The sequence below is a fragment of the Streptomyces sp. NPDC001714 genome (genome assembly GCF_042892755.1).
In the GTDB taxonomy this organism is placed as follows: Bacteria; Actinomycetota; Actinomycetes; order Streptomycetales; family Streptomycetaceae; genus Streptomyces.
The window spans coordinates 114,145-171,815 of record NZ_JBIAUL010000018.1 but is presented as its reverse complement, the minus strand read 5'-3'; the positions used below and the strand labels follow the sequence as shown (position 1 = coordinate 171,815).

Sequence of the window (57,671 nt, the reverse complement as noted above, 5' to 3'; positions counted from 1 at the left end):
TCGCGGGGGCTCCGGCCCCGAGGCTGCCGATGCTGCGGCACCGGGTACCGGGCGTGGCGATCGCGCTGATCGACGACGGTGACCTGCGCGGGGCCTGGGGCTTCGGGGTCCTCGGGGCCGACGACCCGGCCGAGGTCGACGAGCGCACCGTCTTCCAGGTCGGCTCGATCAGCAAGCACGTCACCGCGCTGGGCGTGATGGCCCTGGTCCAGGACGGGCGGCTCGATCTCGACACCGACGTCAACCGGATGCTCACCTCCTGGCGGCTGCCCGGTGACGGGGTCACCCTGCGCCATCTGCTCACCCACACCGCGGGGCTCGGCGCGCAGTCCTACGACGGCTACCGCGCGGGCCTGCCGATGCCCAGCCCGGCGCAGGTCCTCGTCGGCGGTCCGCCCTCGCTGACCCCGCCGGTCAGGCCCGTGGGCCCGCCCGGATCGCCGTACCTGTACTCGAGCAGCAACTTCACCGTGGTGCAGCAGGTGCTCCAGGACGTCACGGGGCAGGAGTTCGCGCCGCTGATGCGCGCGCTCGTCCTGGACCCGCTGGGCATGCGGGACAGCGACTTCGCGCCGCGCGTGCCGGATCTGCCCGGCACCACGCTGGCCCGCAACCACCAGGCGTCGGGCGCGCCCTACCCGGAGGGCTGGCACCTGTACCCGGAGTCCGCCGCGGGCGGCCTGTGGTCCACACCCAGGGACCTGGCCCGGGTCGCCGTCGAGATCCAGCGGGCGGTCACCGGTGGCCCGGCGGTCCTGCTGGGTGCGGAGGCGGCGGCCGAGATGCTGCGCCCCCACCCCGGCACCCCGGGAGGCCTGGGCACCGCGGGCAAGCCGTACGGCGGCCGCCGGTGGTTCGGACACACCGGGGGCGTCCCCGGCTTCCGTTCGCTGACCTGGGCCGACCCGGACCGCGGTCTGGGCCTCGTCGTCACCGCCAACTCCGACGCCGGTGAGGACTTCCTTCGAGAACTGCTGCACGACCTCGGGGTCGGATTGGAGGACGCACGATGGTGACGATCGACGCCGCGTTCCGCCGGTGGGCGGTGCGCGACCCGGACGCCGTGGCGCTGCGCGCGCCCGGCACCCGGATGACCTACGGCGAGCTGGACCGGGCCGCGACCCGGATCGCCCGCGGTCTGCTCCGGCTCGGGGTGCGGCCCGGGGAGCTGGTCGGGGTGGCCGCCACCCCGTCACCGGGCTTCGTGGTGTCGGCCCTGGCGGTGCTCCGCGCGGGCTGCGCCTATCTGCCGATGGATCTGACGTACCCGCAGGAGCGGCTGGCGCACATGCGCCGGGACAGCGGCATCCGCGTCCTGGTGTCCTCCGGCGACGGCGGCGACCTGCCGCCGGCCCTCGGGGACTGCGAGATCCTCGACCCGGCCGCCGACACCGGTGACGACGGAGACGCCCCCTTCGCGCCCGGTGCGGCGGAGCTGTCCGCGCCCACGGACCTGGCGTACGCGATGTACACCTCGGGATCGACCGGCCTGCCCAAGGCGGTGCTGGTCGAGCAGCGCAACGTCACCGCCTTCGCGCTGCGGCAGGACTTCGCGGCGCTCGGGCCCGGCCGGACCATGCTCCAGAGCAGTTCGTTCTCCTTCGACGCGTCGGTGCTGGAGATCTGGGGGGTGCTGCTGCGCGGCGCCTGCCTGGCCTTCCCGCCGGACGGCCTGCTGACCTCCGCGGAGCTGGGCGAGGTGCTGGCCCGCGAGGAGGTGACCGACCTGTGGCTGTCGTCGGGCCTCTTCCACCGGATCGCCGACGACGTGCCCGAGGCGCTGGCGCCGCTGCGCACCGTGATCACCGGCGGTGACGTGGTGTCCCCGGCCCGGGTGCGGCGGGTGCTGGAGACCAACCCCGGGCTGACGGTGGCGCACATCTACGGGCCGACCGAGACCACCGTGGCCATCTGCCGCCGGCTGCTCACCCATCCGGACCAGGTGGAGTCCCCGCTGCCGCTGGGCACCCCCATCCCCGGCGCGAGCCTGCACGTCATGGACGAGCGCGGACGCCCCCTCCCGGCGGGCGCGACCGGCGAGCTGTGGATCGCCGGGGAGACCGTCTCCCGCGGCTACCACGACCGCGCCGAGCTCACCGCGGAGCGTTACGTCACCGACCCCGGGACGGGACGGCGCGCGTACCGCAGCGGCGACCTCGGCCGCAAACGCCCCGACGGCACGGTGGAGTTCGTCGGCCGTGCCGACAGCCAGGTCAAGATCCGGGGCTTCCGCATCGAGCCCGGCGAGATCGAGGCGACGCTCGGCGAGGCACCCGAGGTGCGCTCCTGCCTGGTCACCGCACGCGTCGCGCCGCCCGGCGACAAACGTGTCGTCGCCTATGTCGTGCCGCGTGACACGGGGCCGCTGCGCGCCGCCGACGTGCACCGTTTCCTCGCCGGGCGGCTGCCGCGCCACATGCTGCCCTCCGAGTACGTGGCGCTGGACGCGCTGCCCCTGGACGCCAACGGCAAGGAGGACCGGCGCCGACTGCCCGAGCCCGCCTGGGGGCGCGGCAGCCTCGCCGTGCTCGACGTCGTCCCCGTTCCCGCCGCCCCGGCCGCCCTGCCCGAGAGGATCTGATCGCCCATGTCTGCCACCCCCGGACACACCGGGGTACAGGTGCCGCTCAGCCGCGACCAGGAACGGACCTGGTTCGTCGACCAGATGAGCAGTTCGTCGTCCGACTACCTCATCCCGCTCCGTCTGCACTTCGCCGGCCCGCTCGACCGTGCCGCCCTGCGCCGTGCGCTCGAGGCCCTGGTGGCCCGTCACGAGGTGCTGCGCACCGGCGTGCTGGCCGCGGAGGCGGGACCGGTGGGCGTGGTCCGCCCCGCCGGCCTGTTCCGGCTGCGGGAGACGGAGGTCAGCGACGCCGGGGCGCTGGAGGCGGCCCTCGCCGCGGAGGCGGCGACCCCGATGGACCTGGCCACCGAACTCCCCGTGCGCGCCCTGCTGATCCGGCACGGCGCCCGCGAGCACACCCTTGTCCTCACGCTGCACCACGTCGCCGCCGACGACTGGTCGTGCGCCCTCGTCTACGACGAACTGGCCGCCGACTACACGGCCTTCACCACCGGCGCGGCCTCCCCCGTCCCCGCGCCCGCGGAGCCGTACCGCGTCGTGGCGGCCGGCCTCGACGCCCGCGCCGCCGAGGCCGGGCGGCCCGGGAGCCCCGGGCTCGAACACTGGCGCGAGACGCTGGCCGACCTCACCGCGTTCGAACTGCCCGCCGACCGTCCGCGCCCCGCCGTACGGGCGGGCCGGGGGGCGACACGGACCGCGTTCGTGCTGCCGCCGAAGGTCGCCGAGCCGCTCACCGCGCTGGCCCGCTCCGCGGGAGCCACACCCGCGATGCTGCTGAGCGCCGCCGTCCAGGCCGTCCTGTACCGCAGCACCGGGCGGCAGGACGTCACCACCGGCACCACCTACGCGCGGCGCGACGACCCGGCGACCGAGCGGCTGCTGGGCCTGCTCATCAACATGCTGCCGCTGCGCGGCCGGCCGGGCCCGCGGCTGACGTTCCGCCGGTTCGTCGAGGAGTTCCGGGACGTGGCGCTCGACGCGTTCGAGCACGCGGAGGTGCCCTTCGACCGGCTGGTGGAGGAGAGCGCCCCCGAACGCGACCCGTCCCGCACCCCGCTGTTCCAGATCCTCGTCAACTTCCGCACCGGCCGCCGCCGTTCGCCCCGGATGCCGGGCCTGACCGTGACCGACCTCCCGATGCCGTACCACGGCGCCAAGTACGACCTGTGCGTCAGCTTCGAGCAGGGCGCCGCCGGGCTGTGGTGCGGGGTGAACTGGGACGTCGACCTGTACGACGACGCCACCGTGGAGCGGCTCGGCACCTGGCTGGAGCGGCTGTTGCGGCACGTCGCCGAGGCTCCCGACACGCTCCTGGACGACATCCCGCTGCTGTCCGGGCCCGAACAGGACGCCCTGCGCGCGCTGGTGCTGCGTCCGGCCGTCGACACGCCCGCGCAGACCCTGCACGAGCTGGTGGCCCTCAGTGCCGCCGCCCGGCCCGACGCGGTCGCCCTGGTCGACGCCGACGGCGCCACGACCAGCTACGCGGCCCTGGACGCGGCGGCGAACGCCGTCGCGCGCCGGCTGACCGCCCACGGGGTCGGTCCGGACGTGCCGGTGGGCCTGCTGATCGACCGGTCGGTGGCGATGGTCGTCGGTCTGCTCGGCATCCTCAAGGCGGGCGGCGCCTATCTGCCGATCGAGACGGCCACGCCCGCCGCCCGGATCGTCACCCTGCTCACCGACGCCGGCGCGCCGGTCTGCCTGATCGGCGGCGAGCACGCCGACACGGTCACCGCCGCGGGCGCCGTCCCGCTCCGCGTCGACCTCCGGGAGGCGGCGGCGCCCCCGTCCGTGACCGTCCACCCCGACCACCTGTGCGCGGTCTACTACACCTCCGGCTCGACCGGCCGCCCCAAGGGCGTGGCGTGCACCCACCGCGGCTGGGTCAACCGCATGGCGTGGATGCAGCACAGGCACGGCCTGCGCCCCGGCGAGACGGTCCTGCACAAGACGACCCTGCCGTTCGACGACGCCGCCGTCGAGATCCTCTGGCCGCTGATCACCGGCGGCACGGTCGCGCTGCTGCCGCCCGGGCTGCACCGCGACCCGCGCGCCCTGGTCGACGCGGCCGTGCGCCACCGCGCCGTCCACGTGCAGTTCGTCCCCAGCGTCCTGGACCTCTTCCTGGAGGAACTCACCCCCGCCGACACCGCCGCGCTCCGCCGCGACCTGCGCAGCGTCCTCTCCAGCGGCGAGGCCCTGCGCCCGGCCCTGGTGGAACGCTTCCGCGCCGCGTTCGGCGACGCGGTCACCCTGGACAACACCTGGGGCGCCACCGAGGTGTCCATCGACTCCACCTTCCACGTCTGCGGCCCCCGGGACACTCACGGGAGCGGCGCGGTCAGCCTCGGACGGCCCATGGACAACAACGAGGTCATGGTCCTCGACCACCGTCTCGCCCCGCTGCCGCCCGGCGTCCCCGGCGAGCTGTGCATCGCCGGGACCGGTCTGGCCCGCGGCTACCTGGGCGATCCCGCCAAGACCGCCGGCGCCTTCGTCCCGCACCCCTACCGGCCCGGCGAGCGGGTGTACCGGACCGGGGACCGCGGCCGGATGCACCCGGACGGCTCCTTCACCTATCTGGAGCGGATGGACCGCCAGGTGAAGGTGCGCGGTGTCCGGGTGGAGCTGGGCGAGGTGGAGGCCGCGCTGCGCGAGCACCCCTCGGTGACGGACGCCGCGGTGGTGACCCGCCGCGCCGCCTCCGGCGACCTGCGCCTGGCCGCCTACGCCGTCCTCGAAGGCGGCGCGGCCTCCGTGCGCGAGCTGCGCGAGCACCTGTCCACGCGGCTGCCCGGGTACGCCGTGCCCACCACGCTCACCGTGCTGCCCGCGCTGCCCCGTTCGGCCAGCGGCAAGCTCAGCCCCTCGCTGCTGCCCGATCCCGACCCCGGGGACCACGAGACGGACGAGTACGTCGCGCCCCGCGACGAGACCGAGAGGACCGTCGCCGGCATCTGGGCCGAGGTGCTGTCCGTGCCCCGGATCGGCGTCCTCGACGACTTCTTCTCCTTCGGCGGCCACTCGCTGATCGCCACCCGGGCCGTCAACCGGATGCGGCAGGTGTTCGACGTCCCGCTCCCGCTGAGCGTGATCTTCGAGCGGCCGACCGTCGCCGGAACGGCGGAGTACATCCACGACATGATCCTGGCCGAGATCGAGGCGCTGTCCGACGACGAGGCGCACCGGCTCCTCGCGGACCTCTCCCCGGCCACCAGCCCCGCGGACAACGAACGAGGTACGACGCGATGAAGACTCCTCTGCTGTACGAGGCGTTCCTTGAGCACGCCCTGCGTACCCCCGACGAGCCGGCGCTGCTGTGGGCGGACGGCACCCTGAGCTACGGCGAACTGGAGCGCCGCTCGGCCCTGCTGGCCCAGCGACTGGTGGCCGCGGGTGGTGGACCCGGATCGCTCGTCGGGGTCTGCGTCAGCCGCGGCCCCGCGCTGCCCACCGCCCTGCTCGCCGTGATGCGGGCCGGAGCCGCCTGGGTGCCGCTGGACCCGTCCTACCCGCAGGACCGGCTGGAGTACATGCTGCGCGACTCCGGTGTCTCCCTGGTGATCGCCGACGAGAGCGGGGCACGCCGGCTGCCTGGGGACGTCCGCGTGCTGGACCCGGACGCCGCCGGCTCCCCCGCCCCGGTCCCCCTGGACACCGCGGGCCCCGGCGATCTCGCCTACGTCATCTACACCTCCGGCTCCACCGGCAGGCCCAAGGGTGTCCTCGTCGAGCACGGCAGCGTCGCCGCCACGATCGCCGGGATGCGGACCGAGTGGGAGGTGGGCACGGGCGACCGCGTCCTGCAGTTCGCGCCCTCCAGCTTCGACGCCTCCGTCCTGGAGACCGGTGTCGCCCTGACCGGCGGCGCGACGCTGGTCCTGGCCGATGCCGAGAGCGTGGTGCCGGGCCCCGGTCTGGTGGACCTGATGGACCGCCTCGGAGTGACCTTCACCCTGCTGCCGCCGTCGGTGGTCGCCGCGCTCCCCGACGCCGAACTCCCCGCGCTGCGCACCCTGGTGTGCGGCGGGGAGGCGCTGCCCGCGGAGATCGTGGCCCGCTGGAGTCCGGGCCGGCGCGTCTTCAACGCCTACGGGCCGACCGAGATCTCCATCGTGGCCACCACGGGCGAGGTGACCGGTTCCGCGACGCCCGACATCGGACGACCGCTGCCGGGCGTGCGCATCGACCTGCTCGACAAGGCGGGGCTGCCGGTGGCGCCCGGCGAGATCGGTGAACTCGTCGTCTCCGGCGCCGGGGTGACGCGCGGCTACCTCGGCCGGCCCGCCCTGACCGCGGAGCGCTACGTGCCCGTCGCCTGCGGCCGCGCCTACCGCACCGGCGACCTCGCCCGCCGTCTGCCCGACGGCCGCTACCTCTACGCCGGGCGAGCCGACCACCAGGTCAAGATCCGGGGCTTCCGCGTCGAGCCGGGCGAGATCGCCGAGGTGCTGCGCGCGCACCCGGCGGTCTCCGACGCCGTCGTCGTCGCGCGGGGCACCGTCCTGGTCGGCTACGTGGCCACCCCGGTCGACGAGGCGCACCCCGCCGACCTGCGGGCCTGGTGCGCGCGCACCCTGCCCGCGCACATGGTGCCGTCCACCATGGTCGCGCTGCCCGCGCTGCCCCTGACGCCGAGCGGCAAGGTGGACCGGGAGGCGCTGCCGTCGCCGTACAAGTCCGAGGTGAGTCAGGGCGACGAGCCGGCCACGCCCACCGAGGCCGCGGTCGCCGCCCTGATGTCGGAACTGCTCGGCGGCACCCCGGCCGGCGCCACCGACGACTTCTTCCAACTGGGCGGCCACTCCCTGCTCGTCGGGCGTCTCGCCGCCCGCATCCGCACCGACCTCGGCACCGACATCCCGCTCTCCCACCTCTTCCGCCTCGCCACCCCCCGCGAGATCGCCGCGCTCGTCGACAGCGGCGCTCCCCTCGACGACGCGGCGACCGTGCCCGCACCGCCGCCGATGCGGCACGCGGACCGGTCCCGGCCCATCCCGCTGTCCTTCCCGCAGGAACGGGTCTGGTTCCTCGAACAGCTCTCGCCCAGCAACCAGGCGTACCGGATGCAGGCCACGCTGACCCTGCGCGGTGTCCTGGACATGACCGCGCTGCGGGCCGCCCTCACCGAGCTGGTGCGCCGGCACGAGATCCTGCGCACCGCGTTCCGCGAGGTCGACGGGGTGCCCGTGCAGTGCCCGGTCGAGATGGACGCGATCGACATCGAGGTGCCGCTGGTGGACCTCTCCGGCCTGTCCGAGGAGGAACGGGAGCGCGCGTGGCAGGAGTTGTCGGCGCGGGAGCAGGCCCAGCCGTTCGACATGGAGAAGCCTCCGCTGGCCCGCTGGGTCGTGACCAAGGACGCGCCCGAGGCGTACCGGCTGATCCACGTGGAGCACCATCTGGTGCACGACGGCTGGTCGTTCGCGGTCTTCGTCGGTGAACTGACCCGTCTGTACTCCGTGTTCGCCGAGGGCACGGAGGCTCCGCCGGAGCCGCGGTTCCAGTTCGCCGACCTCGCCGCCTGGCAGCGGTCCTGGCTGGACGGCCCCGTCATGGACCGCTACCTCGGTCACTGGGCGCGGGTTCTGGACGGGGCCCCGCCCGCCCTCGAACTGCCCACCGACCGGCCCCGCCCGCCGGAGTTCACCTTCCGTGGCGACGTCGTACGGGTGACCCTGGAACCGGACGAGTACAAGCGGCTGCGCGAGGGGGCCAGGAAGTTCGGCGTCACCCTCTACTCGACGATGCTGACCGCGTTCGCCGCCCTGCTGTCGCGGTACGCGGACCAGACCGACTTCGTGCTGGGCGTCGGGGTGGCCAACCGCAGGCTCGCCGAGGCCGAGCGGCTGATCGGGATGATGGTCAACACGGTGCCGCTGAGGGTCCGTCTGGAGGACGACCCGACGTTCCGGCAGCTCCTCGCGCGGGTCCACGACACGGCGGTGGAGGGGTACGCCTGGCAGGACGTGCCGCTGCAGAAGCTCGTCAAGGCCGTCGCCCCGGCGCGTGACCTCTCGCGCAACCCGCTGTTCTCGGCGATGTTCAGCTTCCACGACTCCGCCGTCCCCGACCTGGACTTCGCCGGGCTGCGCGGCGAGGTGCGCATGGAGCACAACGGGTCGGCGAAGGCGGACCTGAACATCGTCGCGATCCCGCGCGCCGAGCAGCGGGTGGGCAAGCGCCCCAGCAGCGAGGACGACGCCCTGACGATCATCTGGGAGTACGCCACCGACCTCTTCGACGCGGACACGATGCGCAGCATGGTCCGCGCCTACCTCGACCTGCTGCGCGCGGCGCTCGACGAGCCCGACCTGCCGGTGTCCCGGTTCCCGCTGACCGGTGCGGCCACGGCGAGCACCACCGAGGCAGGGTCCGCCGAGGCCACGGTCGTGGACCTGGTGGAGCGGTGCGTCACGGAGCACCCGGACGCGCTGGCCGTCAGGACGCACTCCGGCTCCGTGACCTACCGCGAACTGGGCCGGCGCGCCGACCGTCTGGCGGAGGCGCTGTCCCGGCAGGGGGCCGGCCCCGGGCATCCCGTCGCGCTGCGGCCGGCCCCCGGCGCCGACCTCGTCGCCGCGCTGCTGGCCGCCGCCCGTACCGGCGCCCCGGCGCGGGTGCTGGCGCCCGGCGCCGAACCGGCGGCCACGGAGATCCTTTTCACCGGGACGCCGGCGACGAGCCCGGCGGTCGTGCCGGACGGCCGGGAGACCCGCTTGCGGCCGTCCGGAGACGACGTCCTGGCCCTGGTCGGCGAGGCGGGGATCACCCGCGGTGCGCTCACCGGAGCCCTCGACGCCCTCGACGGTCTCGGCTTCGGTGCGGGGCAGGTCCTCCAGAGCGCCCCGACCGACAGCGCGCTCTTCCTGCTCCAGGTGTGGACCACGCTGGCCCGCGGCGGCACGCTCGTCGTCCCGGAGACAGCGCCGCACTCCCCCGCCGCGCTGGCCGGGCTCCTGGCCGGCCGTCAGGAACCGTTCTCCGCGCTGCTCCTGCCCGACACCACCGTCACCACGCTGTTCGCCCACCACCGTGACGCCCTGGCCCGGGGCGCCGAGGCGGTCCTCGCCCTCGGTCCCGACCTGGACCCCACCGCGCTGCGAGAGCCCGTCGGTGTCCGCCTCGCGGCCGGGTTCGGGACCGCCGAGGTGCCGCTGGCGCTGTACCGGCCGATCGGCCCGGCCCCGGAACCCGCCGCGGTCGTCGTGCCGGTCGGTCACCCGGTGCCCGGTGTCACGGCCGCCGTGCTCGACTCCCGCGGGGAGCCGCTGCCCGCCGGGGTCCCCGGTGAACTCCACCTCGCCCACGGCGACGCCTCCGGGCTCGTGCCCACCGGCCACCGGGCCCGGCACACCGTCCACGACGGCTTCGAGATCCTCGGCACGGCCGGGTCCTGGCCGACCGTCTCGGGCTTCCGCGTCGCGCCCTACGAGACCCGCACCCGCCTCACCGCCCACCGCCAGATCGCCGAGGCGGCCGTCGTCACGGCCGACGGCGAACTCCACGCCTACCTCGTGCCGCGCACCGGCTCCGCCGTCCCCGACGGCGACGAGCTGATCGATTTCCTCTCCGAGTCCCTGCCCGACTACCAGATCCCCGCCCGCTTCACGGCGGTGCCCACCCTTCCCGTACGGCCGGACCGCCCTCTCGCGCCGCAGCCCACCGGCCGCGCGTGACCCGCACCGGCGCCCCCATCCACCAACCCTGAGGGAAGCCATGCTGCACGACATGTCCACAGGCCCGGCCGGGACGGCGGTCCGTATCCGCGGAGCCCACCACAGCGTCGGCCACCACGGAGAGATCCTCCAGGGCGTCTTCGAGTCCGACGGACGCCTGCGCCGCGCCCTGATCACCCTGCCCTGCCCCCTCTACGAGTCCCACGCCGTCTTCGAACCGTCCGACACCGCGACCGGGATCGTCATGCATGACCCGTGGCGGACCAAGGCGCGCCGGGCCGCCGAGCTGACCCTGCGCTCGCTGGGCGGCGTGCCCGCCGGCGGAACCCTCAGTCTGACCAGCAACATCCCGCCCAGCCGCGGTTTCGGCTCGTCCACCGCGGACGTCGTGGCGACCATCGGCGCCGTGTACGAGGCCGCCGGCCGCCGCCCCAGCCCCGCGCAGTACGCCGCCCTGGCCGTCGCGGCCGAGACCGCGTCCGACGCGCTCATGTACCCGCACCGGACCGTCCTGTTCGCGCACCGCGAGGGCGAGGTCATCGAGGACATGGGCGGGCCGCTGATGCCGCTGGCCGTGCTGGGCTTCGGCACCAGCGCGGACAGCCTGGGCACCGACACCCTCACCCTGCCGCCCGCGCGCTACTCGGTGTGGGAGATCGAGGCGTTCCGCCCCCTGCTGGGCACGGTCCGCCGCGCCATCCGCACCGGCGACGTCGCCCTGCTCGGCAGGGTGGCCACCGCCAGCGCCAAGATCAACCAGCGCCACCTGCCGGTCCCCGGGCTCACCGACCTCCTGCGGGTCAGCGAGGCGGTGGGCGCGGCCGGGCTCCAGGTCGCGCACAGCGGTGACGTGGCCGGGCTCCTCTTCGACCCCGCCCTGCCCGACCTCGCCGCCCGCACCGACGGCGCCCGCAAGCGTCTGGCCGCCCTGGGCATCGACGACACCTGGCACTTCACGACGACATGATGAGAACGGAGAGCATGCGATCATCCACTCTGCCCGCGGCCAGTGCCTCGGTCGTCGAGGCGACCGTCCTGCCGCGGCTCATACGGATCGGCCCCAACCTCTGCGTGGCCGCGTTCACCCTGATGAAACTGCTCCCGGCCCGCTTCATGATCGACCGGGCCGAGCAGCGCGGCGAACTCGCCCCCGGCACCACGGTCCTGGAGACGTCCTCGGGCACCTTCGCCCTGGGACTCGCGATGGTGTGCCGGCTGCGCGGCTACCCCCTGGTCATCGTCGGCGACCCGGCCATCGACCCGGCGCTGCGCCGCAGGCTGGGCGAACTGGGCGCCCAGGTCGAGATCTGCGCCGAGCCCAGCCCCGACGGCGGCTTCCAGCGGGCCCGCCTCGACCGGCTGGAGGAACTGCGGGCCCTGTACCCCGACCACTACGTCCCCGGCCAGTACCACAACCCCGACAACCCCAACGCCTACGCCGCCGTGGCCGAGCAGATCGCGGAGACCGTCGGTGCCGTGGACTGCCTGGTCGGACCGGTCGGTTCCGGCGGGTCGACCGGAGGCACCGCGGCCTTCCTGCGGCTGCTCCAGCCACAGATGCGCCTGATCGGTGTGGACACCTCACCCAGCGCCATCTTCGGCCAGGTCGACGGTCCGCGGGTGGTGCGCGGCCTCGGCAACAGCCTGGTCCCGCCCAACGTCAGCCACGAAGCCTACGACGAGGTGCACTGGGCGGGCCCCGCGGAGGTCTTCCGGGCCACCCGTGAACTGCACGCCCTGCACGCCCTCTACATGGGCCCCACCAGCGGCGCCTCCTTCCTGGTCGCCCGCTGGTACGCCGAACGCAACCCCGACGCGCAGGTGGTCGCGTTCCTGCCGGACGAGGGGCACCGGTACCAGGAGACGGTCTACCAGGACGAGTGGCTGGCCGAGCGGGGGCTGCTCGACGCGCCGGCCGCCCCCGCTCCCCGCACCGTCACCGACCCGCACGACGCCGTCGGAGGGTGGGCGCGCATGCACTGGCGCCGCCGCTCCCTCGACGACGCCACACGAGACGGCGCCGGCCGCTCCGGCCCCGCACCCGTGGAGGACCTGTGACCGATCCCTTCCTGGTCCTGGTGGAGTCCAACACCTCCGGCACCGGCCCCCTGTTCGCACGGCGCGCCCGGGATCTCGGTGTCCGGCCGGTGCTGCTCGCCGAGGACCCGGCCCGCTACGGCTACGCCCGCGCCGAGGAGATCGCCGTGGTCGAGGCCGACACGTCGAGCGCCGACTCGGTCCTCGACGCGATCGCCTCGCTCGACGCGGGTCCCCCGGCCGGGGTGACCACCAGTTCCGACTACTTCGTCCCCGTCGCCGCCGAGGCCGCGCGCGCTCTCGGCCTGCCGGGACCCGACCCGCAGGCGGTGATCCGCTGCCGGCACAAGGGCCGTCAGCGGGCCGCGCTCGCCGCGCGGGGCGTGCCGGTGGCCGCCCAGACCCTGGTGACCGACGCCGACGCGGCCCTCTCCGCCGTACGGCACACCGGACTGCCGGCGGTCCTCAAGCCCGCCGACGGGTCCGGCAGCACCGGGGTGCGGCTGTGCGGCAGTCTCGCGGAGGCCGCCGAGCACGCCGCCCTGCTGCTGGCCCGCACCCACAACGAGCGCGGCATCCCGACCGTGCCCGGTCTCCTCGTCGAGGAGTACGTGGACGGCCCGGAGTTCTCGGTCGAGGTGTTCGGGCGCACCCCCGTCACCGTCGTGGGCAAACACCTCGGTGCCGCCCCCTACTTCGTCGAGACCGGGCACGACGTCCCCGCTCCGGTGCCGGACGCCACGGCACGGTCGCTGGCCGACACGGCCGTGGCCGCGGTCGAGGCGCTCGGCCTCGGGCACGGCGCGGCCCACGTCGAACTGCGCCTGGCCGCCCGGGGCCCCGTGGTCATCGAGGTCAACCCGCGGCTCGCGGGCGGCATGATCCCCGAGCTGGTGCGGAGCGCCCTCGGGATCGACCTGGTCGGCGCCCAGGTCGGGGCGGCCCTCGGCCACCGCCCCGACCTGGCGGCCCGCTCCGCGCACCACTCCAGTCTCCGCTTCCTCGTGGTCGACGAACCCTCCGTGCTCGGCGAGCCGCCCGCCGCCCTCGACGATCCGCCGCCGCACGTCACGGCCACGGTCCTCACCGGACCCAGGGACGTGCCGCTCGCACCCCGGCACGACCACCGCGACCGGGTCGGCCACGCCGTCGCCACCGCCCCCGACGCCCCGACCGCCGCACGGGCCGCCGACGCGGCCCTGACCCTGCTGCGCACCTCCCTGCGCGCCCGAACCGCCCTGGAGGGCACCGCATGACCGTCTCCGTCACCGGACGTCTGTCCTCCGCCGTGACACCGGCGGCGGCGGACATCCTCTTCGACCGGCACCTCCGGGTCCCTCCGGACCCGGTGGCCGCCGAACTGAGGCCCACCAGCGAGGTGGACCGCGCCCACGTGGTCATGCTCACCGAGCGGGGGGTCATCGAGCGCGCGTCCGCCGCCCGGCTGCTCTCCGGCATCGAGGAACTCCGCGCCGCCGACTTCGCCCCCCTGCGTCAGCTGCCCGCGCCCCGGGGCCGCTACCTCGCCTACGAGGGCTACCTCGTGGACACCCTGGGCGAGGAGACCGGCGGCGTCCTGCACAGCGGCCGGTCCCGCAACGACCTCAACGCCACCGTCCTCAGGCTCCAGTTGCGGCGCCCCTACGACCGGCTGCTGACCGAGACCGACACGCTGGGCCGGGTCCTGGTGGAGCGGGGCCGCCGCTTCCGCACCACCGTCATGCCCGCGTACACCCACCACCAGCCCGCCGTCCCCATCACCTACGGCCACTACCTCGCCGGGGTCGCCGCCGCTCTCGTACGGGACATGGACCACCTGGAGCACGCCGGACGCGAACTGGGCGAGAACCCTCTCGGCGCGGGCGCCACCGGGGGGACCACGCTGCCCGTCGACCCGGCGCGCACCACCGAACTGCTGGGGTTCACCGCGCCCCTGAGCAACTCCCTGCACGCGGTGGCCTCGCGGGACGTGGTGCTGCGGCTGCTCGCCGCCTGCACCGTCCTCGGTGTGCTCCTGACCCGGACCGCGCACGACCTGCAGTCCTGGACCAGCGCCGAGAACCCCCTGCTCCTGCTGCCCGACGACCTGGTCGGCAGCAGCTCGATGATGCCGCAGAAACGCAACCCGTTCCTGCTGGAGAACGTCCAGGGCAAGGCGGCCGCCGCGCTCGGCGCGCTCACCGCGGCGACCACGGCGATGTCGACGGCGCGCTACACCAACGCCATCGCCGTCGGCACCGAGGCGGTCGGTCAGCTCTGGCCGGCCCTGGAGGCCACCACCGACGCCGTGGTGCTGCTGCGGCTCATGTTCGAGGGCGCGGAGCCCGACCCCGGCCTCATGCTGCGCCGCGCGACGGACGGGCACACGGCGGCCACCGCGCTGGCCGAGCGCCTGGTCGTGGCGGGGGTGCCGTTCCGCACGGCGCACCACACGGTGGGCGAGATCAGCACCATGGCCCTCGCGACCGGCCGCACCTTCGAGGACACCGCCGCCGCACACCTCGGCGACCGGCCCCGGGCCCTGCTCGACGCCCTGGACCCGGCGTCGATCGCCGCCGCGGCGGGCGCCGGAGGCGGCCCCGCCCCGGCGTCCGTGACCGCGGCCCTCGACGACTCCGACGCCGAGCTCGACCGGCTCGCCGCCGCCGCGGCGGCCCGCCGCGCCCACTGGGCGACCGCCGAACGCAGCCTCGGCGACGCCGTGTCCGCCTTGATCCGCCGACCGTGAGGGAGCCCGACCCATGAGCCACGTCGTTGAACTGCGCAGTGACACCTTCACCCTGCCCACCCCCCACATGCTCGACGCCGCCAGGGCGGCCCGCCTCGGCGACGACGTCTACGGCGAGGACCCGACCGTACGGGAACTGGAGGAGCTGTCGGCGAAGCTGCTGGGCAAGGCGGCCGGTGTGCTGATGCCCAGCGGCACGATGGCGAACCTCGCCGCGCTGCTCACCCACAGCCCGCGCGGCGGCAAGGCCGTCGTCGGCGCCGAGTCCGACATCTACGTCTACGAGGGGGGCGGCGCCTCGGTGTTCGGCGGCCTCGTCTACGAACCCGTCCCCGCCGCCGCGGACGGCACTCTGCCGCTGGCCGCGGTGGCGGACGCCTTCGACGTCGACCGGGAGGACCCGCAGTTCGCGCTGCCCGCGGTGCTCTGCCTGGAGACACCGAACAACCGTCTCGGCGGGATCCCCCTCGACACCGGCTACCTCGCGGCGGCCGGCGCCCTGGCCCGCGCGCACGGCGTCGCCCTGCACCTGGACGGGGCCCGCGTGTTCAACGCGGCCCTCGCCCTCGGTGTGCCGGCCGCCGACATCGCCGCCCCGGCGGACACCGTCCAGTTCTGCCTGTCCAAGGGGCTGTCCGCCCCGATCGGGTCGATGCTCGTCGGGGACGAGGAGTCCATCGCCGACGCCCGCCGGTACCGCAAGATGCTCGGCGGGGGGATGCGTCAGGCCGGCATGATCGCGGCGTGCGGGATCGTCGCCCTGACCGGGATGATCGACCGGCTCGCCGACGACCACGCCCACGCACGCCGGCTCGCCGACGGTCTCGCCGGGATCCCCGGACTGCGCCTGGACGCCGAACCCCCGCGCACCAACATGGTGTTCTTCAGCGTGGACACCGACCGCACCGCCCACACCACCGACTCCCTCATCGAGGGGGCGCGCGCCCATGGCGTGCACCTCGCGGAACTGGGGCGGGGCCGCATCCGCGCGGTCACCCACTCCGGGGTCACCGCCGCCGACGTCGACCGGGCCGTGGCGGTGCTCGCGGACGTCATGGCCACCGCGCCAGGGGACCGGTGGTGAGCGAGCAGGTCACCGCGCCCGCGCCCCCGTCCGCCGCGCTCCGCGATCACGACGCGTTCCGGTTGTTCTGGGCGGCGGAGACGGTCAGCCAGTTCGGCACGTACGTCGGCAACGCGCTGCTGCCGCTGCTGGCCGCCACCACTCTGGCGGCGACCCCGCTGGAGATGGGCCTGCTCAGCGCCGCGGAGACGACCGGCTACCTGCTGATCGGGCTCCCGGCGGGGGTGTGGGTGGCCCGGGCCCGGCAGCGGCTGCTGATGCGGCGCGCCAACACCGGCCGGGCGCTGCTGCTCTGCACGATCCCGGTGGCCTGGTGGGCCGGCCTGCTCACGGTCGGCCAGTTGATCGCCGTGGCCCTGCTGTGCGGTGTCCTCGCCGTCCTGTTCGACGTCGCCTACCAGTCCCACCTCCCGGCCCTGGTCGGCCGCGACCGTCTCCTCCAGGGCAACGCCCGTCTCCAGTCCAGCCAGTCCCTCGCCCAGATCACCGGGCCCGGCGTGGGCGGCGCGTTCGCCCAGCTCGCCGGGCCCGCCCTGCCGGTGCTGGCCACGGCCCTCGGCTATCTGACGTCGACCCTGCTGCTGCGCCGGGTCCGTGAGCCGGACCCGGCGCACCCCGCCGACGGCACCGACCGGCGGCTGCTCGCCGGGATACGCGCCGGACTGCGGTTCCTGGTCCGCAGCCGCACGCTGCTGGCCGTCACCGCCTGCACGGCGACCGCGAACTTCTTCGCCGGGGTGCTCAGCGCCGTGCAGGTCCTCTTCCTGACCGGGGTGCTCGGCCTCTCCGGGTCCGCCGTCGGGGCCGTCCTGAGCGTGCTGGGCCTGGGCGGGGTGCTCGGGGCGCTCTCGGCGTACCGCGTCGTGCGCCGCGTCGGCCAGGCCCGCGCGGTGTGGCTGGTACCGCTGGTCACCTTCCCGGCCCTGCTGCTGGTGCCGCTCGCGGGGCGCGGGGCGCTGCTCGTCCCGGCCCTGGCCGGGTTCCTCGTCACCGGGTACGGCGTCGTCGTGTACAACGTCGCCCAGGTCAGCTACCGGCAGGTGGTGTGTCCCGAGGCGATGCTGGCCCGGGTGAACGCCTCCGTGCGCTTCGTCGGTTTCGGCGCGATGACCGTGGGCGCCCTGGCCGGAGGCGTGCTCGGCGGGTCGGCGGCCGGGATCAGGGGCACCCTGTGGATCGCGGCCTGCGGCACCTGCCTGGCGGCGATGTGGGTGGTGTGCTCACCGCTGCGCGGGATGCGTGACTTCGCCGGCCCGGGGGTGGATGGGGCCGTTGGTGCCGCCGAGCGGGGCGCCTGAGCGGCCGCGGGTGCGGGCGAGGATCTCGGCGACGATGGAGACCGCCGTCTCCTGCGGGGTCGTGGCGCCGAGGTCGAGCCCGATCGGCGCGTGCAGCCGGGCGAGGGCGTCGGGCCCGACCCCTTCCGCGCGCAGGAGTTCGAGGCGGCGGGCGTGGGTGCGGCGCGACCCCATGGCGCCGACGTAGCCGAGCGGGCGCCGGAGCGCGTCGCGCAGCAGCGGGATGTCGAACCGGGGGTCGTGGGTGAGCACGCACACCACGGTGCGTTCGTCGGTGGCGGTGGCGGCGAGGAACCGGTGCGGCCAGTCGGTGACGACGCGGTGCGCGTGGGGGAACCGCTCGGCAGTGGCGAAGACCGGGCGGGCGTCGCACAACGTGACGTGGTAGCCGAGGAAGCGGCCCGCCTGGGTGAGGGCGTCGGCGAACTCCACCGCTCCGAAGACGAGCATCCGCGGGGCGGGTCTGCGGGTGTGCACCAGCGCCTCGGCAGCGGAGCAGTCGGCGCCCCCGGGGGTGCGCACGAGCCCGGTGACGCCGGTGCGGTGGACGCCGGCGGCGAGCGCGGCCAGACGCGGCGGCACCGGCCCGGCGAGAGCGGGGGTCCCGTCGTCGGACAGCGGCAGGACGCGGCCCGCCAGCGTCGGGTCGGCGCTCCGGGTGATCTGCAGCAGGCCCACGGTCCGCCCCTCGGCCGCCGTGGTGAGCGTGGCCGCCAGGGGGTGCCGGTCGGCCGGGTGGACGCGCTGGACGTGGACGCGGATGCCGCCGCCGCACATCAGGCCGGCCGCCCAGGCGTCGGTGTCGGAGGAGTCGAAACGCGCCTCCTCGGGGGCTCCGTCCTCCTCCAGTTGCTGTCGGCACAGCTCGTGGACGGCCGCGTCCACGCACCCGCCGGAGACGCTGCCCGCCACCCGCCCGTCGGCGTCGACGGCCATGGACGTGCCCACCGGCAGCGGTGTGCTGCCGGTGGCATCGATCACCGTGGCCACGGCGAAGGGGCGGTCGGCGCGGCACCAGGCGGCGAGGGCGGGGGCGATGTTCAGCACGGGGGGCTCTTCTCGTACGCGGTGCTCGTGGGGCGGGCGGGCCGGATCAGCGGGCCGCGGTCACGGCCGGGGCCCCGCGCCCGGCCGGTACCGGCGGTGGACGCGGGGCCCCGGTGGTCACCCGGCGGGCCGCGGGCGCAGCAGACTCAACCGGGGTACGGCGGTGGGGTCCTGGCAGTCGAGGCGGGCCGTGCCGCCGACCGGGAGGGTGAGCATCGGGTCGGCGTGGCCCAGCGGGAGGCCCGCGGCCACGGGCAGGCCGTCCGGCAGGATCCGCAGCAGGGTCTCGTCGTGCCCGGCGAATCCGGAGGACGTCGGCCGCGGACCGCTGATCCGGCTCAGGACCACACCGGCCGCCCGGTCGAGGACACCGGCCAGGCGGAACTGCTCCAGGCGCGCCCAGAACTCGTCCGGGGCCATGCCGTCGGCCTCCAGGAACAGGATCGAGCCGGGGGCGGGTTCGGGCCACAGGGGGGTGCCGAGCAGCAGGCCGAGCACCAGGAGGGAGCCTCCCCACAGGGGCCCCTCGGCCGTACCGGTCCGCAGGGCGCGGGGCGGCTGGGCGCCGCTGTTGCCGTGGCGGCGGCGGTCGTCCTCACGGTCCCAGAAGAGGTTCTCGTCCGACCAGTCGCCCGCCGTCGGCACAGTCCGCTCGGTCCAGGGGTGCCGCGCGCCGAGCAACTGGTCGAACTCGGTCTCGGTGGCTTCCCAGGGGCCGTCCGCCTCGCCCCATTCGGAGACGACCATGGGGCCGTGGAAGGCGATCAGTCCGGACCGGTGGGGCACCAGGTTGACCAGGGAGGTCAGGTCGCTGTAGCCGACGATCGGCTTGCCCGCGCGGCCGATGCGGTCGAAGTCAAGGTGCGGGAGGACGGGGGTGAGCGTCCAGCCTCCGACGGCCGCGATCACGCCGTCGGTCTCCTCCAGGAGCGTGTGCAGCTCCTCGGCGAGCGCGGCGGGCGGCAGGGTGCCCGGGCCCTGTGCGGACCGGCAGGAGTCGCCGACGACGACGGCGTGTCCGCGTCGGCGCAGCGCGGCGAGGCCCCGGACGAAGCGGCGCGGGAAGAGGACCGGGGCCGGGGAACTCGGGGCCCACACGCCCAGCGTGGCGTTCGCGGGCAGCGCGGCGGGCCAGCGCGCCGGCGTGGCGCCGCCGGGCGCGGCCGGGGTCGTGTTCGGTTCGGTGGCCGTGTTCGGTTCGGTCGTCGCGCTCGGTTCGGTCGTCGTGCCCGGTTCGGTGGCCGTGCCCGGTTCGGTCGTCGTGCCCGGTTCGGTGGCCGTGCTGGGTTCAGCGGCCGTGCTCGGTTCGGTGGTTGTGGTCATGCGGTCGCTCCGATCTCCTCGTCGCGGCGGTCGGGGCCGGCGGTCCACTCCTCGTGGCCGCGCAGGGCCAGGTGGTCGAGGAGGCCGTCGACGGTCAGGGTTCGCTCCGGTTCACCCGTGCCGCGCGCGCCGCGCAGCCGGACGGTCCCGCTCCCGGCGGCGTCGCGGCCCACGACCACCCGCCAGGGCACGCCCACCGCGTCGGCGAAGCGCATCCGGCTGCCCATGGACGCGCCGTGCCGGTCGTCGAGGACGACGCTGACCTCGGCGTCGAGGAGGGTCCGGTAGACCCGCTCGGCCGCTTCCGTCGTGCCGGGGTCGCGGCCCTGGACGGTCACCGTGACGTCGAAGGGCCGCACCGCGGCGGGCAGGGCGATGCCCTCGGCGACGCGGTGCTGTTCCAGCAGGGCCAGCACGCAGCGCTGGACGCCGATGCCGTAGGTGCCCATCACCGGGGTCCGCAGCTGGTTGTCCTCGTCGCGGAAGCGGACGTCGAAGGCGGGGGTGTGGGTGTAGCCGTAGCCCATGGCGACTCCGCCCTGCGGGATGTCGTCCTCGGCGGTCCTGGGGCGCGCGGCGTCGCGGTGGTAGGGGATGGTACGGCTGCGGGGACGGTCGCCGCGGGCGTAGGGGAAGATGAACTCGAAGCCGCCGGTGGCCTCGTCGCGGACCAGTTCGGCGCGCAGCCGCAGGCGGTCCAGGACCGCGCGGACGGTGCGCTGGGCGTGCGCCGCGCTGGCGAGGTACGCGGTGTGGTCGGTGTCCAGGCTGGCGAACAGACAGCACTGGAACTGGCGGGAGTTGTAAATGCTCTGCGGCCGGTCGCGGAACCGGAAGATCTCCCGGAACTCGAACAGCCGCATGGGGAGCTGCCGGTGGGAGGCGAGGCCCGCCGAGCCGATCCAGCTCAGCAGGGGTTCCTCGCTGGTGGCGGCGAGGGTGTACTGCTCGAACGGGGCGCTGAAGCCGATCAGTTCGCCGCCGAACCGCTCCAGCCATCCGGCCGGCGCGAGGGTCTCGACGCGGTGGACGGCGGGTCCGCGGAACTCGGCGTACCCGGCGCGTTCCATCTCTCTGCGGACGACCTGCCGGATGTGGGTGACCAGGCGCTGGCCGATCGGGGCGAACCAGGGGAATCCGGCGTCGGTGAAGCGGGCCAGTCCGAGGTGGTACGCGAGGTCGGCCTCGGTGTCGTCGGGGTCGGGAAGAGGAGCGCCCAGCAGTTCGCTGTGCGGGATCCTGCTCAGTCTCATCGGTACTCCGGTACGGGCGTAGGGATCCGGTGGGCCGCCAGCAGGTCCAGGACGCGCCAGGGCGGCAGATGGCGCTCGGTGAGGCGGACGCCGAGGTGCGCGAGCGCGTCCTCCACGGCGCCCACCACGGCCGAGGGGGCCAGGACCGCGCCGCCCTCACCGAGGCCGCGGAAGGGCACGTCGCCGGTCCGCCGGGACTCCAGGTGGACGACGTCGATCGCCGGCGCGGTGCGGGTGGTGGGCAGCAGGTACTCGGTGAGGTCGCGGGAGAGCTGGGCGCCGTCGGGTCCGTACCCCGACCGTTCCTGGAGCACGGTGCCGATGCCCTGGACGGCGCCGCCGCGCAGTTGCCCGTCCGCGATCGCCGGGTTGATGATGCGTCCGCTGTCCGCGACGACGAGGTACCGGTCGACGGCGACCGTGCCCAGTTCGGGGTCCACCTCGACCCAGCAGCAGTGGGTGGCCTCCGCCCAGCCGGTCTCCTCGCTGTCGAAGACCTCGCTCACGTCGAGCCGCGCCCGTTCCCCTTCCGCGGCGACGCACGCGGCGGCCAGGCCGGCGACCGTGCCCACGGTGCGGCCGTCGCGTCGGTCGACGACCTTCCCGGCGACGACGTCCAGGTCCAGGGGGGAGTGTCCGGTGCGGCGCCCGACGGCCGTCAGAAGGTTGGCCCGCAGGGTGCGGGAGGCGCGCAGCACTCCCCCGCCCGCGAGGGCCGCCGCCCGGCTCGCGCCGGTCCCGGCCAGGCTGTAGGGCACGAGGTCGGTGTCGCCGTGCACGACGTCGACCGCGTCCAGCGGCAGGCCCAGGGTGGTCGCGGCGATCTGCCCGAGCGTGGTCACATGGCCCTGGCCGTGCGGGATCTGTCCGGTCCTGATCTGCGCGCGGCCGTCGGGGCCGAAGAGGACCCGGACGGGTTCGGGACCCATGTGGGCGCCCATCGCCTCGTGCAGACTCCACGGGCCGGGCGCGGGTTCCAGCAGGGTCGCGAGGCCCAGTCCGAGCAGCCGTCCCTCCGCGCGGGCCGCCGCCTGCCGCGTGCGGAACTCCGCGACGGCGGCCTCGTGCCGGGCCCGCCGCAGGGTCGAACCGAGTGCGGGGACGTCGGTGAGCCGGGCGCCGGAGATCATGCGCGGATCGGGGCCGTCCACCGGCGCGAGGTGCCGCAGCCGGTAGTCGGCGGGTTCTTCGCCCACCGCGCGGGCGATCAGGTCCATGGTGCGTTCGGCGGCGAACGTCGCCATCTCCCAGGGGCCGCGGTAGGCGACGTACGGGGTGCGGTTGGTCAGGGTGAGGCGGCCGGTGAACTCGTAGGCGGGCACGCGGTAGGCGTTCGGGATCAGGCAGCCGACGATGGCGACGAAGACGGCGCTGGCGACCGGGGGCACGGGGTAGGCGCCCTGGTCGACGACGAGATCGGCGCGCAGGGCGAGCAGTTCGCCGTCGGCCCCCAGGGCCGCCTCGACGTCGATCTCCTCGCCCCGGGCCTGTCCGGCGGCGATCAGGTGTTCGCGGCGGTCCTCGATCCAGCGGACGGGGCGGCCCAGGTGACGGCTCGCCCAGCACACGGCGATGTCCTCGCGGAACACCCCGCCCTTGATGCCGAAGGAACCGCCCATGTTCGCAGGGACACGGACCCTGACCAGGTCGAGGTCCAGGCCGAGGACGTCGGACAGGTACTGCCGGTGGGAGGTCGGCGATTGGGACGCCACGTCGTAGGTGAGCCGGCCGCTGCCGGGGTCGTAGGAGGCGAGGCCGCCCCGGGGTTCGAGGGGCGCGTTCTGCACCCGCTCCTGGCTCAGCCGGTGGCGCACCACGCGGGCGGCCCGCGCGAAGGCGCCGGTCACGTCGCCGTGGACGCGGTGCTCGGTGTAGAGGTCGTTGCCGGCCAGGTCGGGGAAGAGGGGCTGGTGCGCGCCGTCGGCGCCGGCTCGGGCGTCCAGGACGGGCGGCAGGTCGTCGTAGCCGACGACGACGAGCGAGGCGGCGTGCTCCACCTCCGCCTGGCCGGTGGCGACGACCAGGGCGACGGGGTCGCCCTCGAAGCGGACGCGGTCCTCGGCGAGCGGGGTGAAGCCGGGGGCGGTGTAGCCCTCCAGGGGGCAGGCGATGGTGATCGGGTTGAGGCTGCCGCGCAGGTCGGCGGCGGTGAGGACGGCGACCGTCCCGGGCGCGGTACGGGCCGCCTCGATGTCGAGACCGGTGATGCGGGCGTGCGGGCGCGTGCTGCGGACGAAGCGCGCGTGCAGGATGCCCGGACGGTCGAGGTCGGCGATGAAGCGGGCGCGGCCGTCGAGGACGGTGCGGTCCTCGGCGCGCAGGGCGCTGCTGCCGATGGCGGGGTCGGTGGCCGCGGCGGGAACGGACGGCGTGGGCGCGCCGCCCGGCGGAGCGGGTGTCCAGGTGCGGGCCGCGGTGAGGGTGGCGCGGACGATGCTCTCGTAGCCGGTGCACCGGCACAGGTTGCCCGCGAGCCGGTGCCGGACCTGTTCCTCGGTGGGGTCGGGGTGCTCGGTGAGCAGGGCGTGGATCTCCATGAGGAATCCGGCGGCGCAGAATCCGCACTGGAAGGCGTGTTCGGCCCAGAGCACCTCGCGCAGGTGCCGCATCAGCGGGTCCCCCGGGTCCTCGGCGGTGCGGACGGGCAGCCCCTCGGCCTGCGCGGCGAGGACCGTACAGGCGCGGGCCGTACGGCCGTCGAGGAGCACCGTGCAGGAGCCGCAGACGCCGTCCTCGCAGCCGAGCCGGACGGATTTGCGTCCGAGGCAGTCGCGCAGGTGGTCGGCGAGGGTCCCGCACCGGTGCGGCGCGCCCGGGGGTGGTTCGGGGGCGGTGCCGGGTGTGCAGGTCATGGTGTCTCCCGCGTCGGTACGGGCGGTGCGTCGTGGCCGGAGCCGCTCGGTACGGGTGGTGCGCCCGCGCCGGGACGGCGTGCCTTGGTGATCGCCTGGGTCAGCACGCGGTCCGCGAGGACCCGTGCGGCGTGCCGGCAGTACGCGGCGGGAGGTCCGGTGGGAGGTCCCTGCCGCTGCGGCTGTCCCGGACCGGTGGGCACGGTCTCCGCGGCGGCGGCGCCGGCGTCCCGGAGCCGGTGGGTGACGTCCACCGCGGTGGGCGGGGAGACCCGGGTGCCGACGGTGACTTCGGCCCGCAGCACGGTACCGTCCGGTGCGGTGTCGACGACCGCGGCGACCGAGGCGACCGGCCGGCCGCCGATCGGATGGGCGACCTGGCCGAACGCGTGGCCGCTGCCCGGCCCGCGCAGGGGCAGCTCGACGGCGGTGAGGATCTCGTCGTGCCGCAGACCCGGGCCGGCGAAGAGGGACCGCAGAGCGGCCGTGCGTGCGCCGCCGGGACCGCTGACGAGGAGGCGCGCGTCGAGGGCGTACGCGGCGACGACGAGCTGGGCGGGGTGGGCCGCGTGGGCGAGGGTGCCCCCGAAGGTGCCGCGGTGCCGGACGGACGCGTGCCCCGTGCGGGCCGCGGCCTCGGAGACCAGCGGGGCGGCGGCACCGATGCGGGCGTGGGTGGCGAGGGTGTGCTGGCGGGTCATGGCGCCGATCCGCAGGAAGCCGTCGTGCTCGCCGACCCCGGTCAGCTCCCCCAGGTCGCGGAGGTCCACCAGCAGGCGGGGCGTACGGTCCCGGGACGCCAGCAGCGGGACGAGGCTCTGGCCGCCCGCCAGCGGCAGGGCCTGGCCCGGCGGGGCGTCGGCCAGGCGGGACACCGCCTCAGCAAGGCGCCGGGGCGCCACGTGGGCGATCGGGGGGAGCTTCACGGACGACGACGCCTTCTCTCGGGACGGGGCCCGCACCGGAGCCCGGGGGATCCGGTGCGGGGCGGGGTCAGGGCCGCGGGAGGACCGGGCTGGAGTCGAACAGCTCCGGCTCGCCGAGCTCGTCCGCCTCGCAGCGCACCAGGAGCTCCGTGTAGCCCATCTGCGCGAGGTTGTCGCGGAAGAGCCGCATGTAGACGGCGTACTGCTCGGCCAGCACCTCCCGGGCCTCGGCGCTCAGCTCGTCGAGGTGCGGACGGGCGAGGATGTCCTGGATGAAGGACTCGACGACCTCGTCGGAGATCCAGTCGAAGGTGTACTGCTCGCGGGAGAACGGGATGCGGCCGTCACCGAGGAAGAAGTCCAGCCAGTAGGACTCCTCCAGGGGCTCCACCGTGACCTGGATGGCGGCGGTGACGTCGGCGAGCAGCTGCTCGGAGGGCTGCTTGACGTAGTACATCGGGATGGCGGCGATGAACCCGCCCGGCTTGACCACCCGGGAGTACTCGGCGAGCGCCTTGGCGCGGTCCGGGATGAGGGAGGTGACGTTGCCGCAGAAGACCAGGTCGAAGGTGTCGTCGGGGTAGCCGGTCGCGGTGGCGTCGTTGACCTCGAAGGTGATCAGGTGGTCCACGCCGAGGCTCTCGGCGCGGCGCCTGGCCTCGGCGATGCTGCGCTCGTTGATGTCGATGGCGGTGACCCGGCAGCCCACCAGACGGGCCAGCTCGATGGCCGTGATGCCGGTGCTGGTGCCGATCTCCAGGACGTGGCTGTCCTTGTCGAGGTGGGCTCCGACGGCCAGGTGGGAGATGGTCTTCACGCCGCCGGGCGGGCGGTTGGTCTCGCGCACGACGGAGATCAGCTCGTTGTAGTTCATCGCGCGGATCTGCTGGGCGGTCAGGTCGCCGAGGTTCATGAGGTGCTCCTTGTGAGAGGGGTGGGAGATGTCCGGGCCGAGAGGTGGAGCCGGAGGGGTCAGGGGGTGGCGGGGAGGCCGTTGGCGCGCTCCAGGAGCTGCAGGTCGCGTACGTCGGAATGGCGCAGGACCCACATGAAGAAGCGCTCCACGCCCATGCCGAAGCCGCTGGTGTGCAGGGGCTTCTCCTGCTTCATCCGCAGGTACCAGTCGTAGTCGTCGGGCGAGACGCCGTGTGCGGCGAGCGCGCCGAGGGCGTGGGCGGCGTCGGTGTGCCGTTCGCCGCAGCCGACGACCTCGCCGGGCCCGATGAGCAGGTCGGCGTTGAGGGCCTTGGCGCCGGTGGCGTCGGTGGCCTGGTAGAAGGGGACGGAGAGGTGGTCGAAGTGGGTGAGCCACACGGCGGGACCGTGCAGTTCCATGAGCCGGCGCTCCCCCGCCCTGGTGACGGTGCGCCACTGGTCGTGGAACTCGAAGTACTCCGGGTCGCCGTCGAGGGCGGTCACGGCCTCGTCGAAGGTGATCCGGGCGGTCGGCTTGGCGAGGAAGTCGGTGAGGTGCTCGACGCCGCCGGCGATCCGGGCGACGGGGCCCTCCAGCTCTCGCAGGACCGCCTCCGTGAGGTGGCGCAGGTAGGCGTCGGCCACCGCGATCACGTCGTCGAGGCCGCCGGGGATCTCGGCCTCGCTGTGGAAGAACTGGCTGAGGTGGGTGGCGTCGGTCTCCTCGCCGCGGAAGCTCGGCATGAGGTAGTAGCAGCCCTGGTCGGCGATGCGGCAGCCGTACTCCAGGAGGAACTGCATGGAGTCGGCGAGGTAGGTGGGGACGCCGAAGAGGTCCACCTGGACCGGCAGCGAGTCGCTGCCCAGGCCCATCGGCGAGGAGATGGAGGAGGTGGTGACGGGGAGGTGGAGCGCCTTGACCTGCCGGGCCCGCCAGAACGCGGCGGTCTCGTAGTTCACCAGGTCCTGGAGGTCGACCAGGGAGGTGTACAGCGGGTCGTCCAGGATCCGCAGGAAGCGCGGCAGGGCCTCGGTGAGCGGCCCCTGCGGCGGGCGTGAATCGACTTTCGACATACCGTGGACCTCCAGTTTTTCGCGCACGCCCGTCAGGGACGGGATCGGGGAAGGGGGGCCGTCGGCCACCGGGCGGTCGGTCCTCGCTCCGGCGGCCGTTCGACTGATCGCAGCCTGGCACCCGGCGATTCCCGTTCCGTTGCCGTTCGTTCCGTGGCCGCCGCCGGGTGCACGGGACGCAGGGAAAGCGATGGGTACGGCGTGGGGCGCGGCCCTCCCGCACCGGGCCACCGGGAGCGCACCACGTGGGCTCCTGATCCCGGCTCACCCCAGGGCGGCGAGCCAGGTCTCCACGAGGGAACGGTCCAGGAGGCGCTTGCGGAAAACGCCGCTGCAGCGGAGTTCGTCGCCGGTGTCCGAGATCCACAGGCTGAGGTCGAACATGGCGTCGGACAGCGTCGGGACGCTCAACTGCCCGCGCACGCCTTCCAGTTCCAGGCGCATGACGGGGTTCCCCGAGATGAAGACCGACCGGCGCTGGTAGGCGAACTCCCCGTTCCCGGCGCCGCCGTTGCCCACCGCGTCCCGGATCACGTCGAAGGGGACTCCCTGGTGCCGCAGGGTCCACAGCACGCTCTCGCGGACCGCTTCGGCCATGGCGGTCAGGTCGGCGGACCGCGGTTCCCGCACCGTGACAGGCAGGACGCTGACGAAGTTGCCGAGCACGTCCCGGGCGGCGGGCACGAAGCGTCCGGGCAGCGGGGAGAAGAAGGAGAGACCGTGGCCCAGCACGCTGGGGCGCATCGCGTGCAGCAGCTTGGCGGTGGTCAGCATGAAGCTGGACACCGACAGTTCGGCGGCCTGCCGGACGTGTCGGTCGTAGGCGGCGCCGGTGAGGACGGTGGCGGCCTGCTCGCCCTCCCGGGTGCACTCCGTCCAGGACAGGGGCCGGGCCAGCACCATGTCGGGGATGCCGTCGGGCAGTCGTCGGCGCCACGCGTCGCAGAGTTCGTCGCGGGCCGCGCCGGCCAGGGCACGGCGTTCGGCGGCGGCGACCCGGGCCAGCGAGGCACGGGGCCGGGCGCGGTCGGTTCCGGTCGTGTCACCGTCGCGGTACGCGGCGGACAGGTCGTCGAGGAAGCGGGCGTAGGAGATCCCGTCACAGACCGTGTGATCGGCCGTGACGACCAGGACGCAGCCCTCCCCGCCCCGGTGCCGCACCAGGGTCACCCGCAGCAGGCGCCCGTCGCGCAGGTCGAAGGGCCTGGTCATCTCGGCGTCCGCGAGACGGCGGGCGGTCTCCCGGGTGGACTCCCAGTCGGCGGCGACCGGCTCGACGACGTCCACCCGCGGACGCCAGGCCGCCTCGCGGTACTGGGGTCCGTGGTCGGGGTCGACCCGGTAACGGTGCGCGAGCGCGGGATTGAGGACCACGGCACGCGCCAGCGCCCCCTCCAGGCGGGACACGTCGATGTCGGCGCCGGGGAACGCGAAGAGGAAGCAGGTCAGGTTCTCCGACGGCAGGGAACCGTCGTCACGGAGCTGGTGACGCAGGCCGATGCTCATCCGGTGCGGGACGCCGCGCCAGAGGCCGGGCGAGGCGTCGGCGGGGGCGTCGGCCGGGACTTCGGTGAGGGCTTCGGCGGAGGCGTCGGTCGGGACTTCGCCAAGCACTTCGGCCGGGACTTCGGCGAAGGCTCCGGGCGGGACTTCGCCAAGCGCTTCGGCCGGGACTTCGGCGAAGGCTCCGGGCGGGACTTCGCCAAGCGCTTCGGCCGGGACTTCGGTGAGGGCTTCGGCCGGGACTTCGGCGGGTCGGGCGGTCAACGGAACTCCTCAGGAATCGCGGGGCTGCGCGGGCGGTACGCCGTCACGGGCCGCGAGCGCCGTCCGGCCCGGCGCCTGCCGGGGAAGCGGTGGCCCGGGGTTCGCGAGCGGGTCGGCGCCGGCGTGGTCGGGCGCCGGGCCCGGAGCACGCGTGTGCGGTCCCGCACCGGTGGAACGGCGGTCCGCGGCGAAACCCGCGAGGTGCAGGAACGCCGCCGTCACCTGGGCCAGGGCCAGCACGACGAAGAGCGTTCGGGTTCCCTCCGCCCGGATCGTCGTGCCGCTGACAAGCAGTCCGCAGGTGCCCCCGGCCAGGGCGACGGCCGTGGCCACGGTGAGCGCCTCGGGCCGGACGGCGCCCGGCAGGCGGAGCGCGCGCACCGCGGCGACCGGCGCGCTGGAGACGCCGTTGAAGAGGCCGGCGAGGACCAGGCAGCCGAACACCGCGGTGATCCCGAGCGGCAGCGGCAGGACCAGGAAGCAGAGCGCGAGGAGCACCCGGCCGCCGACCGCGAGCACCGGTGCGGACAGGCGCCGCAGCAGGGGGCCCACCAGCAGGGTTCCGGTGAGGGCGGCGGCGCCGAAGGCACCGGACAGCGCTCCGGCGACCGTGGGCCCGCGTTCGCCGAACTCCAGGGCGACGACCGGCAGGGCCGCGAACAGGCCCTGCCAGGCGAACTCGGAACAGACGAGGGCGAGCGACCAGGTGGCGGTGAGGGGATCGGCGAGCAGCGCGCGTAAGCCCGCCGTGCCCAGCCGCGAGGGAGGGGGCGGCGACGGGACGGCCGGGGGGAGGAAGCGGCGGAGCACCAGCAGTGACAGGGCGAAGCTGGCGGCGTCGGCGAGGATCACGGGGACCGGGCCGAACAGGGCGACGAGGACGCCGGCGAGGGGCGGTCCGAGCGTCATGCTGAGCCGCATGGCGCCCTGGAGGGCGGCGGTGGCCCGGCTCAGGAGTGTCCCGTCCTCGCCGACGACGTCCGAGAGCGTGGCCTGCTGAGCTGCGGAGTAGGGCGCCATCACGGCGCCGAAGACGAACATCGCCGCGGCGGTCAGAGGCACCGCGAGGGTTCCCGCCGAGGCCAGGAGCGGGACGAGCCCGATCAGTACCCCGCGGCAGGCGTCGCCCAGGAGCATCACGCGGCGGGGTCCCGCGCGACCGGTCCAGGAGGCGCCCAGGGTGCCGATCAGGGTGGTCCCGGCCATCTGAGCGGCCATCACCACGCCCAGGGCACCGGCCGATCCGGTCCGGGTGAGCATCAGCCACGGCACGGCGACGACGGTCAGCGAGCTGCCGAGCATCGACACGCACTCCGCGGCGAGCACGGCCCGCAGCGCCGGCTGGCGCCACAGGCCGGTGCCGCGGGCGGCGCTGGTGCCGGGGGCGGTGCCGGTGTCGCTCACGGGCGCGGTCCGACGACGTGTTCGGTGAACTCCGCCAGGCGCGGCAGGCTGAACAGGACGCTCAGGTCCACCTCGCGGCCGAACCGGCGGGAGACCTCGATGATCAGGCTCTCGGCGAGGAGCGAGTGGCCGCCCAGTTCGAAGAAGCTGTCCTGGGGCCGGACGTCGTCGATGCCGAGGACGTCCTGCCACAGTCCGATCATGGTGGCGAGGGCGTCGTCGTCGGTGTGTGCGGGGTCCGCCGGGCCGGTGCCGGACACGGCACCGGAGGCCGGGTTCGAGAGGATCTCGGCCACAGGGGTGTCGGGGTCGTCGGCGACGGTCCAGAGGATGTCCTGGTAGTCGGTGGCCAGGGCCTTGAGCAGGGGCTCTCCCAGGGCTCCGGCGGGGTCCTTCCACAGCACATGGGTGCCGGCGCTGTCCTCGCGGACCATGACGGCCAGGGTGAAGCCGGCGGTGCTCTCGATGTCTCGAAGGCTGAGCACCGCGTGGGAGCCGGGCGCCTCCAGCCGCAGGTCCATGACGTCCAGGCCGCCGCGCAGGCCCGCGTTCCAGTACTGGAAGATGCTGCGGTGGGTCAGTTCGCGGGCCTGCGGGCCCACCAGTCCGGCGCTGCGCATGATCGTCGGCAGCGGCAGGTCGCCGTGGGCAAGGGCGCTCTTGACCCGTCCGCGGAGCCGGTGCATCACATCGGTGTAGGTGTCGGTCGCGCTCACGCGGGCGCGTACCGGAAGCAGGTTGACGAAATAGCCGACCTGCTGCCGGGTCTCCTCCAGGGTACGGCCGTGGAAGGGCAGGAAGGACAGGACGTCCGAGGTACCGGTGTGCCGGCGCAGCAGGGCGTAGTAGCCCGCCATCAGGGTGGTGACGTAGGAGACGCCGGAGGTCTCGGCGCGGTGGCGCAGTCCGGAGACCAGGTCGTCGGGCAGGACGTCGCTGAGCATGGTGGGGCGGGGCGGGTCGGCGGGGGTGGCCGGGAGGGTGAGGGGGGTGATCCCGGTGCCCAACTCGGCGGCCCAGTAGGCCCGGTGGCCTTCGCCGTCGGTGTCCCCCGCGAGCCGGACCGAGCGCAGGGCGTGCGCCTGGAGGGCGCGGGGGTCGTCGGGCACGTCGACCGGCTCCCCTGCGTACGCCTGGCGCAGGGCCTCCAGCAGGAGCAGCACGGACGCGCCGTCGGCCACGATGTGGTGGAGCGTCAGCAGCAGGACCTTCCAGTCGGGGCCGGTGAGGAGCTGGACCCGGGCCAGCGGGCCGGTGCGCAGGTCGAACGGGGTCTGCCAGGCAAGGCGTACGGCCTCGTCGCGGGCGAGGTGCGAGGTGATCTCGGTGACGGGGATCGGCGGGGCGTCGCCCCAGTCCAGCCGGTGGCTGCCGGGGCTGCCCGTCACACGGCCCCTGAGCTGCGGGAACGCCGCGCCCAGGCAGTCGACCGCGTGGCGTAGCCGGCCGGGATCGAGGTCGCCGTCGACGGCGAGCGGGACGGGGATGATGTTGGTCCACTGCCGTGGATCGATCTGCCAGGCCACCTTCATGGCCTCCTGCCCCACGGAAAGGGGCACGCTGTGCGGGGTGGCGCACGGGGCCGTGAGGGGGGTGGTGTTCGGGGTGGTGGTCATCGAAAGTCGTCTCCCGGGTTCCACGCGTGGTGGTGTCGTGATGAGGGGCGCCGGACGCGTGGGGCGTCCTCGCCCGCGAAGGGGGCGGCCGGGTCAGATCCGCAGCCGTACCTGGTGGCGGCGCAGCCAGGCGTCGAGTTGGAGGAGCATCTCCACGTCCGCGCGCCCGAACCACCCGCCCCGGTCGAGGAGTCGGGGGTCGTCGGCCACCCGGGCGGCGGCGCCGAGGTCCGTGACGGCGTGCACGGGTGCCGACGGGTCGTCGAGCAGGTCGCGCAGGCGGCGGGTGACGAAGGCCTTGTACCGGTCGTCGTAGAGGGCGGGGAAGGTGGACTTCCGGCGTTCCAGGACGGAGGGCGGCACGAGGTCGCGGGCCAGGTCGCGCAGAATGCTCTTGGTGCGTCCGCCGGTGAACTTCATCGCGACCGGGACGTTGTACATGAACGTGTAGAGCGCGTGGTCGGCGAACGGGAACCGCATCTGGACCCCGGCGGCGGCGCCGAGGCGTTCGGTGTGCAGCATCGTCTGTTCCAGCAGCCGGGTGACGGTCAGGTGGTCGATCTGCCGTACGGTGCGGCGGCCCGGTGAGTCGTCCGGGAGGACGGGGACGCGATCGAGCGCGGTGCGGAACACACGTTCCAGGTATCCGTCGACGTCGAGGACGCGCAGCAGGTCGGGGTGGAACAGGCCGGTGCCGATGCCGTGGGCGACGCCGAACCGACGGGCCTGTTCCAGCCAGGGGAAGGTGGTCAGTTCGGGCACGCCGTCGAGGTCGCCGTAGAGGCCGCCGAACATGGTGTCGGCGGCCTCGCCGGAGAGCCCGACGGCGCAGTGCGCGGCGAGGGACCGGCTGAGCAGGTACGGGGTGACGTTCTTGTCGCCCCAGGGGGTGGGGTAGTCCTTCGCGGCGAGCACCTCGTCGCGGGTCGTGGGGTCGAGGACCTGGTCGATGTCGACGACGACGTCCTCGTGGTCGCAGTCCCAGAAGCGGACGACGTCCTCGATGAAGGGGCGGTCGGGGATGCGGGAGGTGGTGCGGGCGAAGGACACGGTGCCCGTGACCGGCCGGCGCCCGGTCCCGGTGGCGACCAGTCCGGCGAGCACGCTGGAGTCCAGCCCGCCGGAGAGGAGCACGGCCGTGTCGTCGTCCTCGATGTCCGCGGCGACCGAGGCCCGCAGCAGCCGGTCGGCCTCCTTGGCGGTGGCGTCCGCGTCGAGGACGTGTTCGTGGGCCTCCAGGGACCAGTAGGCGCGGGCGCGGATCGCGCCGTCCGGGGTGAAGCGGAGCACGGTGGCGGGCGGGACCTCGTTGACGCCGCTCAGGGCGCCGCGGCCGTCCTCGCGCATCAGGGTGAGCAGGGCGCACAGGGCGTCGGCGTCGGCTTCGGGGGTGACCATGGGGTGCGCGGTCACGACGGCGACATCGGAGGCGAAGACCACGCCGCCGGGCGTGCGGATCCAGCTCAGGGGACGGACGCCGAACCGGTCCCGGCCCAGCACGAGGTCACCGGACCGGGTGTCCCAGACGGCGAACGAGCAGAGTCCTTCGAGCCGTTCGGCCAGTCCCGTGCCCCAGCGCAGGTAGGCACGCGCGATCACCTCCGAGGCGGAGGGCGGGTGCGGACCGGGGCGGCGGCCGGCGCCGAGCGCGTCCCACAGGGCCGCGGCGTTGCGCAGATGGCCGTCGCACACGGCGACGGCGACGGTCCGGCCGTCCTCGCGGACGGTGGCCGGGGCGGCGGGCCCGCGCCGGACGGGGTCGCCGCGCTGGACGAGCGCGGCACGCGGCTCGCTCCAGGTGCCGCCGTCGTGCGGGGCGCGGACCCGCAGGCCGGTGAGCATCCCGGTCACCTCAGCGTCCGCGCGTGTCAGATCACGCTGTCCGTCGGTCCATCCCGCGATGCCCGCCACCCGGTCCCACCTCGCCCACGGCCGTCTGCTGCGCGCCACGCGATGCCCCCGGACCCGCTGGCCCGGACCGGCTGGTCCGCGTCGCCTTGACGCCGTCACGCTAGGTGGGGGCGGTACCGGGCGACCCTCCGTCGGGATTCCACCGGAGGGCTCCGCCGAGCGGGCCCCGGAACGCGCAGGGCACGGTGCGGGAACGCCGCCGCTCGACGCCGCGCCCGGTCCCCCGCCCCCACGCCCGGCGGTCGCCGCGGCGCCGGCCCGCGATCCCCAGGCGGCCGGAGTCACCCCGGCCCGCGGTCCCCAGGCGGCCGGAGTCACCCCGGCCCGCGGCCTCCGCGCAATCCCCATCACATCGGCCCACGGCCTCCGGGCAGCCCCCATCACATCGGCCCACGGCCTCCGGGCAATCACCGCCGCTGCTCCCCCGCAACCCCTGGCCAGTCGCTCCCCCCGCACTTCCTTTCAACAGCCCGGCGCCCCGGCACCGTTCGCCTCCCTGCGCCGCCGCCACCCCGCGCAGGCGGGCATGGCCGGAAGCGGCCGGACACCGGGCCGGAACCCGCTCGGCCCGGAACCCGGAACACCGCTCTGGTGCACTGCTGGCGCAGCGGGGGTCCTGGCCCCGCCGGGCTCCGGCAGCGGCCCGAGGTGTCCTGTCCTGGAGGAGACGCAGGTGAAATCACGCGTTCTTGAGCTGGTGGAGGAGCGGGCACGGTCCCGTCCCGAGGCCCCCGCGGTGGAGTGGGCGGACGGCGTCCTGACCCGCGGTGCGCTGTGGGAGCGGGCGGGACGGCTGGCCGCCCGCATGACGTCGCGGGGGCTGCGGCCCGGCGAGGTCGTGGTCGTCGGCACGGGCCGCACCGCGGAGCTGCTCGTCGCGGTCCTGGCGACGCTGCGGGCGGGCGGCGCGTTCTGTGTCGTGGACCCCGGCTACCCCCCGTCCCGGATCCGGCGGATCCACCGCGACAGCGGGGCCCGGTTCGTGGTGGCCCCGGGTCTTGAACTGCGTCCCGGACGCCCCGGCCCGCCCCTGGAGGGGCTGGCGTACGTGGTGTTCACCTCCGGCTCGACGGGACGGCCGAAGGCGGTGGGGATGCCCCACCGGGCCGTCGACGCGCTGATCGACTGGACCCTGGCGAGCACCTCGCGCAGGCCGCTGCGCACCCTTCAGTTCGCCCCGCTGGGCTTCGACGTGTTCGTGCAGGAGGTGTTCACGGCGCTGTGCAGCGGCGGGGTACTGCGGCTGCCCACCGAGGAGGAACGCCGGGACCTGGTGCGGCTGGCGGAACTGCTGGAGGTGTGGCGGATCGAGCGGCTGTTCGTGCCGCCGGTCGTGCTGGACCGGCTCGCCGCGCTCGCGCCGTACACCGGTACGGTCCCGAGCTCACTGCGGCAGGTGGCGGTGGCGGGCGAGGCACTCCGGATCACGCCCGGGCTCAGGCGCTTCTTCGAGGAGCTGCCCGGATGCCGGGTGCACCACCACTACGGTCCGTCGGAGACCCATGTGGCCGTCGCACACACCTTGACGGGCCCGCCCGCGTCCTGGCCGGACCTGCCGCCGATCGGCACCCCGCTGCCGGGATTCGGGGCGCGGATCGTCGACGGGGAGCTGTGGCTGACCGGGCCGGGTGTGGGTTACGGCTACCTCAACGACCCTGCGGAGACGGCACGCCGCTTCGTCCCCGCCGACGACACGGCGCGGAACGCCGACGACACGGCGCGGAACGCCGACGACACGGCGCGGACCGCGGACGACTCGGCGCGGACCACGGACGGAGGCCGGACCGCGGACGGAGGCCGGACCGCGGACGGAGGCCGGACCGCCACCGCCTACCGCACCGGCGACCTCGTCGCACGGGATCCGGACGGACTGCTGCGCTTCCTCGGGCGGGTCGACCACCAGGTCAAGATCCGCGGCCATCTGGTCGACCCGGCGGAGGTGGAGGCGGTCCTCGGCGGCCTGCCCGGAGTGCGCGAGTGCGCGGTGACGGCCGAACAGGTCGCCGGGGAGACACAGTTGGCGGCTCATGTCGCCGGGGACACGGCGGGACTGCGGGCCCGGCTCGCCGCGATGCTTCCCGCCCATCTGGTGCCCGCGCGGATCCAGGCCGTGGACCGGCTCCCGCTCACCGCGCACGGGAAGGTCGACCGCGCGCGGCTGCCCGCCCCGGCCGGCCCCGGCGCGGCGGGCGGCCCGCCGACCGGGACCGTGGAGCGGGACGTCGCGTCGGTGTGGTCGGCGGTCCTGGGCCACACGGACATCGGACGGGACCAGCCGTTCCAGTCGCTGGGCGGCACCTCCCTGTCGGCCGCGCTGGTCCTGGCCAGGCTGCGCACCCGCTACCCGGCCCGGATCGACCTGCACAGCTTCCTGGCCGCGCCCACCGTGCGCGAGCTGGCCCGACGACTGACCGAGACGCCCGACCCGGTGGGGGACGCATGAGCTCACGGACGCTGGACCTGTATCTGGAGCTCATGAAGGAGGTGCTGTCCAACACCATCTACGAGGATCCGCCGATCCCCGCGGGCTGGGCGCCCTCCACCGTCTACGAACCGCTCAACCGCAGACTGGGCGTCGACTGGCCCAGCCAGGCCCACACGATGATCGGCCGACGGCGGCTGGACAACCTCCAGTTCTGCGTGGAGCGGGTGCTGGCGGACGGCGTGCCGGGCGACCTGATCGAGACGGGCGTCTGGCGAGGCGGCGCGTGCATCCTCATGCGGGCGGTGCTGCGCGCCCACGGCGTGACGGACCGCCGGGTGTGGGTCGCCGACTCCTTCCAGGGCATGCCGCTGCCCGACGCCGACACCCACCCGGCCGACCGCGCGCTGGCCGCGCACACCCACAACGACGTCATCGCCGTGGACCTGGACACCGTGCGGGGGAACTTCGAACGGTACGGCCTGCTCGACGACCAGGTCGTCTTCCTGCCGGGCTGGTTCCACGAGACGCTCCCCGCCGCGCCGATCGGGAAGCTGGCGGTGCTCCGGCTCGACAGCGACCTGTACACCTCCACGGTCGAGACCCTCGACCTCCTCCACCCGAAGGTGTCCCCGGGCGGATTCGTGATCGTCGACGACTACCACATCCCGGCCTGCCGTGCCGCCGTGCACGACTGGCGCGAGCGCCACGGGGTGACCGAGGAGATCGAGGACATCGACGGACTGGGTGCCTTCTGGCGCCTGACGCCCCCGGAAGGAACCACCTTGTGAACGCAACGCTCCCCGCCGTGCGCGCCCTCGTCGCCGAGGTGTTCGGGCTGCCGGTGGACACCGTCGACCCGGACCGGCCACTGATCGCTCTGGGGGCGGACTCGCTGGTGCTGCTCGCCCTGACCCGGAAGGTCCACGACCGGTTCGGGGTGCGGCTGCCGGTCCGCGCGCTCTTCGAGGACGAGCTGTCCGTCCGCTCGGTGACCGCCCGGCTCGCCCCGGACACGGACGTCTCCGGCAGCTCGCCGGCCGCCGGGTCCGTCGACTTCAGCCTGTACTTCTTCGGCGACTACCCGCACGGGGACGGACCCGCGCGGTACGAGGCGCTGCTGGCCGCCGCCGAGTTCGGCGACCGCAACGGCTTCCACTCCCTGTGGGTGCCCGAGCGTCACTTCCACTCCTTCGGCGGGCTGTTCCCGAACCCGGCGGTACTGGCCGCCGCGCTCGCGGTGCGCACCCGTTCCATCCGGCTGCACGCGGGCTCGGTGGTGCTGCCCCTGCACCATCCCGTCCGGGTGGCCGAGGAGTGGGCGATGGTCGACAACCTCTCCGGCGGGCGGGCCGGGCTGTGCGTGGCGTCCGGCTGGCATTCCGGCGACTTCGTCCTGGCGCCCGAGCACTTCGAGGACCGGCGCGAGCTGATGTACGAACGCCTGGACGCCGTGCGCCGGCTGTGGTCGGGCACGCCGCACACCGGTGTCTCCGGCGACGGCGACACCGTGGAGGTGACCCTCTTCCCGGCGCCCGTGCAGTCACGGCCGCCGCTGTCCGTGGCCGTCCTGTCCAGCCCCGCGAGCTGGGAACGGGCGGCGCGCGAGGACGTGGGCGTGGTGACCAACCTGATGCAGCAGGACGTCGACGACCTGGCGCGCAACATCGCGCTGTACCGGAGCACGCGCGCCCGGTGCGGGCTGGACCCGCGGGCAGGCCGGGTCACCGTCCTCGTCCACACCTATCTGCGCGGCGACGCCGAGCGGGCACGGCAGGAGGCATACGGGCCGTTCCGCGCCTATCTGATGTCCTCGCTCTCCCTGTTCGACAACGCGGTGCGCAGCCTCGGGGTCGAGGTGGACCTCGCCCGGACCCCGGCCGACGACGTCGAGTTCCTGCTGGAACGCGCCTACGACCGCTACTGCGCGACCCGCGCCCTCATCGGCTCCCCGCACGGTGTGCGGCCGGTGCTGGACGCCCTGGTGCGGGCGGGCGTGGACGAGGTGGGCGCGTTCGTGGACTTCGGCCTTCCGGCCGCGGACATGCTGGCGGGTCTCCCCCACCTGGCCGCGCTCAAGGACGAACCGTCGCCAGCCGTCGTACCTGACGAGCCGTCCCCGGCCGCCGCCACGGACGAACCCTCCCCGGCCGCCGCCACGGACGAACCGTCCCCGGCCGTGGCCGCGCCCGCCTCCCCGCAGCAGCGGCGGATGTGGCTGATGGACCGGATGGACCCGGGACGGGCCGTCCACAACGAGCCCAAGGCCGTGGAGCTGGAGGGTCCGCTCGACCGGGACGCGCTGCTCGACGCGCTCCGCGCGGTGGTGGACCGCCAGGAGGCGCTGCGTACCGCTTTCCGGGAGGAGGACGGTGTCCTGCGGCAGATCGTCGGGCCGTCGTTCACCCCGGACTGTCCCGTCACCGATCTCACCGGGCGCACGCGCGAGGAGGCGGTGGCCGCGCTGCACGCGGCGCACGGTTCGGCACCCTTCGATCTGACGACCGGTCCGCTGTGGCGGGTGGCCCTGGGCGTGCTCGGTCCTGACCGCCATCTGCTGTATCTGGTGGCGCACCACAGCGTCTTCGACGCGCAGTCGACCATGGTCTTCCTCCGCGATCTCGCGGCGTGCCATCGGGGCGAGGCGGCTCTGCTGCCCCCGCTCTCCCCGGCACCGGTTGCGGACACGCCACCGGCCGGCGACGGTCTGGAGTTCTGGAAGAGGCTGCTGGACGGTGCCCCGGTGCTGCGGCTGCCCCTCGACCGGCCGCGCGGTGTCTCGCGCCCCGCGCTCGGCGCGACCCTCACGCACGAGTTCGACGGCGCGCTCGCCCGGCGCGTCCGCGCCTTCGGCCGCTCGGTCGGCGCCACGGCGTTCACCACGCTGCTGAGCGCGGTCGCCTCCGTGCTCGGCCGATTCGGCGACACCGACGACGTCGTGCTGGGCACCTCGGTCTCCCACCGCCCGTCGGGCGCCGAGGACCGGATCGGGATGTACGTGGAGACCCTGGCCCTGCGTCTGGACCTGTCGGGCGCCCCGTCCTTCGCCGGTCTCGTACGGCGGGTGCGCGGCGCGGTCATGGACGCGCTGGAGCACCGGGACGTGCCCCTCGACGCCGTGGTGGAGGCGGTCAACCCGGAGCGGGTCCCGGGTGCCAACCCGCTGTTCGACGTGCTGGTGGAGTACGAGCAGGCGGCCGACGCGGACCTGGGCGGCGGGGGTCTGTCCGCCCGGCTTCTGCAAGTGCCGCGCGCGCAGGCGCCGTTCGCCCTGACCTTCTACTTCACGGCGCGCCCGGACGGCCTGGGGTGCACGGTGGAGTACGACGAGCGGCTCTTCGACGCGGAGACCGTCGCCCGGCTGCTGCGCTACACCGAGGATCTGCTCGGACGGGGACTCGCAGACTCGGCGGGCGCCCTGTCCGCGCTGACCGGACTGACCGAGGCGGACGCGCGGTTCGTGGCGTCCCACGACGGGTCCGGGGACGCGGACCCCGAGCGGGCCGAGGACGGTTCCTCGGCCCTGGCCGTCGGGGCCGACGAACCGGCTTGTCTGCACGAACTGTTCGAGCGGGCGGCGTCCGCCACGCCCGACGCGATCGCGCTGTCGGGCCCGCACGGCACGACCCGGTACGGCGAGCTGGACGCCGCCGCCAACCGCCTCGCCCACCGCCTGATCGGCGAAGGGGTGTCCCCCGGCAGCACGGTGGCCGTCCTCCTGCCCCGGGGAGCCGGACTGATCACCGCCGTGCTGGCGGTCCTCAAGTGCGGGGCGGCGTACGTCCCCATCGATCCGGCGCTGCCCGAGGCGCGGCGCACCGCCATGGCGCGCGACAGCGGGGCCGTGCTCGTCCTGACCGACCCGCAGGCGGATCCCGGCCTCCCGGCGACCTCGCCGGGCCTGCGCACCAGCCCCGGCTCGACGGCCTACCTGATCTTCACCTCGGGGACCACGGGCGGTGCCCGGGCGGTCGCGGTGCCGCACCGGGGTCCGGTCGCGCTGGTGCGCTGGCAGTCGCAGGCGCATCCCGCGCTGCGCACGCTCCAGTGGACCTCCCCCGGCTTCGACGTCAGCGTGCAGGAGATCTTCGGGACGCTCGCCGTCGGGGCCGAACTGGTCCTCCTGGACGACGCCGACCGCCTCGACCCGGCGACCGTGGGCGAGATCGTGCGGCGTCACGAGGTGGAACGCCTCTGCCTGCCCGGCACACCGCTGGCGGCACTCCTGCGAGGCGCCGGGCCGATGCCCTCGCTGCGGGAGATCTTCTGCGCGGGTGAACCCCTGCGCATGCTGCCCCCGCTCAGCGGGTTCCTGGCGGCCCAGCCGCAGACACGTCTGTTCAACCAGTACGGTCCGACCGAGACCTCGATCATCGTCACCGAGCACCTGGTGACCCCGGACGACGGGCCGAGTCCGCCGATCGGACGCCCCGTCACCGGCGTGCTGCTGCGCGTCGAGGACCGCGACGGCCGTCCGGTCCCACCCGGGGTGCCCGGAGAGCTGCTGGTCGGCGGGGAGCAGGTGACCGACGGCTATCCGGGCGACGAGGCCCTCACCGCGCGCCGCTTCGTGGACGACGGGACCCGGCGCTGGTTCCGTACCGGGGATGTCGTCCGCTGGAACCGCGACGGGACCCTCGACCATCTCGGCCGTACCGACGACCAGGTCAAGATCCGCGGGTTCCGGGTCGAGCCGGGCGAGGCGGAGGCGGCGCTCAACGCGCTGCCCCAGGTCGCCGGGGCGGCGGTGCTCGCGGAGCACGAGCCGGAACCGCGGCTCGTCGCGCACGTGGTGCTGCGGGAGCCGCTGGAGGACTGGGTGTCCGTCCTGCGGGCTGGGCTGGCGGAATCGCTGCCCGGTCATCTCGTCCCGGCGGCCTGGTTCGCCGTGGACCGGCTCCCGGTGGGCGCCAACGGGAAGCTGGACCGGGACCTGCTGCGGAGTTCGGGCGTCGCCGAGACGCTGCCGGCCGGCGGTCCGCCCGCCACGTCCGAGGAGGAACGGGTGCACCGGCTGTGGTGCCTGGAACTGGGGGCGGAGAGCCTTTCCGCGGAGGTGTCCTTCTTCCAGGTGGGCGGCAACTCCCTGAACGCCGTGCGGATGCTGGAGCGGATCCGCACCGAGACGGGCGACCGGGTGCCGATGGCCGAGTTCCTGAGAGCGCCGACGATCCGCGCCCTCGCCCGGCGTTTCGAGGGTGTGCGATGACCGGCACCGAGAACCGCGGCGACGCGTTGAGCGCCGCCAAGGCGCACCGCGGCGCGACACACGACACCGACGAGCAGAGCGCCGCGAAGAACGGCACCGAGGAGCGCGTCGCCGCGGCCCTCTCCGGTCTGCTCGGCGGCGGCCCGGTCGACCGGAACGTCCCCTTCCGCGTGCTGGGCCTGACCTCTCTCCTCGGCACCCGGCTGCGGGTGCGCCTGGAGAGGGAGTTCGGCCGGCCCGTGCCCGCCGCCGCACTGACCGAGCACTACACGGTGACCGCCCTGGCCCGGCATCTCGACGGCACCGGCCGGACCGAGCCGCGGCCCCCCGCCCGGATCGGCGCGCCGACGGCCGTGGATCGGCGGGTGGCCGTCATCGGCATGGCCGCCCGCTTCCCCGGCGCGCCGGACATCGACGCGTTCTGGCGGAACCTGCGAGCCGGGGTCTGCTCGGTCGGTGAGCCGCTGTCCGACGTGGATTCTTTCGACGCCGCGTTCTTCGGAGTGAGTCCGCGCGAGGCGGAACGGACGGATCCGGCGCACCGGTTGCTCCTGGAGACCTGCTATCACGCGTTGGAGGACGGCGGCTGCCCGGACCCGGACGACGGGACCCGGATCGGCGTCTTCGCGGGGTCCGGCATGAACCTCTACGGTCCGCAGCCTCCGTACTTCCTGCGGGCCGACGCCACCGGCGACCCCCTTGACGCGGTCGCGGAACTCATCGGCGGCCAGGGGGACTTCCTGGCCACCCGGGTCGCCTACCACCTCGGTCTCACCGGCCCGGCGGTGACCGTGCAGAGCGCCTGCTCCACCTCGCTGGTCGCGGTGCACCTGGCGGTCCAGGCCCTGTTGACGGGCGACGCGGACCTGGCGCTCGCGGGTGCCGCGGCCGTCCGTCGCACGCCCGTGCCCGACGGGCCGCCGGACCCGGAGTACATCCTGTCCCCCAGCGGGGTCGTGCGCGCCTTCGACGCAGCCGCGGACGGCACCGTGGGCGGGGACGGCGTCGCCGCGGTCCTCCTCAAGCCGCTGGAGCGGGCGCTGGCCGACGGCGACACCGTGCACGCGGTGATCCTGGGGTCGGCGGTCACCAACGACGGACGGGCCAAAGCGGGTTTCACGGCCCCGTCCGTCGGCGGGCACGCGGCGGCGGCCCGGCACGCCCTGGCGCGCGCCGGCGCCGAGCCGCACACCATCGGCTATCTGGAGGCCCATGGCACCGGTACCGCCGTCGGCGACCCGATCGAGTTCCGGGCCCTCACCGAGGCGCTGACCGCCGGGCCGGGTCCCACCGGACGTACCGGCCTCGGCTCGGTCAAGCCGTCGGTCGGGCACCTCGACACGTGCGCGGGCATGGCCGGTCTGATCAAGACCGTGCTGATGCTGCGCCACGGCGAACTGGTGCCCACGGTGAACACGACCGTCCCCGATCCCCGGCTGGCGTGGGCCGACAGCCCGTTCTTCCCCGTCACCGAACAGGCACCGTGGCCGCCCGGGCCGGGACCGCGCCGGGCGGGCGTCAGCTCCCTGGGGTTCGGCGGCACCAACGCGCACGTCGTCCTGGAGCAACCGCCCACCCCGGCCGTCGCGGGCGCCTCGGGGCGGGAGGTGCTCGTGCCGCTCGCCGCACCGGACCAGGCGTCGCTGCGGCGCCGGGCCGAGCAGCTCCGCGACTGGCTGCGCGGGCACGACGACGTCCCGGCGGGCGACGTGGCCAGGCGGCTGCACGCCGGGCCGCCCCGCTCGGCCGCGCGTCTGGCGGTGTCGGGGCGGACGTCCCGCGAGGTGGCCGACGCCCTGGACGCCGCGCTCGCCGCACCGCGGCGGGACGAACCGCAGCACAGCGAGGGTCCGGTCGCGTTCGGTCCGGCGGCGTTCGCGTTCCGCGGCCAGGGCGCCGGTGCGGTGGACTTCGAAGCCCTCCGGGACGAGCCGGTCTTCCGGTCCGTCGTGGAACCGTTCGGCGAGGTCCTGGACCGGCCCCAGGCGGCCCAGGTCGTGTTCCAGGTCGCGCTCGCCGGGCTGTGGGAGTCCGCCGGGGTACGGCCCGGTTCCGTCGTCGGGCACAGCCTCGGCGAGCTGGCGGCACTGTGCACGGCGGGTGCCCTCCCGCTCGCCGAGGCGGTCCGGTTCGCGCTGGTGCGTGAGGAGTTGACCCGGTCCACCGCAACCGGGCGGATGCTGGCGATCAGTGCTCCCGTGGCCGTGGCGCTCGACGCGGCGGCGGCGACAGGGGCGGACCTCGCGGCCCACAACGCGCCCACCTCGCACACCCTGTCAGGCCCGGACGCCCTGATGGACCGGGCGGAGTCCTGGCTCGACCGGCACCGGGTGCCCCACCGGCGGCTGCCGATGACGACCGCGTACCACTCCCACCTCATGGAACCGGTCCTGGACCGGCTGGCCGAGCACGCCCGGGACCTCGACTGGCACCCGTTGCGCGTGCCGTGGGCCTCCGCGGCCGACGAAAAGTGCCTGCCCGCGGGGACGGTCCCCGAGGCGGACTGTCTGGTGCGTCAGGTCCGGTACCCGGTGCTCTTCGACCCCGCGCTGCGGACCCTGCGCGCCGCCGGCACCCGGGACTTCGTGGAGATCGCGCCGACGCCCGTGCTGCGCGACTTCGGCCGCCGGGTGCTGCCCGACAGCGCCTGGTACCTCTGGGGACCCTCCGGGCTCGCCGCGCTGTACCGGCGCGGCGCACCGCTCGACTGGGCCGCGCTGAACGGCCCCGGCCCACGGGCCCCGCTGCCCGGCCACCCCTTCGCCCGCCGGAGGTTCCCGTGGTGAGCCCCGCGGGCTTTGGGCATGACGGGCCCCTGCTGGTGCTCGACTACCCGGGGGAGCGTCCGGAGGCCCGGGTGTCCGAGCTGGGCCTGCCCGGACCGCGCGACCTGCTCGCCGTACCGCCGCCGCCCCTCCCGCCCGGCCGGTACCTGGCCGCGCTGTCCGCCGGGAGGCCATCGGGATCGGCCGGAGCGGTGCTGGCCTACTGCGCTTCGGCTCCGCTGGCCGCCGTGCTCGCCGCCGGAGCCGGGCGCGGAGGCCGTGCGGCGCCGCTGGTGCTCTTCGACGCCGAACCCGTGACCGCCGCGACCGTCCTGGCCGCCTACGGCGCCACCCTGGCCCAGCTCGGTGTCCGGCCGGAGCCCGGGGAGGTGCGGCACCTGGCCGCGCAGGTCCCGGATCCCGGGGCCTTCCTCACCGCGGCGCGGGCCCGGCTGTCGGACCACGTCGGCGCGGCCCTGCGCGCCGACGGGGCCGCCACCGGGGAGGTCGACGACCTCACCTCGACCGTCACGGACTCCGCACTGCGGTGGCTCGCCCATCTGCTGGCCGCCCACCACGCACCGCCGCCCGACCGCACGGGCCCGACCCTGCGGATCCTGTCGGCGCACACGCCCGGCGACGGCCTGCGGGTCATGTGCGACCGCACGGACCTGCTCCGCGATCCGCGCACGGCCGAAGCCGTCGTCTCCTTCCTGACCGCGCACGGTGCCCTCACCGGCCACGAACGGGCCCCGGCGTAGTCCCGCACCCGCACGGGCACCGCACACGACCTTCTCGCTCGACTTCCCCAGCGGAGACCACCATGGAACTTCCGGCGTCCAGCGCCCAGCAACGGATGTACTACCTGGAGGCCGCGGCCGGTCCCTCGGCCGTCCACCACCTGCCGGTGGCCCGCCTGATCAGCGGTGACCTGCGGCCGGACGAACTGGCCGCCGCCGCACAGCGCCTGGTGGACCGTCACGAGGCGCTGCGGACCCGGTTCGCCCTCCGGGACGGACGGCTCACCCAGGTCGTGGACGAGGGCGCGGCCGTCGACTGGCGGTACGACGAACCGCCGGGAACCGCGCGGGAGTCCCTCCCGGACGACGCGGTGCGCCGGTGGACGGAGACCGAGCGCGACCGCCCCTTCGACCTGGCGGCCGGTCCCCTGTTCCGGGTCCGGCTGCTGCGCACGGGCCCCCGGCGGTGGCGGCTCCTGCTGTGCATGCACCACATCATCAGCGACGGCTGGTCGGTGGGTCTGCTGCTGGAGGAACTGTTCGCCGCACAGGCGCCGCCCGCGGTGCCGTACCGCGTGTTCACCGCCGACCAGGACATGTTCCTGACGGGAGCGGAGGCCGATCGGGAACGGTCGTACTGGCGGGACAGGCTGGGCGACGGGCCGCCGCCGCTCGCCTTTCCGCCGCCCCTGACGCGGGGCGCGCCGAGCGGCAGCCACGTGTTCGCTCCGCCCGCCGAGGTGATCGAGCGGCTGCGCGTGCTCGCCGCCGCGTCGGACACCACCCTGTTCGGGGTGCTGCTGACCGCCTACGCGATCCTGCTCGGCCGGTACACCGGGGTCGACGACGTGGTGATCGGCACGGTCGTGGCCGGACGGACCGACGCGCGCTTCGACCGGACGGTGGGGCTGCTGGCCAACACCGTCGCCCTGCGGGCCGACGTCGGCACGGACCGCGATTTCCGCGCCTTGAGCGTCGCGGTGCGCGACGACCTGTTCGCCGCGCTGGAGCACCAGCGGCTGCCGTTCGACGAGGTCGTGGCGGCCGTCCGCCCGGAGCGGGGCGTGGACGGTTCCCCGCTGGTGCGGGCCGCGTTCACCCTGCGCTACCACGAGCCGCCCCGGACCCCGCGGCCCGGACTGCGCGTCGAGGAGGTCGACGTACCCGTCACGGAGGCCAAGTTCCCGCTGCTCCTGGACGTCCTGGACGAGGGACGAGGGGTGCGCTGCACCCTGGAGTACCGGGGCGACACCCTGGACGAGGCGACGGCACGGCAGTTCGCCGAGCACTACGGGCACGTGCTGCGGGAGGTCGCGCAGCACCCCGACGTCCCCCTGTCCCGGGTGGAGGTCGTCCCGGCGCCCGCCGCGGCCGCCCGGGACGAGCCCGTGGTGACGCGGTGCGCCCACGAGGTGTTCGCCGAGCAGGCCGCCCGGCGTCCGGAGGCGGTCGCCGTCGTCGCGGGCGACCGCGCGCTGACGTACGGCGAGTTGGAGAGGCGGGCGAACCGGCTGGCGCATCGGCTGCGCGCGCACGGGGTGGGTCCGGGAACGCCGGTGGGTCTGCACGTGTCGCGGTCCGTCGAACTGGTCGTGGGACTGCTGGGGGTGCTCAAGGCGGGCGGTGCGTACCTGCCGCTGGACCCGGCCCACCCGCCGGCCCGCCTGCGGCACCTGGCGGCCGACGCGGGCCTCCGCGTCCTCGTCGCCGACAGCGCTCTGCCCGGATTCGCCGGACAGAGCGTCGACGTGACCGACCCCTCGCTCGCCCGGCACCCGGACACCGCGCCGGACACCGGGGTGACCCCGGACGATCTCGCCTACGTCATCCACACGTCCGGGTCGACGGGCACCCCCAAGGGCACCCTGGTGCCGCACCGCAACATCGTGCGGCTCTTCTCCGCGACCGACCGGTGGTTCGGATTCGGCGAGGACGACGTGTGGTCGCTGTTCCACAGCCACGCCTTCGACTACTCGGTGTGGGAGCTGTGGGGTGCGCTGCTGCACGGCGGGCGGCTGGTCGTCGTGGACCCGGACACCACCCGGTCGCCCGAACGCCTCCACGCGCTGCTCCGCCGCGAGCGGGTCACCGTGTTCAGCCAGACGCCGTCCGCGTTCGCGCAGTTCATCCGGTACGACGCGGACGCGCCGCACGGACTGGCGCTGCGCCGGGTGGTCCTGGGCGGGGAGGCGCTCGACCCGGCCGTGCTGCGCGGCTGGTTCGCCCGGCACGGCGACGACAGCCCCCAGGTGCTGAACATGTACGGCATCACGGAGACCACCGTGCACGCCACGTGCCGCCGGATGACCGCAGCCGACCTGACCCGTCCCGGCAGCCCCATCGGGGTCACCCTGCCGGACCTGCGCGCCCATGTCCTGGACCACCGCGGCCGACCGGTGCCGCGCGGCGTCGTGGGCGAACTGTGGCTGGAGGGCGCCGGACTGGCCGACGGCTACCTCGGTCTGCCGGGGCCGACCGCGGAGCGTTTCGTGGAGGGGCCGGGGGGCCGCAGGTACCGCACCGGCGACCTGGTGCGGTCGCTGCCCGACGGGGAGCTGGAGTACCACGGACGGATCGACGACCAGGTCAAGATCCGCGGGTTCCGGGTCGAACCGGGCGAGGTGCGGGCGGCGCTCGCGGCACTGGACGGGGTACGGGAGGCGTATGTCGCGTACCGCGACGGCCGGCTCGTCGGGTACGTCGTGCCCGGTTCCGCCGCCGACGCCCGCGCCCGGGTCCGCTCCGACGTCCTGCGGCGCCGACTGCGCGAGCGGCTCCCCGACCACCTCGTCCCGGCCCATCTGATGGTGCTCGACCGGTTGCCGCTGAACGCCAACGGGAAGGTCGACCGGTCCGCGCTGCCCAGTCCCGTGGAGCAGGCCGTGGGCCCCCACGTGGAACCCGCGACCGAGGCCGAGGCGACGCTCGCCGCGATCTGGCGCGACGTGCTGGAGCGGCCCGTGGTCGGCGTGGACGACAACTACTTCGCGCTGGGCGGGGATTCCCTGCGCACCGTCCGGATCGTCTCCCGCGCCCGGGACAGGGGGCTGTACGTCGACGTGGCCGACCTGCTGCGGCACCAGACGGTCCGCGAGCTCGCGGCCGTCGCCGTCTGCGCGCCACCGACCGGGCCGGACCCGCACGAGCCGTTCGCCCTGCTCCCCGCCGAGGACCGGGCCCGGATCGGCGCCGGGATCACGGACGCCTACCCGATGACCCGGCTCCAGGCCGGGATGTTCTTCCACAGCGAGCGCTCGGGGCTCTACCACAACGTCAAGGCGTACACCCTGCGCGGCGGGTTCGACGCGGACGCCTGGCGGGAGGCCGTCGCGGGCCTGACGGAGAGCCACGAACTGCTGCGCACCTCGTTCGAGCCGACCGGGTTCACCGAGCCCGTCCAACTCGTCCACGCGCGCGTGCCGGTGCCGTTGACCGTGGAGGACCTGCGCGGCCTGCCCGACCGGCAGGAGCGCTCGGCTACGCGGTTCGAGGCCGAACGCACCACCCCGTTCGGCCCGTCGAGGCCGCCCCTGATCCGCTTCCACCTCCAGCGGCTCACCGACGACCTGACCCGGCTGTTCGTCACCGAGCACCACGCCGTCATGGACGGCTGGAGCGAACGCTCCCTCCTCGTGGAACTCCTCGCCCGGTACGCCCGGACCGGCGTACGCCCGCCGCCCGCCGCCCGGTTCCGCTCCTACGTCGCCCTGGAGCGGGCCGCGCTCGCGGACCCGGCGCCGCGGGACTTCTGGCGCCGGGAGCTGGCGGGCATGACGCTGACGGAGCTGCCCGGCCGGCGTTCCGCCCGCGGCGGGACCACGATGCGCTACCTGGAGCGGCCCGTGACCGCGGACCTCTCCCAGGGGGTCACCCGCCTCGCGCGCGGCCTCGGCGTGCCGGTGCGCACCGTGCTCCTCGCGGCCCATCTGCGGGTCATGGCCCTGCTGTCGGGCACGGACGACGTGGTCAGCGGCACGGTCTGCCCGGGCCGGGTTCCGGAGCCCGACGGCGACCGGGCCATCGGACTGTTCGTCAACACCCTCCCGCTGCGCCTGGCCATGACCGGCGGGAGCTGGGCGGATCTCGTCCGGGCCACCGCCGAGGCCGATCTGCGGATCCAGCGGCACGTCCACTACCCGATGGCGGAGATCATGCGGGTGACCGGACGGCCGGCCCTGTTCACCACGTTCTTCAACTTCACCCACTTCCACGTCGAGCGTGAACTGCCGCCCGGCGCGCCCGAGATCGTGGCGGAGGAGGGGTCCGCCGACGCGGACATACCGTTCGGCGCGGAGTTCTCGCTGGACAGCGCCGACGACGCACTGCGCCTGGGGCTCCGGTGGGACGCGGACCGTTTCACCGAGGACCGGATCGCCCTCGTCCACGGCTACTACACGGCGGCCCTGCGCGCCATGACCGGGCGGCCGGACTCCCCGTACGCCGACGCCGTCCTGCTGTCGCAGCCGGAACGCTCCCCCGGCCGCCGCCAGGACGAGGCGGGCGCACGGCAGGGCGGGCCCGCCCTGCTGCACGCGCTCTTCACGGACCAGGCCCGGCGCACCCCCGACCTGGCCGCGGTGCGGCAGGACGGACACGTCCTGACCTACCGGGAGCTCGCGGCCCGTTCGGACCGGCTGGCCGCCGCGCTGGTGCGCCGGGGCTGTGGTCCGGGGCGGTTCGTGGGGCTGGTGCTCCAGCGGTCCGCACTCCAGGCGGTCGCCTTCCTCGCCGTGCTCAAGGCGGGCGCCGCCCATGTCCCGCTGGATCCGCGCGACCCGCCCCTGCGACGGGCCGCGCTCGCCGAACGGGCGGGTCTGCACCTGACGTTGACGGAGGCGGACGTTCGCGCTCTGGAGGCGGAGGCGGACGTCCGGACCCTGGCGGCGGAGGCCGGGGTGCACGGGGAGGCCGACCCCGGCGGTACCCCGGTGACGCTGCCGGCGATGTCCGCGGACGATCCCGCCTACCTCATCCACACCTCCGGCTCGACCGGCGAGCCCAAGGGGGTCGTCGTGCCCCACCGAGCCGTGTGCAACCTGCTGCTGTGGCTGCGGAAGACCTTCGCGCTGGCGCCCGGGGAACGGGTGCTGCACCAGACGTCGTGCACGTTCGACGTCGCGGTGATGGAGCTGTTCTGGCCGCTGACCTCGGGCGGCACAGTGGTCGTGGCCGGACCGGAGGCGCCCCGCACCCCCGGCGCCCTGTCCCGGCTCGTGCGCGCGGAACGGATCGCCGCCGCGGTCTTCGTGCCGTCCGCGCTCGACGCTTTCCTCGACGACCCCGACGCGGCCGTCGGCACGGGCCTCACCCGCGTGCTGTGCACCGGGGAAGTCCTCCCGCGCCCGCTCCAGGACCGTTTCCTGGCCGCCCTGCCGGACACCGCGCTGTTCAACCTCTACGGTCCGACCGAGGCCGCGGTGGAGGTCACCTGGTGGCGCTGTGTCCCCGGAGGCGGGGACGGCGTGCCCATCGGCCACCCGGTCGACGGCGTCGATCTGCACGTCCTGGACCGGCACGGCCGGGAAGTGCCCTTCGGGGTACCGGGCGAACTCCTCATCGCGGGCCCCCAGCTCGCGCTCGGCTATCACCGCGACGCCGAGGCGACCGCGCGCTCCTTCCCGCGGGTCGTACTGCCCGACGGCACCACGCGCCGGGTCTACCGGACCGGGGACCTGGTACGCCGACTGCCCGGCGGTGAACTGGAGTTCGTGGGCCGCGCCGACCGGCAGGTCAAGATCCGAGGCTTCCGGGTGGAGCCGGGCGAGACGGAGGTGGCCCTGACCCGGCACCCCGCGGTGCGCCACTGCGCGGTCACGGCCGACGGTGACCGCCTGGTCGCGTACGTGACCTGGTCGTCCGGCGACGGGCCACGGCCGGCGGACGCCGTGGCCGAAGGGGCACCCGTGACCGAAGGGGCGCCGGTCGAGCCCGGCGAGCTGATCCGCTTCGCCCGGACGCTGCTGCCCGAGCACCAGGTTCCCTCGGTGGTCGTCCCCCTGGACCGGATGCCCCTGACCCGGCACGGCAAGCTGGACCACGCCGCGCTGCCCCGGCCCGACGCGGACCGCGCCACGTGGACGGCGCCCGGGACTCCCACGGAGGCACGGGTGGCCGCCGTCTGGGAGCGGGCCCTGCGCCGTGGCCCGATCGGGGCGCACGACGACTTCCTCATGGCGGGCGGGCACTCGCTGGCGGCCCTGCGGCTGATCGGCCTGCTCCAGGAGGAGTTCGGTGAGCGCCTGCCGGTCGGCGCGGTCCTGAACCACTCGACCCCGGCTCTCCAGGCCGCGCTGCTGGACGGCCGGACCGGTGAGCGCGATCCCCTGTTCATGGTGCATCCGGTCGGTGGGACCATCCTGTGCTACCGCGAACTGGCCGCCTCGGGAGTCCCGGTCCACGCGCTCGGCATGTCCCGCGCGCTGGGGTCCGTGGAGGAGGTGGCGCAGGTCCACCTGGCGGAGATCCTGAGGGTCCGTCCCAACGGCCCGTACCGGCTGGGCGGCTGGTCCTTCGGGGGTGTGGTCGCCTTCGAACTGGCCGCCCGCCTGCGCGCCAGGGGCGAGAAGGTGTCGCTGCTGGCGGTCCTCGACAGCGCCTACCCGGGCGCGCGCCCGCCCTCGGAGGACGAGCTGCGCGAACGCCATCTGCGCGAGGCGCCCGACGCCGACTTCGCGGTCTTCCGGGCACACCTGCGGGCGCTGAGCCGGTACCGGCCGCCCCGGTACGACGGCGCGCTGCTCTTCCACCGCAGCAGGGACGTCTCCGAGACGGACGTACGGCGCTGGCGGGACCGTGTGGCGGGCGACTTCGACCTGCGGAAGGTCGACACCGACCACCAGGGCCTGGTCCGGCATCCGCGAGTCCTCGCGGACCTGGGTGAGGAGACGAGCCGCTCATGAACCCGCCCCTGCGCCGTTCCACCTTCGGACACCTGTGGGCCGCGCAGACCGCCTCTCAGTTCGGCGCGAACGTCACCGTCGTGGCGCTCCCCCTCGTCGGGGCGGTGACCCTGCGCGCCGACGCGCTGGAGCTGGGGCTGCTGAGCGCGGCCGGGACCCTGCCGCACCTTCTGGTCAGTCCGTTCGCGGGGGTCTGGGTGGACCGCCACTCCCGGCGGCGCCTGCTCATCGGCGCCGATCTCGTCCGTGCCGCGCTGCTGCTCGCGGTGCCCGTCGCGGCGGTGTGCCAGATGCTCTCGCTGCCCCTGCTGGCGGTGCTGGCCCTGCTGATCGGCGCTCAGGGGGCGGTGTCCGACGTCGGGTACAGCGCCTGCCTGCCCACCCTGGTCGCCCCCGAGGACCTGGCCCGCGCCAACGCCCGGTTCGAGCTGACGGCGTCGGGGGCGACCATCGTGGGAAGTTCGGTAGGTGGCGTGGCGGTCCAGATGCTCACCGGCCCGTGGGCGCTGCTGTGCAACGCGGCGGCCTACGTGGTGTCCGCGCTGTTCACCCGCCGACTTCCCGAGACGGAGCGTGCGCGACGGCCGGAGGCGCCACGGCGGGAGAACGGTGCGGCCCGAGAACCGGACGGGGCCCGGACGGCCCTGCGGGAGGAGATGCGGATCGGCGCGGCCTTCGTCCTGCGCAGCCGCCCGCTGCGAGCCGTGACCCTCGCGACCACCGTCTTCAACCTGTTCCTGTTCGTGAGCGAACCGCCGCTGCTCGTGTTCCTCACCCACGACCTGACCCTCCCGGCGTCCTGGATCGGCACGGTGTACGCGGCCTCCGGCGCGGGTGCCTGCGCGGGCGCGCTGGTGGCGGGCGGCGTGGCGCGACGGCTGGGGACGACGAGGACACTGTTCGCGACGCTGGCCCTCGCCGGGGCCGCCGGCCTCGCGGTACCGGCCGCGGTCCTCGCGCCCGCCCCGGCGGTGCCCGCGCTGGTGGCGGGCTCCCACTTCGTGACGAGCGCCCTCGTCATCGTCTTCAACGTCACGCAGCGCACCCTGCGCACCACGTTGACCCCGGAGGAGCTGTACGGCCGGGTCAACGCCTCGATCCGCACGGTCGTCCTGGGCGTGGCACCGCTGGGCGGACTGGCCGGCGGCTGGCTCGGCCACCGCGCCGGGGCCCCGACGGCACTGCTCGTCGGGGCCGTCGGGATGGCGGGGGCCTGTCTCCTTCTGCTGCCGCTGCGCACCGCGCTGCCAAGGCGGACCGCAGTCCAGACGGCCGGGACCGCCAGACCGTGAACCAGGCGTCGCGCCACGGGCCGGGTCCGGCGGAGTCCGCGGCGATCACCTCCGCTCCCCGGGCCGTGGCACGTCCCGCACCCTCACCGAGGGCTCAGGCGGCGGACCGCCGGGCGGCGGTGCCGCGGCGTCGGGCGCCGTCGGGCCTGGGCCGGTTGCCGGGCGGGGTCGCGCGGCCCTCCGTCGGCCGGGGCCCGGTCCGGGGCGGGAGCTGCGTCTGCGCGGGGGCAGGCCCGGGGCGGGGCGTGGCGGACTCCTGGACGGCGAAGCTGCGGACCAGTTCGGGCAGGGCGTAGCCGCCGGGCTCCGGAAGGGACTGCAACAGGCAGGCGTCGACGAGTCCTTCGAGGGCCTCCTCCGCCTCGGCGGCGCTGACGCCCGCCAGCCGGGCGGCGGTCCGTTCGTCGATGCTGCCGGACGGTGCCGCGCGCAGGGCGAGCAGCATGCGTTGCTGGGCGGGGCTCAGTCCGCGGTAGCACTGGCTGATCCCGGTGGCCACACTGCGGTCGGCGAGGGTGAGTTCGCGCAGCCTCAGGTCGTGGCGGCGCAGCCGCCGGACGGCCTGGGCGAGGCTCCAGGCGCTGCGGCTGTTGAGCCGGGCGCCCATGATCCGCAGCGCGAGCGGGAGCCGCCCGCAGACGGCCGCCAGGTCGCGGGCCTCGCCGGCGTCGCCGATCCGGTGCGTACCGATGATGCTGCCGAGGAGGCCGACGGCCTCCTCCTCGGACAGCGGGCCCAGATGGATCGGGACGGCACCGTCGAGATTGCCGATGACGGTGCGGCTGGTCACCACGACGAGACAGCCGCCGGTGCCGGGCAGCAGCGGGCGCACGGTCGCGGTGTCCACCACTCCGTCGAGGATCATCAGCACCCGCCGTCCGGCCACGGCCCGCCGCCAGGCGATCAACCGTCCGTCGAGGTCGTCGGGAACGTCCCCAGCGGGTGTGCCCAGGGTGAGCAGCAGATGCCGCAGTGCCTCCGCCAGGGTCGGGGGGCCGCTGTGCGGGGTGAGGCCCTGGAGGTCCAGGTGGAGCCGTCCGTCGGGAAAGGCGGCGGACAGGCGGTGGGCGGCGTGCACGGCGAGGGCGGTCTTGCCGACACCGGGCATGCCGGTGAGGGTCACGATGGTGGGGGCCCGGTCGGTGACGGCGGCGCCGAGGGCGAGGAGGGCGTCCAGTTCCCGGCGGCGTCCGGTGAAGTCCTTGAGGTCGTAGGGCAGGCTGCCGTGATCCTGTCCCCGGTCGGCGGCCGTCGCCACGGCCACCTCTGCGGCTGGTGAGAGGTTTCCCGTGGTGCCCTCCACGGTCGACGCGGAGGCGGGGACGGGGGCGGGATCGCAGTCGGGCTCGTCCTCGGACTGGGGCGCGGTTCCGGGTACGGGGCCAGGGCCGGCGTCGGGCTCGGGTCCAGCGCCGGCTTCAGGCTCGGGTTCGGGAAGCATGAGGCCCGGATCGTCCCGGAGGATGCGCTCCTGGAGGCGGCTGAGCCCGGTGCCGGGCTCGATGCCCAGCTCCACCAGTTCCGCCCGGCCCTGGGCCATCACCTGCAGGGCATCCGCGCGTCGGCCGATCCGGTAGAGGGCCAGCATGAGCCGCTCCCGCAGCCCCTCGTGCAGAGGATGGGCGTTGACCAGGGAATACAGGTCGGGCACCAGCGCCCGCGCCTCCCCGTTCAGCAGCCGCAGGTCGACCAGCCGCTCGGTGGCGATGAGGCGTCGTTCGTCGAGGTCCCGGCCGCCGGAGCCGACGACGGCGCCGCTCAGCCCGCTCAGCGCACGGCCGCGCCACAGTTTCAGGGCGCGGGAGAGATGCTCGACGGCCTCTTCGGCGCGGCCCTCGGTGACGGCGGTACCGGCGCGGCCCAGCAGGGTCTCGAAGGTACGGGCGTCGAGCTGGCCCTCGCTCAGCACGAGCCGGTAGCCCGGCGCTTCGGTGAGGATGCGCACCGAGTCGGGCAGCCTGCGGCGCAGGTTCCAGATCATCTTGCGCACCTGGTTGCCCGCCGTGTACGGCGCCTCCTCGTCCCAGACCGCGCGGATCAGCCGGTTCACGGGAACGACCCTGTCGGCGTAGATCAGCAGCGTCGCGAGGACGTGACGCTGTCTCACGCCGCCGGGGTTGACCCGTCGCTCCCCGTCCCACACCTCCAAGGGGCCGAGCACCTTGAACACCGGTCCGTGCGCGGCCTCGTGGTCTGGCTTCGGGAGTTCGTGCTGGGGCATGGGCGTCTCCGGCTTCTGGTACGTCCCCGGCGTGCGTTGCCGTGGTGTGTACGGCTGTGCTGGCCCTCCACGATCACCGGGGCGGACGGCGCGGGCCATGCCGCACCCGCCTCACCGACCTGCACGGCAGCAAGGTAACGGGGGTACGAAAAGCCTCGTGTCACCACAACTACCGCTTCGCGGACAGGGGTTCGGCGTACGGAACCCTCCCCTTGCCCCCTCCGTCCGAGGTGCGGTGACAGGGCGTCAGGACGCACCCGAGGTTCTCTTCCGGTTCCGGCGACTCCCCCGCCCCAGGCTGCCCGCGCGGCCCGCCGTCGCCCCCATCACCCCCTTCCCGACCGATCCCCCAGTTCCCGGCGCCGGCACGCCTCCCCCTTGCCACCCGCCCACGCCGGGCACCGATCCGGAACGGTCACGGAACGTGTTGACCTGCATCCGTTCAGTGGCTAGCGTCCCGCCGACGGTGCCTGGCGCACCACGAATGTCACACAGCGGAAGGGTGGTTCGGCGTCATGGGCGACCGGGTCGACGTCTGGGTCGAGAAGAGCATCGCCGACCATCCCGAGAGGATCGCCGTCACCGACTCCTCCCGGGATGTCACGTACGGCGAACTGGGAGCGGCTGCCGAAACGGTACGGCGGATGCTGGTGGACGCGGGCGTGCGGCCCGGCGAGCTCGTGGGGATGCGCATGCCGCGCGGATGGCGGGTCTACGCCGCGGTGCTGGGCATCTGGCGGCACGGCTGCGGCTATGTGCCGGTGGACCCCTCCTATCCGCGACCGCGCCAGGACTTCGTACTCGCCGACGCCGGGGCCCGCACGGTGGTCGAGCCCGGCCCCGGCGAGGGATTCACCTTGAGCACCCCTCCGGCGGCGGACTCGCCGGCATCGCCCGCGCCGGACGGTACCGCCTACGTCATCCACACCTCGGGCTCCACGGGCCGGCCGAAGGGTGTGGTGGTCTCCCACAGGAGTCTGGCGGCCTTCCTCCTCGGCTTCGTGTCGTCCCTCGGTCTCGGCGCCGACGAGGTCTGGGCCCAGTCCACGTCCCCCTGTTTCGACGTGAGTCTGGCCGAGTCATGGGCTCCGCTGGTGACCGGCGCCCGGCTGCTGGCGGTGCCGGAGCAGGCGCTGCGGGACCCACGTCGTCTCGCCTCCCTGCTGACCGAGGCGGGCGCGACGGTCCTGAGCCAGGTGCCGACCGTCTTCCGCTATCTGCTCGACGCCGCCGAGCGGACCGGCGCCTCCTTCCCCGCACTGCGCCGCGTTCTGCTCGCGGGCGAGCCGGTGGAACTGACGGTGGTCTCCCGCTGGGCCGATCTGGGGCTCTCCCCCAGCGCGACCTTCCACAATCTGTACGGCCCGACGGAGGGCACGGTGTACGCGACCTGGCAGGAGCTGACCCCGCGCACGCTGGCCCGGCGGGACGCCCCGGGCACCCCGATCGGCAGCGCCCTCCCGCACGTCGACGTCGAACTGAGGGCCGACGGGCGCCCGGTGGCCGACGGGGAGACCGGGGAGATCCTTCTCGCCGGGGGGATCTCGGACGGCTATCTGGGGCGCCCCGAGCTGACCGAGCGGGTGTTCGTCCGCGATGCCGACGGCCGGACCTGGTACCGGACCGGTGATCTCGCCGTCCGGGACGACGACGGCACCCTGCGCTGCCTCGGCCGGGCCGACGGCCAGGTCAAGGTGCGCGGTATGCGGGTCGAGCTGGGAGAGATCGAGAGCCGTCTCCTCGCATGCCCCGGGGTGGCCTCCGGCGCCGTGGTCGTGGTGCCCAGTCCGCGCGGGGAACCCATGCTGGTCGCGTGCTTCGTCCCCCGCGACGAATCCGACGACACGCTCGCGGAGCGGTTGCCCGCCGAGCTGGCGGCGTTCCTGCCGACCCACATGGTGCCCGCCAGGTTCCTGCCGCTGCCCACGCTGCCTCTCACCCTCAGCGGCAAGCTGGACCGCGGCGAACTGGAGAAGACCGCCGGCGCACGCCGCCCCCGCACCCGGTGACGTCGGGTCCTGACCTGGTCCCGCCCGAGGTCACGCCCGCGAGCAGTGACGCCGCGCGCCGGACGCGCTCGACACCCTCGCCGGTCGCCGATCGCCGGTCGCCGGTCGCCGGTCGCCGGTCGCCGGTCGAGACTGCCGCGACTCTCTGGGTCCACGTCTCCCGGCTCGAATCCTTTCGAACCGCACCTCCCTGCACAGGCTGTTCACACCCGTTTCTTCCACTTCGCTCTTTTCGCTACCCGTTCGTCTTTGCTGCCGGACAGTTTGGTGAGCACCTTCACCCATGGTCAGCGAGTCGCGCACTGGAGAACCTTGAAGCAGCAGGGATCACAACCAGAAAAATCCGCACTTACCGCTAAAACAGGAGCAACTGTGAAAGTCAGCCGTCCCGTCACCACAGTGATCGCAGTCGCGCTGCTCGCCCTCGGCGCCATATCCGGCGCGCAGAGCTCAGCCCTTCAGTCCGTGGTCGCCGTAGTAGTCGCCGGCGACAGCGGCTGGGGCAGCGTGAAACCCCCTGTCGCGCTGGACCAGCTGCCCAAGCCGCACCCGACGGACGACAGCGGCTGGGGCTGAGCCGGGCACGCGGGGCGCTCCACGCGCCTGGCAGGAC

Annotated in this window: 31 protein-coding genes (1 of these 31 running past the window's edge); 19 read left to right on the top strand and 12 right to left on the bottom strand. The window is 74.6% G+C overall.

The genetic code is table 11. The annotated features are described in order from the left end of the window. The 10 genes in view from ACFY0P_RS38455 to ACFY0P_RS38410 are tightly spaced (at most 52 nt apart) and all read left to right on the top strand, a layout consistent with a single transcriptional unit that may run on beyond the window. Positions 1 to 1,016, top strand: the 3' portion of a protein-coding gene (locus ACFY0P_RS38455; protein WP_388924279.1) for an amino acid adenylation domain-containing protein. Its footprint begins 11,041 nt before the window's first position; only the last 1,016 of its 12,057 coding nucleotides appear in the window; its start codon lies off the left edge, out of view; its stop codon occupies positions 1,014 to 1,016. After that, entirely contained in the window at positions 1,010 to 2,581 is a 1,572-nt protein-coding gene (locus ACFY0P_RS38450) for an amino acid adenylation domain-containing protein (protein WP_388924276.1), read from the top strand. The genes ACFY0P_RS38455 and ACFY0P_RS38450 overlap by 7 nt, the downstream gene beginning before the upstream one ends. A 6-nt stretch (positions 2,582 to 2,587) precedes the next feature. Beyond that, complete coding sequence (locus tag ACFY0P_RS38445) at positions 2,588 to 5,839, top strand: amino acid adenylation domain-containing protein (RefSeq protein ID WP_388924273.1); 3,252 nt, start codon at positions 2,588 to 2,590, stop codon at positions 5,837 to 5,839. Further along, positions 5,836 to 10,266, top strand: coding sequence for an amino acid adenylation domain-containing protein (locus tag ACFY0P_RS38440; RefSeq protein ID WP_388924270.1), 4,431 nt, complete (start codon positions 5,836 to 5,838; stop codon positions 10,264 to 10,266). Before ACFY0P_RS38445 ends, ACFY0P_RS38440 begins: the two co-directional genes overlap by 4 nt. Before the next feature lie 52 nt (positions 10,267 to 10,318). Beyond that, positions 10,319 to 11,233 (top strand): GHMP kinase, encoded by a 915-nt coding sequence (locus tag ACFY0P_RS38435; protein ID WP_388924267.1) that lies wholly within the window; start codon positions 10,319 to 10,321, stop codon positions 11,231 to 11,233. 14 nt (positions 11,234 to 11,247) lie between these two features. After that, entirely contained in the window at positions 11,248 to 12,324 is a 1,077-nt protein-coding gene (locus ACFY0P_RS38430; RefSeq protein ID WP_388924264.1) for a pyridoxal-phosphate dependent enzyme, read from the top strand. After that, positions 12,321 to 13,559, top strand: a complete 1,239-nt coding sequence (locus tag ACFY0P_RS38425) for an ATP-grasp domain-containing protein (RefSeq protein ID WP_388924261.1) — start codon at positions 12,321 to 12,323, stop codon at positions 13,557 to 13,559. The genes ACFY0P_RS38430 and ACFY0P_RS38425 overlap by 4 nt, the downstream gene beginning before the upstream one ends. Then, positions 13,556 to 15,031 (top strand): lyase family protein, encoded by a 1,476-nt coding sequence (locus ACFY0P_RS38420; RefSeq protein WP_388924257.1) that lies wholly within the window; start codon positions 13,556 to 13,558, stop codon positions 15,029 to 15,031. The genes ACFY0P_RS38425 and ACFY0P_RS38420 overlap by 4 nt, the downstream gene beginning before the upstream one ends. 13 nt (positions 15,032 to 15,044) lie before the next feature. Further along, complete coding sequence (locus ACFY0P_RS38415; RefSeq protein ID WP_388924252.1) at positions 15,045 to 16,115, top strand: GntG family PLP-dependent aldolase; 1,071 nt, start codon at positions 15,045 to 15,047, stop codon at positions 16,113 to 16,115. Continuing rightward, complete coding sequence (locus ACFY0P_RS38410) at positions 16,112 to 17,413, top strand: MFS transporter (protein ID WP_388924249.1); 1,302 nt, start codon at positions 16,112 to 16,114, stop codon at positions 17,411 to 17,413. Before ACFY0P_RS38415 ends, ACFY0P_RS38410 begins: the two co-directional genes overlap by 4 nt. Here the strand turns inward: ACFY0P_RS38410 and ACFY0P_RS38405 are convergent. From ACFY0P_RS38405 to ACFY0P_RS38355, 11 genes are all read right to left on the bottom strand, one after another. Beyond that, positions 17,336 to 18,460, bottom strand: coding sequence for an XdhC family protein (locus ACFY0P_RS38405; RefSeq protein ID WP_388924246.1), 1,125 nt, complete (start codon positions 18,458 to 18,460; stop codon positions 17,336 to 17,338). The genes ACFY0P_RS38410 and ACFY0P_RS38405 overlap by 78 nt on opposite strands. A 117-nt stretch (positions 18,461 to 18,577) precedes the next feature. Next, positions 18,578 to 19,783: an LD-carboxypeptidase gene (locus ACFY0P_RS38400; RefSeq protein WP_388924243.1), complete on the bottom strand. Its 1,206-nt coding sequence runs from the start codon at positions 19,781 to 19,783 to the stop codon at positions 18,578 to 18,580. After that, positions 19,780 to 21,036, bottom strand: coding sequence for a His/Gly/Thr/Pro-type tRNA ligase C-terminal domain-containing protein (locus ACFY0P_RS38395; RefSeq protein ID WP_388924240.1), 1,257 nt, complete (start codon positions 21,034 to 21,036; stop codon positions 19,780 to 19,782). The genes ACFY0P_RS38400 and ACFY0P_RS38395 overlap by 4 nt, the downstream gene beginning before the upstream one ends. After that, a complete protein-coding gene (locus ACFY0P_RS38390; protein ID WP_388924237.1) occupies positions 21,033 to 23,888 on the bottom strand; it encodes a molybdopterin-dependent oxidoreductase in 2,856 nt (951 codons plus the stop codon). The genes ACFY0P_RS38395 and ACFY0P_RS38390 overlap by 4 nt, the downstream gene beginning before the upstream one ends. After that, positions 23,885 to 24,814 (bottom strand): FAD binding domain-containing protein, encoded by a 930-nt coding sequence (locus ACFY0P_RS38385; protein WP_388924234.1) that lies wholly within the window; start codon positions 24,812 to 24,814, stop codon positions 23,885 to 23,887. The genes ACFY0P_RS38390 and ACFY0P_RS38385 overlap by 4 nt, the downstream gene beginning before the upstream one ends. 67 nt (positions 24,815 to 24,881) lie before the next feature. Next, positions 24,882 to 25,727, bottom strand: a complete 846-nt coding sequence (locus tag ACFY0P_RS38380; RefSeq protein ID WP_350790012.1) for a class I SAM-dependent methyltransferase — start codon at positions 25,725 to 25,727, stop codon at positions 24,882 to 24,884. Between the two features lie 59 nt (positions 25,728 to 25,786). Next, the gene (locus ACFY0P_RS38375; RefSeq protein ID WP_388924231.1) at positions 25,787 to 26,803 is read right to left on the bottom strand and encodes an amino acid--tRNA ligase-related protein; all 1,017 of its coding nucleotides are present in this window, start codon (positions 26,801 to 26,803) and stop codon (positions 25,787 to 25,789) included. A gap of 264 nt (positions 26,804 to 27,067) precedes the next feature. Beyond that, positions 27,068 to 28,570 (bottom strand): condensation domain-containing protein, encoded by a 1,503-nt coding sequence (locus tag ACFY0P_RS38370; RefSeq protein WP_388924228.1) that lies wholly within the window; start codon positions 28,568 to 28,570, stop codon positions 27,068 to 27,070. Between the two features lie 9 nt (positions 28,571 to 28,579). After that, the gene (locus ACFY0P_RS38365) at positions 28,580 to 29,974 is read right to left on the bottom strand and encodes an MFS transporter (RefSeq protein ID WP_388924225.1); all 1,395 of its coding nucleotides are present in this window, start codon (positions 29,972 to 29,974) and stop codon (positions 28,580 to 28,582) included. After that, the gene (locus tag ACFY0P_RS38360; protein WP_388924222.1) at positions 29,971 to 31,590 is read right to left on the bottom strand and encodes a condensation domain-containing protein; all 1,620 of its coding nucleotides are present in this window, start codon (positions 31,588 to 31,590) and stop codon (positions 29,971 to 29,973) included. The genes ACFY0P_RS38365 and ACFY0P_RS38360 overlap by 4 nt, the downstream gene beginning before the upstream one ends. 93 nt (positions 31,591 to 31,683) lie before the next feature. Next, positions 31,684 to 33,501, bottom strand: a complete 1,818-nt coding sequence (locus ACFY0P_RS38355; protein ID WP_388924219.1) for an asparagine synthetase B family protein — start codon at positions 33,499 to 33,501, stop codon at positions 31,684 to 31,686. Between the two features lie 673 nt (positions 33,502 to 34,174). Between ACFY0P_RS38355 and ACFY0P_RS38350 the strand changes: the two genes are divergently transcribed. From ACFY0P_RS38350 to ACFY0P_RS38320, 7 genes are all read left to right on the top strand, one after another. Beyond that, positions 34,175 to 35,944 (top strand): AMP-binding protein, encoded by a 1,770-nt coding sequence (locus ACFY0P_RS38350; RefSeq protein ID WP_388924216.1) that lies wholly within the window; start codon positions 34,175 to 34,177, stop codon positions 35,942 to 35,944. After that, the gene (locus tag ACFY0P_RS38345; protein WP_388924213.1) at positions 35,941 to 36,714 is read left to right on the top strand and encodes a TylF/MycF family methyltransferase; all 774 of its coding nucleotides are present in this window, start codon (positions 35,941 to 35,943) and stop codon (positions 36,712 to 36,714) included. The genes ACFY0P_RS38350 and ACFY0P_RS38345 overlap by 4 nt, the downstream gene beginning before the upstream one ends. Next, the gene (locus ACFY0P_RS38340) at positions 36,711 to 41,132 is read left to right on the top strand and encodes a MupA/Atu3671 family FMN-dependent luciferase-like monooxygenase (RefSeq protein WP_388924210.1); all 4,422 of its coding nucleotides are present in this window, start codon (positions 36,711 to 36,713) and stop codon (positions 41,130 to 41,132) included. Before ACFY0P_RS38345 ends, ACFY0P_RS38340 begins: the two co-directional genes overlap by 4 nt. After that, positions 41,129 to 43,918, top strand: coding sequence for a beta-ketoacyl synthase N-terminal-like domain-containing protein (locus ACFY0P_RS38335; protein WP_388924207.1), 2,790 nt, complete (start codon positions 41,129 to 41,131; stop codon positions 43,916 to 43,918). The genes ACFY0P_RS38340 and ACFY0P_RS38335 overlap by 4 nt, the downstream gene beginning before the upstream one ends. Further along, a complete protein-coding gene (locus tag ACFY0P_RS38330) occupies positions 43,912 to 44,658 on the top strand; it encodes a hypothetical protein (RefSeq protein ID WP_388924204.1) in 747 nt (248 codons plus the stop codon). Before ACFY0P_RS38335 ends, ACFY0P_RS38330 begins: the two co-directional genes overlap by 7 nt. Positions 44,659 to 44,720: 62 nt before the next feature. After that, complete coding sequence (locus ACFY0P_RS38325; protein ID WP_388924202.1) at positions 44,721 to 51,536, top strand: amino acid adenylation domain-containing protein; 6,816 nt, start codon at positions 44,721 to 44,723, stop codon at positions 51,534 to 51,536. Beyond that, positions 51,533 to 52,828 carry an MFS transporter gene (locus tag ACFY0P_RS38320; RefSeq protein ID WP_388924199.1) on the top strand — a complete coding sequence of 432 codons (1,296 nt, stop codon included), beginning with the start codon at positions 51,533 to 51,535 and terminating at the stop codon, positions 52,826 to 52,828. Before ACFY0P_RS38325 ends, ACFY0P_RS38320 begins: the two co-directional genes overlap by 4 nt. A gap of 94 nt (positions 52,829 to 52,922) precedes the next feature. On the opposite strand, the gene ACFY0P_RS38315 is transcribed toward ACFY0P_RS38320, so the two are convergent. Next, a complete protein-coding gene (locus tag ACFY0P_RS38315; protein WP_388924197.1) occupies positions 52,923 to 55,049 on the bottom strand; it encodes a BTAD domain-containing putative transcriptional regulator in 2,127 nt (708 codons plus the stop codon). A 515-nt stretch (positions 55,050 to 55,564) separates the two neighbouring features. Here ACFY0P_RS38315 and ACFY0P_RS38310 point away from each other — a divergent pair. Continuing rightward, on the top strand, positions 55,565 to 57,058 hold the full coding sequence (locus ACFY0P_RS38310; protein ID WP_388924195.1) for an amino acid adenylation domain-containing protein: 1,494 nt from the start codon (positions 55,565 to 55,567) through the stop codon (positions 57,056 to 57,058). Between the two features lie 372 nt (positions 57,059 to 57,430). Next, positions 57,431 to 57,634 carry a hypothetical protein gene (locus ACFY0P_RS38305; RefSeq protein ID WP_388924192.1) on the top strand — a complete coding sequence of 68 codons (204 nt, stop codon included), beginning with the start codon at positions 57,431 to 57,433 and terminating at the stop codon, positions 57,632 to 57,634. Positions 57,635 to 57,671 lie beyond the last annotated feature (37 nt).

What these genes read in the sequence shown, in the direction of transcription:
- ACFY0P_RS38435 (WP_388924267.1), top strand. Translation starts at nt 10,319, where the DNA reads ATGTCCACAGGCCCGGCCGGGACGGCGGTCCGTATCCGCGGAGCCCAC.
- ACFY0P_RS38375 (WP_388924231.1), bottom strand. Translation starts at nt 26,803, where the DNA reads ATGTCGAAAGTCGATTCACGCCCGCCGCAGGGGCCGCTCACCGAGGCC.
- ACFY0P_RS38395 (WP_388924240.1), bottom strand. Translation starts at nt 21,036, where the DNA reads ATGAGACTGAGCAGGATCCCGCACAGCGAACTGCTGGGCGCTCCTCTT.
- ACFY0P_RS38390 (WP_388924237.1), bottom strand. Translation starts at nt 23,888, where the DNA reads ATGACCTGCACACCCGGCACCGCCCCCGAACCACCCCCGGGCGCGCCG.
- ACFY0P_RS38415 (WP_388924252.1), top strand. Translation starts at nt 15,045, where the DNA reads ATGAGCCACGTCGTTGAACTGCGCAGTGACACCTTCACCCTGCCCACC.
- ACFY0P_RS38430 (WP_388924264.1), top strand. Translation starts at nt 11,248, where the DNA reads ATGCGATCATCCACTCTGCCCGCGGCCAGTGCCTCGGTCGTCGAGGCG.
- ACFY0P_RS38420 (WP_388924257.1), top strand. Translation starts at nt 13,556, where the DNA reads ATGACCGTCTCCGTCACCGGACGTCTGTCCTCCGCCGTGACACCGGCG.
- ACFY0P_RS38335 (WP_388924207.1), top strand. Translation starts at nt 41,129, where the DNA reads ATGACCGGCACCGAGAACCGCGGCGACGCGTTGAGCGCCGCCAAGGCG.
- ACFY0P_RS38450 (WP_388924276.1), top strand. Translation starts at nt 1,010, where the DNA reads ATGGTGACGATCGACGCCGCGTTCCGCCGGTGGGCGGTGCGCGACCCG.
- ACFY0P_RS38400 (WP_388924243.1), bottom strand. Translation starts at nt 19,783, where the DNA reads ATGACCACAACCACCGAACCGAGCACGGCCGCTGAACCCAGCACGGCC.
- ACFY0P_RS38445 (WP_388924273.1), top strand. Translation starts at nt 2,588, where the DNA reads ATGTCTGCCACCCCCGGACACACCGGGGTACAGGTGCCGCTCAGCCGC.
- ACFY0P_RS38325 (WP_388924202.1), top strand. Translation starts at nt 44,721, where the DNA reads ATGGAACTTCCGGCGTCCAGCGCCCAGCAACGGATGTACTACCTGGAG.
- ACFY0P_RS38310 (WP_388924195.1), top strand. Translation starts at nt 55,565, where the DNA reads ATGGGCGACCGGGTCGACGTCTGGGTCGAGAAGAGCATCGCCGACCAT.
- ACFY0P_RS38380 (WP_350790012.1), bottom strand. Translation starts at nt 25,727, where the DNA reads ATGAACCTCGGCGACCTGACCGCCCAGCAGATCCGCGCGATGAACTAC.
- ACFY0P_RS38315 (WP_388924197.1), bottom strand. Translation starts at nt 55,049, where the DNA reads ATGCCCCAGCACGAACTCCCGAAGCCAGACCACGAGGCCGCGCACGGA.
- ACFY0P_RS38345 (WP_388924213.1), top strand. Translation starts at nt 35,941, where the DNA reads ATGAGCTCACGGACGCTGGACCTGTATCTGGAGCTCATGAAGGAGGTG.
- ACFY0P_RS38440 (WP_388924270.1), top strand. Translation starts at nt 5,836, where the DNA reads ATGAAGACTCCTCTGCTGTACGAGGCGTTCCTTGAGCACGCCCTGCGT.
- ACFY0P_RS38360 (WP_388924222.1), bottom strand. Translation starts at nt 31,590, where the DNA reads ATGACCACCACCCCGAACACCACCCCCCTCACGGCCCCGTGCGCCACC.
- ACFY0P_RS38320 (WP_388924199.1), top strand. Translation starts at nt 51,533, where the DNA reads ATGAACCCGCCCCTGCGCCGTTCCACCTTCGGACACCTGTGGGCCGCG.